Source organism: Natronorubrum halalkaliphilum (assembly GCF_009834785.1).
Lineage (GTDB): Archaea > Halobacteriota > Halobacteria > Halobacteriales > Natrialbaceae > Natronorubrum > Natronorubrum halalkaliphilum.
This window is the reverse complement of record NZ_WUYX01000037.1, coordinates 1-43871: the sequence shown is the minus strand read 5'-3', so window position 1 is coordinate 43871 and position 43871 is coordinate 1. Positions and strand designations below refer to the sequence as shown.

The following is a 43871-nucleotide window of genomic DNA, read 5'->3' as shown; positions in this document are numbered from 1 at the left end:
CGATTGCGATCACCAACTACGAGCGAGGACACGATCCAGGACGTGAGAAACTCAAACTATGAGTTGGATTCTATGACACGCTCTTTGGTCGGAAATTCGTGTCGCGGTAGAATCGGCGTGCATCTTCGTTCTCCCACTCACAGGAGACTTTGATGTGGTCACAGCCCCGTTCACCAGCGAGTTCTTTCACGCGTTCGACGACCGCCGTGCCGTGGCTTTGATTCCGCCTGTCTTCGTCGATAGCGAGGTTCACGATGCGAAGGTACGTCGAGTACTGCCGGGAAGGGTGGCAGCCCTCGCGGAGCGTGACGAAGCCGATAGGTTCGCCGTCGTGGACGACGAGGTAGTCTGTGACGTCTTCGTCGTCCAAGTGAGCGCGGAAACCGTCGTCGGGAACCTCGCGAGCGTCCGCGTAGACGAGTTCGTTCAACTCGGAGTGCTCCTCCATCCCCTTAGCGAGGTCGTACCATCGGTCAACGAGCGCATCGAGGTCGTCTGCGGTGGCTTCGACGAGTTCCATACAGGGGACTCCGCAACGCTCGGTTGTTAGGTTTCCTGGTATGCCGTCTGCTGGTACGGCGGCATAATTGTGATTGAGTTGGTCGCACTGGGATGAATATGGCAACTGGTGGTCAGATATCAGTTGTTGCAACGCAATCACCGACTGCTGGAATGCCAGCAAATGACTATCTATGCTAGCTTCTCGTAGGTCGTTCTGCGGAATGGCGATACACACGAGAGTGATTTCATGACTTTCAACAATGAATCAACCGGCGAAGTGTTACGCAGAGCAGTGCTGAAAGCCAGTGCGGCTACGGCGGGGACGTTCGTTCTGAGCGGGACGACGGTCGCTGACGAAGACAATTACGACGATGAGGTCGAGGTAGACGAACCTGATGGCTTCGAGGTCAAGATCCTCCAAGAGCACGCGTCCTTCACCGACGACGTGTCGTCGACGTTCGAGGTGACCTACGACGACGCCGGCGAATCATTCGTCGTCGACCTCGACGACGCCTCGACCGTCATCCTCGCCGAGGCGACGTGGGAAGAGGGAGGAGAGTCCGGGTGGCACCGCCACCCTGGGATGTCCATCGTCCGTATGATCGAGGGCGAAATCGAGCACACGATGGAGGACGATTGCGTCCCGCGGACGTACTCGGCGGGCGACGCATGGATTGACCCTGGCCACGTCCACAAGGCGGACAGCGAGGAGGGCGCGCTCGCACACGTCACTTTCCTCGGGATTCCCGATGGAGAACCAGCGACGGAGTGGGTCGAGCCGGTAGAGTGCTGATAGCCCGGCCCTCCTATCATCGCCCTCCGCAGAGCGAATCCTGTTCCTGGGACGTTCGTACCCCGAATTTAGCAGGATTAGTCCGAACTACTCAGATTTCGTCAGGAATAGCGTGACCGACTTAGCGGATGAGTTCAGGTCAGCGATCCTGTTTATTTTCACCACGCACATCATGAATCGGCTATTCAATACGCTTCTAAGGCCGTAAAAAATGGTTATTCGAAGTCGCCTCCGATAGGGCGACCGGGGCGATCGATACGTGAGACGGGGAGTCCAGCCCGGTTCGCGTGTTCCCGCACCGCCGCTTCGCTCTCCGCCTTGTAGTGACAGTGTGTTCCAGTCACGTTACCGTCTTCGTCCGTCAGGACCTCCGACTCGACAGCACGCACGTTCATCCCCTCATCGTCGAGTTCTCGACGGCATGCAGTCGATCGCTCATCAACTGCCTCTAGATCGTCTCGTGTGATCGGTTCGTCTAACTCTCGAAGGATTAGAAAGTCCTCCAGATCGGATTCGCCCATCGTAATTACCCTCCGTTCGTATCTCTGGCGGTGTTATCCGGCCGATGGATAACCCACTCTCCAATCTATGCGAAACAATAACATAAACTCATCTCCTGAAAAACCGTCAGACTCTGACTAGCTCGGTTTTCGGACGAAAGTGAGCACCTCGTCTACGAAGCGGTCCGGCGCGGTGTGCATCGGTTCGTGTTGGTGCCCCTCGAAAGTAGTGATCTGGCTGTTAGGGAGTGTACCGTTGACTGTTTCTATTGCATCCTGGTAGAACGGAGGGCTCTCGCTACCGCTCAGTAGCAAGGTCGGCGTCATCTTCTCAAATCGAGTTGCATCGAACTCATACTCGGCGATCGCTTGCAACTCACGAGGCAATGTGGGCATAGCGTCAACCATATCCTGCCGGATTGGACTGGAGCGAGCGGCATCAAGCTCATCCGGCGTGAGGCCGGCTACTTCTTACAGGAAGAACGCGATCACATGCTCGTTATCATCATCGTCAAGCAATCGATTCATTTCGCAATCCCCGCTTCAATACCGAGTTCGTGGTTGCCGACCGCAATAGGAGGTTCGTTCAGTATGAGTTTACGTAGGTTGTAAGTTCGCAGGACCACCTCCAGCGAATAGAGTGCTCCTCCGGAATGGCCAAGCAAGATCACTGGCTCGTCGATCGAATCGGCGACCGCAACCACGACCTCGAATTCCGTTCCAGTCGGTACTCGGCAGCGTCCCCGCTCTCACCGCGACCACGACGCTCGATCGCATAGACCGTGCAGTGTTCCGCGAGAGCAGGACGCGTTCCAGCCAGATCCTAGAACTTATGCACGTCGCCATTCCCATGCACGAGCGCGAGCGGTAGCCCGCTCCCTGTCCGTTCGTACGCGATTGCCGTGCCGTCTGCTGATGTGACTGTTTCCGTGCTATCTCTACGATACGGCTACGCTAGTAAACTATGTCACTCTATCTTATACATCGTATTTTATTTGAAGTCTTTAGTACATATTCAAACTACATCCGCCACATATGACAACGTCGAAATATTTATGCGATAGACACTCGAGACGTAAATCGAAGACGAGAAATGAAACGGCGGACAATCTTCGCTGGGTGTGTCACTCTCGGGTTCTTTTCTGGGTGTCTCGAACTGCCTACGGCGTCAACAGACGAGGACTACCTCATCGATGAATCGTTTTCCGGGGAGGCGTTCTATACCTTTCAGGCTGGGACGAACGAGTGGATCGAGGTCACTCTCGGAACGGCCAGTGACTCTGACTCGGAGATAGCGTGCGATATTATACACCGTGAAACAGCGGCGTCGATATTTCGCGAGCGTGTTACGGACGAAGAGACTTTCGACGTCGATATCACCGAGGGAGGTGTTTTTGAGGTCTTTGTTCGGAGTGACGAACGGGCGGTTATCAATATCGTTTCGAGTGAATGACCCGTTTGGGTAGTTCGGCGCGAAAAGAGCCGTGAAGAACCGATCGGTAGCACCGATCTCCGATCAAGAGGTTCAACAGTTCCTACCGGTATCAGATTCAACGATCACAGCTGCTAAGCCGGAATCCCCTCTCACTCGAGGATACCACGGTTGTTAGGCGGACGGCTTATGCGCAAATCTGTGGGAGACACAGACATGGTAGAGAAAACGCTCTCTGCTGATAGAGTCACACGCGACGAGGCTGCTAAACAGCTTCGAGCGCTGGCCGACGAACTCGAGGGCGACGGCTCGGCGACGGTCCAAACCGGAAACAAGGCGGTCGAACTCCACCCGTCGGAGGAAATCGCCTACGAGATCGGGGTCCGCGAACGGTCGTCGATTCTGCGGGGACAGCGCGAGACGGTGACGATCAAGCTAGACTGGAAGCCGCCGAAGGTTTCCGAACAGTCCGAGGGGGCCGAAGCCGAGGCAGAGTAGCGTCGCGGTCGAGGCGCGCTTCGAGTCGTTCCTCCTACACTTCACCCGATATTTCCAGCCCCCTCACACGAGCGCGGCGAGCGGCTCGAACCAGACGGCGGCCACGAGGACGGCCAGAAAGACGTACGAGCCGCGGATGAGCAACATCGTCGCGATATCGGGGGTGGCTCGACGAGCGACGAGCGCAACTGCCGCGAAGGCGACCGCCGCCAGGACGGCTGTCGGCGGGAAAACTCGAGCGGCGGCGAAGGCGACCACGACGAGCAGTGCGGCCACCATCAAGCCGTACGCGACCGTGTACGCTCGCTGTGGGCCGAGCGTGACGGCGACGGTCCGTTTGTCGATCGAGCGGTCGTAGTCGTAGTCTTGCGCGTCGTCGATGACCTTGATCCCCGACAGCAAGACGAGGAAGACGAGCGCGAAGCCGAGCGGGACGGCAGCGATCGTCCCACTCTGGACGGAGAAGCCGCCCAGTATCGAGAGGGCGATCCCGAGCGGGTAGCCGGTCGTCGCCGTCAGGGGATTCGTATCGAGCTGTGGCGCGTGATGGTAGGCGATAACCCACGTCGGTAGCGTCAGCGCGACGGCCATCCAGCCGACGAGCACGAAGAGGAGGAGACAACAGAGCGCGAACGTCGCCGTCGAAGCGGCGAGACCGACCCGACAGCCGTGCTCGGAGAGCGGATGGTCGTCGTCTTCACCCCGGACGTGGAAGTCGACGTAGCCGTCCTTGAGATGTGCGGTGTAGACCGCCGCGAATATCGCGACGACGTGGAGTATCGCAAGTGAAGGCGTGAAGTGAGTGGTCAAAATCGCACCGAACAGCGACGCGGCGAGCGGCGGCAGCATGAAGACGGGGTGGACCTGCGACCAGAACGCGGACACCGTCGCTCCGACACCGGATTCAGCTCTCGCGAGGGCCATACCCCGACCGACAACGAACTGATGTAAAATACCGCGGGCGGCACCTGCACTCGAGGGACGAGACTCGAAACAGTGTGCGAAAACAAGACAACGGGACCGCAGGTAGAGTGAGAACGCGTGCGGGCGACGCTCTATCGTGGCAAGTACGCGATTCCGTCCGGATGGAGCTCCGTCTCGTATCGCTCGAGTTCGGTCCAGTCCTCGCAGTCGATCACGGAAACGTCGTTCGTCTTGTTGTTCGCGACGAAAGCGCGTTCCCCGTCGGGGGAGAAAACGGTGCCGCCGGGCCAGATGCCGACCGGAATACGGGCGATTTCCCAGGGCTGCCGGTCGCCGTCGCGGACGTGCTCGGTGTCGATCAGGGACACGTCGTTCGACTCCCGGTTGGGAACGAGGACGTGCCGACCGTCCGGGGACGGAACCACGCGGATCGGGGTCTCGCCGAGCAGCGCACGGCTCGTCTGTTCGAGCGTCTCCGGATCGAGTACCGAAAGCATTCCGTCTTCCTGGTTCGCAACGAGCAGCCCTGCCTCGGGGTGGACCTCGATCCCTTCGGGCTCCTCGCCGACGCGGGGGTCCGCGATGAGCCGCCGTTCGTCGCAGTCGATCGCGGTCACGTTCTCGCTGCCGATGTTGGCGACGAACGCCCGCTCCTCGTCGGGCGTAAGCGCCACCATGTGGGATTTGTCCTGATGGGTCGGAATGTGATCGACGATCTCGTCGGTCTCGATGTCGATCACGTACACTCGGCTGCTATACGTCGAGGCCAGCCACAGTTCACCGGCGCTCTCGCGGATCGCCAACCCGTGGGGGAAGTCGAACTCTTCATGTTCGATTTCGGCCGTTCGCTCCCAGGTCTCGGTGTCGAAGACCAGCAGTGACCCGCCCAGCGAGCAGGTGATGTACGCCTTCTCGCCGTCCGGCGTGACTTCGATCTCGTGGGGGTTGAACGCCGTTTCCACGACGGTTTCGGTCTCGCCGGAGTCGGCGTCGATGACGGACATCGTGTCCGAATCCTTGTTGAGTACCAGCAACTGATCGCTCATGCTCATACGTGTGCCATGCGCCCCCGGGTTTCCTAAGCCCTCGAGAACCGGAAAACGCGTCGGGGAGGAGTCGCTGGAACACACAAATTCATGTGCCAGCACGAGCCACGATGTTTCATGGCAGACGATTACACCGGTGCCGATCTCTTCACCGACGCGCTCGAGTCCTACGGCGTCGACTACGTCTTCGGGAATCCGGGCACGACGGAGCTGCCGATCATGGAGGCGATCAGCCAGAGTGACCTGGACTACGTGCTGGGACTGCACGAGGACATCGCGGTCGGGATGGCCTCGGGATACGCCCAGACCCGGCGTTATCACTCCCATCACGACGACTCGATCACGCCGGTCGGCGTCGCGAATCTCCACATCGCTCCAGGGCTGGCCCACGGGCTGGGGAACCTCTACGCCGCCAAGATCGCCGGCGCGCCGCTGGTCGTCACCGCGGGCAACCACAGCACGGACTTCCGTCACGAAGAACCCATTCTGTCGGGCGATCTTGTCGAGATGACCGAACAGTTCTGCAAGTGGTCCGACGAGGTGCTCGACGTCTCCGCGCTCCCGACGATGCTCCGGCGGGCGTTCCGCGTCGCGATGACGCCGCCGACGGGTCCCGTCTTCCTCGGGCTGCCCCTGGACGTCATGCTCGAGGAGACCGACGCCGAGCCCGAACGCCTCGGTCCGATTCCGAACGCCGGCAGCGGCGATCCCGCGCAGCTCGAGCACGCTGCTGACCTGCTCGCCGAGGCCGAGAGTCCGGTGATTGTCCTGGGAGACCACGTCGCCCGCTCGGGTGCGGACGCCGTCGCGGCGGCGGTCGAACTCGCCGAGACCACCGGCGCCCGGATCCACGGCGAAATCCTCTCCTGCGAGGTTAACTTCCCGACCGACCACGACCAGTGGGTTTCCTACATCCCACCGGACGAAACCCTCGCATCGATGCTGATGGACACCGATACGGTCGCGTTCGTCGGCTGCTCGACCAACACGACGCTGACCCGCCACGAGGAGGCGCTGGTCGATCCGGACACCGCGTGTATCCACATCAGCGACGACGACTGGCAGATCGGCAAGAACCAGCCCGCTGACGCGGCCATCGTCGGCGATCCGGGGCTGGTCATGCAGGACCTCATCGAACGACTACAGGGTCGCCTCTCCGCGGAGACCGTCGAAGAGCGACTCGAGAACGTCGGCGCGATCAAGGAGATGGTCGAGGCGCAGATGGCCGGCATGGGCGAGGGCGACGCCGAGGATGACCCCCGGTCCTCGAAGGCCGAACTCGTCGACGCGATGGAGGCCGTCGCCGGTGACGCGTACATCGTCGACGAGGGTGTGACCTCGAAGTACGCCATGCTGACCCGCTGGGACCTCGCGCCCGAACAGTACATTTCGAACAAGGGCGGCGGCCTCGGCTACGGCCTCCCCGCGTCGGTCGGTGCCGCCGTCGCCGAGGGCCAGCGGGACGATCCCCGCGATGTCGTCGGTTTCATCGGCGACGGTTCCTACCTCTACTACCCCCACTCGATCTACAGCGCGGCCCGGCACGACGTCGACCTCACGGTCGTTATCTCGGACAACCGCAACTACCGCATCCTGAAGGATAACACGCTCAAACTGATGGGCGGCGACGAAGCCGACTACGAGTTCGCCGGGATGGACTTCGATCCGGCCGTCGACCTCGTCACAAACGCCCAGAGCCACGGCGCACGCGCCGAACGGGTAGCAACGCCGGACGAGATCGAAGGCGCACTCGAGGAGGCACTGGCCAACGACGGGACCAACGTGCTCGACGTGTTGGTACACGACTGAGACGGCCTGTTGGAACTCGTTTTGCGGATCAACCGAAGAGCAAGACTGCTCGCGGCCGCGCCGGCACTGACCCATAGCAGTCCGTCTGACCGACGACTGCGCTCGGAACTTGGAACCCCCAGTCAAAATTCGGGATCGAGACGCCTTGTCCGTCCGCTCGCCGTCGCCAGCGACGCTACTCGATCGTCGTCCCCGCCGGCTCACCCCGAAGGAACGAATCCAGCGCCTCGAGCCCGAAGATAGACGCCTCGGCCTCGAGTTCGAGCAAAGCCCGGACTTTCGCGGCCATGCCACCGGTTACGTCGGTCGCGTCGCTGGCACCCAGCACCGATTCGACGTCCTTGTACTTCGAAATCCGATCGATCACGTCGTCCGCGTCGTCCAGGACGCCCGGAACCGTCGAACAGAGCCCGATCCGGTCGGCCTCGAGGTCGCGAGCCAGTTCGACGACCAGTTCGTCGCCGCTGACGACGGTCGCACCCGAGCCGGCGTGAGCGATCATATCGCCGTGGAGGACCGGCACGAACCCCTCCGCGAGTAGCGTCTCGACCTGCCCGGTCGGGAACTCGAGGGCGGCCGTCTCGTCGCGGTGGCCCGCCGAAAACGGATGAACAGGGACCGCCTGCACGTCCCGCTCGAGGAGCCGCGTCAGGACGAACTGGTTCAGTGTCTTCATCGCCCCGTGAATCTCGAGTGCCGCGGCGGCGTCGTGCGTTCCGTCGGTCGTCGTCACGCCGTGTTCGCTGGCGTTGTGATGGCCAAAACTCCCGCCGCCGTGGACGATCACGAGGTCCGCGGTTTCGTCTTCGCTCCCGCCCGGCCCCTGTCCGGCCGCCTCGAGCGTCGCTGCGACCGCGTCGGCGGCTCGCCCGAGCGCCTCGCCGTCGAGCGTTTCCGCACGGTCTTTCTCCGTGATAACGCTCCCGCCGAGTTTCAGGACGATCATTCGACTCGCCTCACCCCCGTATCCGCGAGTTCGGCGCGGAAGGTGTCCTTACAGCCGGGCGTGTACGACAGCGCCGTCTCGGCCTCGTCGCTTTCGTCGAGGGCGACGATACAGCCGCCGCCGCCCGCACCCGTCAGCTTCGCGCCGTTAGCGCCGGCGTCGCGGGCCGCCCAGACCATCGAATCGAGCGATCTCGAGGAGACTCCAAGCGCCGAGAGCAGCCCGTGATTGAAGTTCATCAGGCGGCCGAGTTCTTCGATATTGCCCTCGGCGAGCGCCTGCTCGCCGTTCCGGACGATGTCGCCGATCGACTCGACCGTGTCGGCCGCGAACTCGTACTCCTCGCGGAGGCCTCGGACGCCCGCGACGAGTTCGCCAGTGTCGCCGGCGCCGCCGTCGAACCCGATTACGATGGGGAGATCGGGCGCCTCGAGGGACCGACAGTCATCGCCTTCGACCCGGACGGCCCCGCCCGTGGCCGAACAGAACGTGTCCGCCCGGGAGGCCTGGCCCCCCTGGACGTCGTACTCGGTCTGGTAGGCACGCTCGGCGAGTTCGTCGATCTCGAGCGTCGTGCCGAGTTCGCGCGTTCCGGCGTCGATAGCGGCGACGGCGACCGCCGCGGACGACCCCAGGCCCGCACCCAGCGGAATGTCGCTCTCGATGGTCACGTCGAATCCGACGTCGTCGTCGCCGGTCACGTCCCGGACCTGTTCGATCGCGCCGTCGACGTACCCCATCGCCGCGGTCAGCAGGGACTCGGAGACGTCCACGTCGGGACGCTCGTCCGCCGACCCCGCGTACTCGACCGTAAAGCCGTCCAGGCTCAGGTCTTCGGAGTGAATCCGGAGTTTGTTGTCCGATCGTTGCTCGACGCCGACCCGTGCCCGCACCTCGATGGCACACGGAACGGCGGGTTCGCCGTAGACCACCGCGTGCTCCCCGAACAGATACACCTTGCCGGGAGCGCTCGAGACTGCCATGTCCGGCCGTTCGCACGACGACGGTTAATACCTATCTTTCGGAAGCGACGGCCCCCGCAACTGACCCGGGTGGCCCCGCCGTCGGTCGTGACAGCATTCTGACTGCACTCAGACCTATTCGTGAGTGTTAACCCTCGGTGATCCCCATCGTAGCTATGAATCGGAGAACGTATCTCAGCGCGTTTGCCGGAACCGTTGCCGCCGGCGCTGCCGGTTGTCTCGACGACATCGCCGGCTCGGACATCGACGAAGGCGATCACCCCGTCGGGGCGTGGGCGGACGGACATATCGAGTTCGGGTTGCCGCCGTTCCAGGACGCGGAAGATTTGCGGGACCAGTACGCGGGAACGTTCGAGTGGATCGAAGACGGGTTCGAAGCGGTCGACACCGTCGAGGGAGTGCCGACCACCGACTACAGCGGCGTCGTCGAGAGCGTCGTCAACGGACACACAGAACTGGCGAATCTCTCGCCGTTCATCTTCGTGCTCGCTCAAGAAGACGACGTTCACCCCCTCGCGATCAACTGGTCCCACGGCTCGGATTCCTATCACACCTACATCGCCACCAGAAGCGACACCGAAATCGAGTCGATCGAGGATCTCGAGGGGAAGACCATTGCCATGGTCGACCCGATGTCGGCCAGCGGCGGCATGTTCCCCCGGTACAGGCTCTCGCAAGCGGGCCTGCACGCGGGGGATATCGAGACCGAACCGGACGACTTCGATATCGACTGGGCCGGGAGCCACGACGCCGCGCTCCGGGTTCTCGAGGAAGGCCACGTCGACGCCGCGGCGTACGGTGATTTTCAGCATCCCGACGACGACGAAATCAGCAAGATCGCGGAAAGCGATCCGATTCCGTTCGACGTGATCGTCGCGAAGCCGGACACGCCCGAGGACGTCCGCGACCGGCTCGCAACGCGGCTCATCGAGACGCCCGAGACGGCACTCGAGGACCACCGAGTCGACGAGTACGGCGAGTTCGACCCCGAACTGTACGACCACGTTCGCGATATTGCCGACCAGATGGGACTCGACATCGAGACACTCGACGACGCCGAAGCGGAGGACGAGGAAGACGACACCAGCGACGAATAAACCGCCATGCTCTCCGTCACCGGCCTCGAGAAGCGCTACGGCGCTGTCGACGCGGTAGCCGATATCTCGTTCGACCTCGAACCCGGTTCAATGGCAGTCCTGGTCGGTCGCTCCGGTTCCGGAAAAACGACCCTGCTGCGGTGTCTAAACGGGTTGGAACGGCCCGATTCGGGAACGATCCGACTCGAGGGCGAGCCCCTCGGCCGGACCGACGCCGCGTTGATCTTTCAGGAGGGAGCCCTGCTCGACGGTAAATCGGCCCTCGAGAACGTCCTCGATGGTGGCCTCGCCCGTGAGTCGGCCTGGCGCGAGCTTCTCGGGTGGCATACGGCGGCGGAGAAACGAGCCGCGATCGAACGACTCCACGCGGTCGATCTGGCCGGCTGCGCACAGCAACGCGTCGGCGACCTCTCCGGCGGCGAGCGTCAGCGCGTCGGCATCGCTCGCGCGCTCCACCAGGAGCCGCGAGTGCTCCTCGCTGACGAGCCGGTTGCGTCGCTCGATCCGGTGACCGCTCGCGCCGTTCTCGAGCGGCTGGCATCGGTGGTCCGTCGGGAGGACCTCGTCGGCCTCGTCAGTCTCCACCAACCGCGACTCGCCGGCGAGATCGCCGATCGATATCTGGGCCTCGCCGACGGGCGGCTGACGCTCGACGCCGCCGCGGCCGACGTCGACCCGGAACGCATCGGGGAGGTGTACAATGTCCCGGCGTGAGCGGCGTCACTCCGAAGACGGAATCGCCGTCGACGACGAGTTCGACCAGGTTCAGGCCCGCTGGCGACGCCGATTCGTCGTTCGGACCGGCGCGGTCGTCGCGCTGGTCGCTCTCGTGTTCGCGGCCGCGCGATGGCTCGGTTTCGACCTCGCGTACCTCTACGCCCACCGCGGAAACCTGCGGGACGTGTTGCTCGAGGAGATGCTCGCGCCCGGACAGCTCTGGGCGCAGTTGCAGGCGGACGGCTCGACGCTGGCGTCGGCGACCCTCGAGACGCTGGCCATCGCGGGCGTCGGTACGGCGATCGGGCTCCCGCTCGCGTTCTGTCTCGGCGTTCTCGCCGCGAGCAACGTAACGCCGCGAATCGTTTACACTCCCCTGCGGCTGTTTCTGGGCGGCGTTCGGGCCGTGCCGAGCATGGTCTACGCGCTCCTGTTCGTGATCCTCGCGGGACTCGGGCCGGTCGCCGGTGCGCTCGCTATCGCGATGGGGACCGTCGGCGACCTCGGACGATTGTTCGCCGACGAGATGGAAGAGATCGACCGCGCGCCGGTCGACGCCGTCGTCTCGAGCGGCGCCGGACTCCTGGCGACGACGTCGGCCGCTCGAATTCCGCAAGTATCGACGGCGTACGTCGCGTGGACGCTGTTCTACCTCGAGATCAACGCCCGCAAGAGCTCGGTGCTCGGCATCGTCGGCGCGGGCGGCATCGGCTATCCGCTGATCATGGCTTTCAGAGCCAGAAACTATACACGGGTCATGGCGGCGATCGTCGCAATCCTCGTCCTCGTGGTGAGCGTCGAATTCGTGGCGAATCGACTCCGAAGCCTGCTCGACGCCGAGCGGCGGGCCGCACGGAGCTGAGCCGGACCGCAGGACACTCGAGCGCGCTCGTTCGAGCGCGGTAGCCGGATTTAAGCCGGTGTCCGCGCTACGCGCTCGTATGTCTCTCGTCCTGCCGAGCGAACTCGTTGTCGACCGGTTTCTCCCGACGGTGCGGGCCATGCTCGCGACCCGACTCGCCGATCGCGGCATGACCCAACAGGAGATCGCAGCCAACCTCGGCGTGACCCAGGCCGCCGTCAGCAAGTACGTGGGCGGCGAGAGCGGCGGCGACGACCGCTTTCGTAATCACCCCGAAACCGTTGCCACCGTCGATCGCATCGCCGACGGTCTCTCGAGCGGCGAGATGGACGGCTACGACGCGTTGGCCGAACTCCTCTCGCTGATTCGAAGCCTCGAGGACCGCGGGCCGATCTGCGAACTCCACGAGGAGGAGATGCCCGCCCTTCAGGGACTCGGCTGTGACCTCTGTGTCCGCGGTCTCGATCCCGACGTACGGGCCGAACGAGACGTACTCGCCGACGTGCGGACGGCCGCACGAACCCTCGCCACGGTGCCCGAAATTAGCGGCTACGTCCCTAACGTCGGCACCAATATCGGAATGTGTCTTCCCGACCCCGACGATGAAACCGACGTCGCCGCGATTCCGGGCCGAATCTACGAACTGAACGGCCGCCTCGAGATCCCCGCAAATCCCGAGTTCGGGGCCTCCAAACACGTTTCGACCGCACTCCTTGCCGCCTCCGACGTCGATCCTAATATTCGCGGCGCGCTGAATATCGCGACGGACGATCGACTGCTCGAGGCCGCTCAGGAGCGTGGGTTGGCGACCCTCGAGTTCGACGCCGACTACGAAGACCGCGGGGCACACCTTCGCTCGAGGTTCACGGCACACGGCGGCGTTCCACACGTCGCCTATCACCGCGGTGCGTTCGGGATCGAACCCGCGACCTACGTCTTCGGGACCGACGCCGAGGCTGCGGTCGAACGGGTTCGTGAATTGGTCGCCACGGAATCCTGAATCGTTCGCGGACGTTTTCGCGTCATTCGGTCCAGGTCTGGACCGTTACCGTCACGTCGTCGTTCGCCAACGCCGCGATTACCGTCTCGACTTTCCGCTCGTCGCGCTCCTCGCCGTCGTAGTTCTCGTCGATCTCCGCGAACTCCTCCTCGAAGGCGTCGGGGATGTCCGCCGCGATCCAGGCGGCAAGTCCGTCGGCGTCGGTGAAGTCGTACCCGCCATCCTGGCCGACGAGGACGTTGTGATTCGCCGCCTCGGCCCTCGCTTTGGAGCGAACCAGCGGTGGATGGGTGTCTGCGCTCCGGAACGAGAAGTCGCCGATGGTTTCGACCATCGAGTTGTAGTGGTAGACCTTGAGCGCTCGCTCGATCCCCTGATCTTCCAGTGCGTACTGGGACGGTTCGGGTGGGAACAGGCCCTCTACGATGGTTTCACCGATGACCGTCCCGGCCGCGGCGTAGGACTTGTTGTCCGAGCCTGCCAGTCCCGGCAGGTCTGCCGAGTCGTCGACACCCGGGAAGCCGCTGATCGTTTCGTCCCACCAGTCGTCGGCGTCGAGCCAACTCTCCTCGAGTTCGTCGTCGTCGATTGCCGAAAATCCGCTCGAGACCGTCGTCGACGTACTGGAGATGTCGGCGTCGGCGGGTGGCCGTTCGCCGGCCGTCGCCGTGCCGTTGATACCCGCTCCGTCATAGGGTTCCCACTCGGCGACGACGTAGAAATTCCGTTCGGCACCCAACAAATTGTGACGGATCGCCCAGTCGACGGCCTCCTCGTACTCCTGGCCGTAGGCCAGCACGGGATCACCCCCGATCCGGTGGTTCGTCAACGCAGCGTCGGCCAACAACCCGAGCGGGGAGCCGTGATCGGTTCGCGTATACGTGTGTGCGTTCGTGATGACGGGCTCGGAGAACTCGTCTTCGTCGCGAACATCCTCGAGGCTGTACGTAACGGCAATCGTCGATTCGGCGAGGACCTCCGTCGTCTGCGTCGCCGAACGGTCACCGAACTCATCATCGTTCGGTACGATCTGGTCCGTGTGGTCGCCGGCCCCACCGTCGGACGTCTCGGTGAGAGCGTAGCCGACGATCATCACGCTCGCGGTGATCAAGAGCAGTGCCAGAGCGACATCGACGACGGTGCTGACACCGCGGTCGCGGTCCGCATCGCGCCGTCGCACGGTCACCAGACCTCCACGTGAAGCGTGCCGCCGCGGACGTCCGCCGGGGTTACCTCGACCGAAATCGGTCGCGTCGCGATGCCCGTCGAATCCGGTTCGCCCGCCGCTCGCGGTGGACCGAAGTCCGCGTGGCTCGACGGGAGTTGTTGCTCCCGAAGCGTGTCGCCTTCGGAATCGAAGTGAGCCGCGGCGTAAACGGTTGGCTCACCGTCTTCGTACGCGGTGATCGCTATGTAGACGTTCTTCCCGTCAGGTAACGAATCCTGATCGAGGGCCTCACGCAGCTGTCGGTCCGTGCCGGATTCGTACTCCGGGACGGGAAAGACGCCGTGTTCCTCGTCCTCGAGGTCCTCCCAGATGCGGTCGATCGCCGTCGTTTCTGCAGTGCGATCGCTCTGTCCGGGGAGTACACCGCCGATGTACACGGCGTACAACCCGATGCCGGTACTGAGCGCCAGCACGGCAACGAGCGCTGCGATCGGCTCGGTCTGGGCCCTAGACGACGACAAGTGTGACATGGTACATCTCAGTAGTACGTTTGTGTTCGACGAACGGTGCGCTAGCATCGAAGTCGGCCGAGCGCGATATCTCGTTCGTACACCGCCCTTCAGAACCGGGATCGAGTGACTCCACGCACGTTCCACCGTTGTCGAACTCGATCGTCACGTCCACGGGAGAGTCGCCCGGTCGGTCGAAGGTATCCGATGATTCGATATCTACCGAAAATTCGCCTTCGCCGCTATGAAAGGTCTGATCGGTAACAGCGTCGCTGATGGAAGAACCACTCGGGCCGGCGTAGTCACCATCGACGGACATTTCGATGCTGTTCCCATCGATCCCGCTGTACGATCCCTGCACGGTTCCAATACCGGTCATAACATAACCGCCGAGTTTCCAATCAGACGGAATCGACTCGAAGTTGACGACCTCGACGAACGACCTGATGTTGTCGTCCGCCGGGTCGACACTGACCTGGCGAGCAACTAGTTCGTCGCTTGCGGTCAGCCTCGTATCGCTGTTTTTCTCGTATTGGTCTGTGACCTCCGAAAGAAACGTTTCGACTGCGTGTGTATCCTCGTCCGCCAGTTCGTCGCCGTATTCGGCTTCGAACTCGGCACCGCGAGTTATGTTTGCCAACCGTTTAGAATCGTTGACGGGAACGACGACACCATAATTCAGGCTGGCGTGACTGATTCCGTGCTCGTTTGCTAACTCGAGGGTCGTCCCGTCGATGACGATCGTTTCGGCGTCGTACTCCCACGTTGCGCTGGCTTCGGTGGTGCTTCCGGCAACCGGTTCGATCGTGTTCGCCGCCCGATTCGCATCCGGCGGGGCTCCCGTCGGAAAGCCGAGGACAACACCAGCGATCGCGACGCTTACGAGCGAAACTGCCAGATAGACGTACCACGCGTCAACGGGTGCCTCCCAGTCCATAGTCCGACTGGGCTCGGTATGGTATTTAAACTCGAGTACGGGACGACACAAACCCCAGAGAGTCACCTGTGCGAACTGACGAGCAGACCGTATCAGTCACTCACTGGTGAGATTGTTGAGAAGGGTCAGCATCGCTACGGGCGGTTGAGCGCCGGTCGAAATTCGCCACTGGCCACGAATCGGCGATACAGCAGGCTCGCTTCAGCGGTCATACTGCCGGACATGTGTGGGCCGGGCGTGCTGGTGGGGCCGTCGCCGTCGAAGACGTGCGCAGAACCCACGCGTTCTGCTGGGCATCGCAACCCAGTGGAGTGCTAAACGGCCGCGAATTCGCGACCGACTTCGCCGTGACTGCTGTCCGACAGTATCAGAAGCCGACGAGCACGCGATACGGAATGCCGAGTGCGAAAATCACGATCAGTCCTGTCGTCGCGGCGATCACTGGGATCGGCATCTTCTCCTTTTCGAACGTGAACAGCGAATCGATCATAGCCCTCGTTCGAGCGGTTCCTACGTAACTCCTTTGCTCGTAAGTTCTCGAGAGACCGACCACAGAAATCGCTCCTCACGGTCGCTGACTGGCTGACAGCACTCGGTCACGGCCGCGGCCGCGGAAAAACGAACAGTATCCGTATTCGTCTCGAATCGTATCCGATTCGGATTAGACCATGCTCTCGAAGTCCTCGAGCGAGTAGGACGGCTCTGCACCGCGCTTGTCGAGGACTTCGTTGGCGAGGAGCCAGTAGACGACCGAGAGGGCCTTTCGACCCTTGTTGTTCGTCGGGACGACGAGGTCGACGTTACTGACCTGGTTGTTCGAGTCACACATCGCGATGACCGGGATGCCGACCGTGATAGCTTCCTTGACGGCCTGAGCGTCACCGATCGGGTCCGTGACGACGAGTACGTCGGGTTCGATGTAACCGTCGTACTTCGGGTTCGTCAGGGTACCCGGGATGAAACGACCGGTGCGGGCGCGAGCGCCGACGGCTTCGGCGAACTTCTCCGCCGGGAACCGACCGTACTGGCGACTCGAGGTGACGAGGATCTGTTCTGGATCGTAGTTCGACAGGAAGCTCGCGGCCGTGCGGATGCGGCCGTCGGTCTTCGAAACGTCGAGCACGTAGAGACCGTCGGTCCGGACGCGGTGGATGAACCGCTCCATGTCGTTGGTCTTCTGCTGGGTCCCGATGTGAACACCGGCGCCGAGGTAGTCCTCGACGGGAATGAGCAGGTCGGCCTCCTCGTCGGACATTACGTCGTCGTCGAGGGTTGGACCGGCGTCTTCTGGCTCCTCGTCAGTGGCTGGTTCTGCGTCGGCGTCGGCCTCGGTGGCTTCGGCGTCGGCGGGTTGTTCGTCGGCTGGCTCGACGTCTTCGTCGGGATCGGCGGCGGGGCCAGCCCCTTCGGCTGGCTCCTCGTCGATCTCTTCTTCGGCGGCGTCGAGCCCTTCCTGGGATGAGTCGTTGTCTGTCATGTCGCGTCGTCTGCGATTCTGATGAGCTCGTTGAGCTTTGCGGTTCGCTCGCCGCCGACGGCACCCGTCTTGATGTAGGGTGCGTCGGTCGCGACGGCGAGGTGTGCGATCGTCGTATCCTCGGTTTCGCCGGAGCGATGAGAGATGACCGAATCGTAGCCGTTCTCAGTCGCGAGTTCGATTGCGTCGAAGGCGTCGCTCAGCGTCCCGATCTGGTTTGGCTTGATCAGGATGCTGTTTGCCGCGCCGCGATCGATGCCGTCGATGAGTCGGCCGGTGTTCGTGACGAACAGGTCATCACCACAGATCAGCGTCTGGTCGCCGACCGCGTCCGTGAGATCGGCGAAGGCGTCGTAATCGTTCTCGTCGAGCGGGTCCTCGACGTAGACGAGGTCGTACTCGTCGACGAGGTCGGCGATGTATTCGATCTGTTCGTCCGTGTCGCGGCTGACGCCGGCTGACTCGTACTCGTAGGTCTCCGACTCGTCGTCGTACATCTCGGCAGCAGCGACGTCGAGTCCGAAGCCGATGTTGAAGCCGACGTCGTCCTCGACCAGCGAAACCGCTTCGGCGACGATTTCGAACGCCTCGCCGTCGTCGATCGAGGGAGCCCATGCGCCCTCGTCACCTTTGCCGGACGGAACACCGCGTTCCTCGAGCAGGTCGGCAACGGCGTCGTGGACGGCGGCGTTAGCGAAGACGGCGTCTTCGACACTCGGCGCGCCGACGGGTGCGGCGAGGAACTCCTGAATGTCGGTCGCGTCGGCGGCGTGTTCGCCACCGCCGACGACGTTACCGAGCGGAACTGGGAAGTTCTCTCCGCGGAACGCCCCGCCGAGGTGCTGGAACAGCGGTGCGCCGAGCACGTCGGCGCCGGCCTTCGCGGCGGCCATCGAAATCGCGACTGCGCTGTTGGCGCCGATTTCGGAGAAGTCGTCGGTGCCGTCTGCAGCGTGCAAGATAGCGTCGACTTCCCGCTGGTTGCCGGCGTAGGCTTCACCGACGAGACGCGGGACGGCGTGTTCGCGGGCCGCAGCGATCGCCTCGGTCGGCGGTCGCTCGACGGCCTCGTACTCGCCCGTGCTGGCACCGCTCGGTGCCGCTGCACGGCCGAAGCCCCCGCTTTCGGTCACGACGTCAGCCTCGACTGTCGGGTTACCCCGCGAGTCCAGGATGCGTCGGAGCCGAACGTCGGTAATGAGCGTCATTTCCGGTCGTACCCCCGCTTGACGGTAAACGGCAGGACGCCGGCGTCGTACTCTTCGGCGGCGATGAGGATCGGTTCGGACTGATTCGTCTCGATCAACACCGGTGCACCGTACGATATCTGCAGCGCTCGCGCGCCGAGGATGCGTGCTTTCTCGTAGCGATTGTGACGTTCCTGTTGCATGTTACTGGTACGGAGAGACGACGTCTACGAGGTCGGTGTGACTGACGAGCATGCGCCGACAGCAGTAGCGTTCGACGCCGAGTTCGTCGAGGACCGCTTCGGGGTCCTCGTCGCCCTCGTTAGCCCGCTCGTCGAACTCCTCCCAGTGTTCGGCGACGACGTTGCCACAGGTGAAACACCGGACCGGTACCATCATGATTGAATCACCTTAGCGGTAGGACTTCTGGTAGCGAGCCCGAGCGCCCGGGCCGCCCCACTTCTTTGGTTCGGACTGACGAACGTCGTTGACCAGCAGCGAGCGGTCGAACTCCATGTACGCGTCGCGAAGTTCGGCGTCGTTCGTGTGCTGGACGATGCCGCGTGCGACGGCGGTACGGACGGCGTCTGCCTGGCCGCTGATACCGCCTCCCTCGACGCGGACGTCGATGTCCATCTCGCTGCGCAGGTCCTCACCGGCGATGCGGAACGGCTCGAGCATCTTGAGGCGGGACATCTCCGGTTCGACCAGTTCGACTGGCTTGGAGTTGATTCGGACGCGACCCTCGCCTTCGCGGACGGTTGCGCGGGCGACGGCCGTCTTCTTCTTTCCACTCGTGTTCGTTACCATGTGACGTTAGCACCGAGTTGATCGGAGACTTCGCCCAGGTGGACGAAGCGAATGTTCGAAAGTCGATCCAGCGACGTTCCCTCGAGGATCTCCGCCTCGCGGTCCTCGTCGTCTTCGTAGGGGTTGCCGACGTAGACGCGGACGCTCTCGAACGCCTCGCGACCGCGCGTTTTCTTGTAGGGCAACATCCCGCGAACGGACCGCTTGAAGATCGTGTCCGGTCGCTTCGGGTAGTAGGGCCCTCTGTCGGAGCCCAGCTGGAGTCGCGTGCGGTAGGTGTCGAAGATGTCTTCCTTGTCGCCGGTAATAACGGCATCTTCGGCGTTGACGATCGCGACGGTTTCGCCGTCGAGAGCGCGCTGGGCGACCTCGCTGGCGACGCGACCGAGGATACAGTCACGGGCATCGACGACGACGTCTGCGTCGAACTCTGCGATACTCATCGAATCACCCGCACGTTGGATCCGTTGGGGTTCTCTTCGAGCACTTGCTCGAGCGGTACTGAGTCACCGACCTGTTCGATCTTCGTCTCTGCGGACGAAGAGAACTTGACAGCCGCGACGGTGACGTTTTTCTGTAGTGCGCCGGAGCCCAGCACTTTGCCGGGAACGACGACAGTCTCATCTTCGCGTGCGTATCGCTCGATACGGCCCAGGTTCACCTCTGCGTGGGTGCGCCGGGGCTTTTCGAGTCGATCCGCAACATCTCGCCAGACGTCGGCGTCCGTTTCTCGGGACGTCGACTTCAGCTCGGCGATAAGATCGTTGAGCCTCGGATTAGTCTTGCTACTCATTGGTTTCCTCCAAATCTGCAAACGGACGACTGCACGAGGAGTTGTGCAGCCGGCTGGAATCGATTTCCTGTTCGTCACACCGGATCGCGTGTCGATGTCGATGACGTTCGCACAGCCGTCGGTTCCGGAGACGGCTGGAACGGGCACGGACACGGAAACGGGACCGGGACCGTGAACACGAACGTGATCGAACGATCACTGAACGGTGATCAGCAGGAGAGAAGTGATGCAGGGAGCAGGATTTGAACCTCCGGGAGACGGTCGACCTCGCAAACGCTCGGTCGCTGCGACTCCCGTGGCTCAAATCTGCCGTTCCATTTTCACAGCTCTCCCGTTTGGTCGAGCTGGAAAAATGCAGGGAGCAGGATTTGAACCTGCGGACTCCTACGAGACAGCGCCCTGAACGCTGCGCCGTTGGCCTGACTTGGCTATCCCTGCTCGCACTTCCGTCTACCCGTCGCCCCTTCAAACCCCTTTCGATTCCATCGGACGAGGCGGTGCCGGTCTCGTCGCTCACGGCGCCGGCAAACGCGGCCTCACAGTGTCGGGATTGGGGGCGTCGGTTCATGTCTATAGCTGTACTGCTTCTTCGAGTTCGGTCGCACGCCGTTCGATCGAGTCGGCGGCTCGCGTAACGAGCTCTTCGACGGGGAACGAGCCGTCAGTCTCCACGTGGAAGACGAAGGCGTTCGGCACGTCCTCGATTTCGACCTCCTTGCCCGGATACCGGTTCGAGAGATCGTGATCGAACTCGCTCGTCGGGACGAGTTCGCCGTCGTCCTCGATGACGCCGCGGATGATCCGCGATTCGGGCTCTTCGAACTCGGGCAGGTCGCCGACGACCTCCACGCGCTGGAGATGTCGGTACCCGACGGCCACACCGCCCTGGTGTTTCGCGTGGTCTTTCCCGCGGTCGAGGACGGCATCCGCCTCGGCCTCGAGGCGCTGGTCGTCTTTGAGTTCGATGATCGGAACGTTCTCGTCTGCGGGCTGAACGAGGTCGTCGCTCGAGACGAGATCGCCCGAGTAGGCGGTGGCTGGCCCTTCGACGTCGATCGAGAGCGTCACGGTGTCGTCCTCGGCGAACTCGCCTTCGGGCGGGGTCGTCAGCGGGACGAGCCCGAGTCGAAGTGCGAGTTGTTCGTCGAACATGACCGACGAGTTCTCGACGAACCGGACGGTATCGACGGCCATCGTCGGCACGTCGGCCAGCATCGCCCGACGGATACCGTTGGCGAACGCGGGTGTGACGCCGCGGACGAGGATCCGTGCTTCGCGGTCCTCGCGTTCGACGAATTCGACGTCGTACTCTTCGGTCATGGATCTAGTAGCCGCCCTTGCCTTTCGGTGCGCGCGATCCGTCGTGTGGGATCGGCGTGACGTCTTCGATGCGCCCGATTTCGATACCCGAGCGGGCGAGCGCACGGATGGTCGCCTGCGCGCCGGGGCCGGGGGACTTCTGTAGGTTGCCACCGGGACCGCGGACACGGACGTGAAGGCCCGTGATGCCGGCTGCCTTGACCTCTTCGGCGACGGACTCGGCCATCTGCATGGCCGCGTACGGCGACGCCTCGTCGCGGTTCTGCTTGACCGCCGTCCCGCCGGAGGACTTGGCGATCGTTTCCGCGCCCGTGAGGTCGGTCACGGTCATGACGGTGTTGTTGAACGATGCGTGCACGTGGGCGACTCCCCACTTTTCGTCGTCTTGGCTCATGTTATTGACCCTCCGCTCGTTCCGGATGGAGGTCGTCCGCAAGTGGACTGTTCTCGTCGAATGCGACGAGGTCCTCCTCGTCGACATCGACGACGTACGACGGGATCCGCTGGCGCTGGTCGCCGATTACGATGTGCCCGTGCGTGATGAACTGGCGCGCCTGCTGTGGCGTGTTCGCCAGTCCTTTGCGGTAGGCAACCGTCTGGAGTCGTCGCTCGAGGACGTCCTCGATCTCGAGTGACAGGATGTCACCGAGTTCGTCTGCTTCGTCGAGGATGCCGACGCGTTTGAGCCGACCGAGGAACTCCTCGGAGCGGCGGATAACGGTCTCGTCGTCCTGGGCCTGGCCGAGCAGGTCTCGAGCCTCGCGCCGGTAGGAACGAAGCTGGGACTGGGCTCGCCAGAGCTCCTCTTTGTTCGAGAGTCCGTAGCGGTCGAGAAGGGAGTGCTCGGAGGCGATGCGTTCACCCTGGTAGGGGTGATTCGGCGTCTCGTACTGTTTGGTATCGGTTCCGAGCGGCATTATTCGTCATCCTCCTCGGCGGCTTCCTCTGCCTGTTCTTCGCGGATTTCTTCGACGTTGACTCCGATGGTGCCCTCCGTACGACCGGTGGACTTGGTTCGCTGGCCGCGGACCTTCTGTCCGCGCTTGTGGCGAATTCCTTTGTAGGAGTCGATCATCTTCATCCGGTTGATGTCGTGCTGCCGGGTCAACTGGAGATCGTTGCCGATCTCGTGGGTCGTTTCCCCGGTGTAAAAGTCCGATTGGCGGTTGTTGAGCCAGTCCGGAACTTCAGCAGCGTAGTTCTCTACGAGTTCGACGACCTCGTCGATGACGTCTTCGTCGAGTCGGCCGAACGTCGCTGTCCGGTCGATATCCGCTTCGTCGGCGATGAGTCGGGCGGTTCGTCGACCGATCCCGTTCATCTCCGAGAGCGAGCGCTCGACGGACTTCGTCCCATCGAGGTCGGTCTGACCGATGCGGACGAAGTACTGAAGGTCTTCGTCGTCCTGTTGTTCTTGAGGTTCTTCCTCGCTCATGTGTCGTGTATGTGTGTCTGGTGTGCGCGCGTTGCAAATGCGACTGGCGCAAGCGCGCCAGCGTGAGTGAATACTGACGACAGTCCGCCAGTATATCCGACGTTGTGGCGGGGATTTGAACCCCGGAGGCTTGACGCCACATGGTTAGCAACCATGCGCCTTGGGCCGCTTGGCTACCACAACACCGTCAGTCTATCATCGCCCTTACGGACTCGGGGATCACTCCCCTACACGTATTGCACCCGAACCTACCCGTGTCGGGTACTTAAGCGCAACGAAAGGTGCCGACACCGGTATCGGGTCACACTCGCGGAGAGCCACTGGCCGCGAGAAGAACTGTACAGCCTTCAACAGGCGTTGTGACGACGATAGTCGGCGACACTTCTTCGTGGACGTGGCTGTGTAGCCGTCGGTTCGGGGCGGTTTCCGTGTCGCATATCGATTGTCGCTCTCGGCTCCGAGGGAACCGGTCGGCCCGAGGCCATCGGCACCGAGGAGACTGTCATTTTTTATAAGTAGGGATGCGAAACCCGTACTACGCATGGATTTGTACGAGGCCGAAGCCGAGTTCGAACATCCGGTACTCGAACTCGACACGCTGGCCGAGATGTTCGAGCGGAGCGTCGAGCGAAACGGCGACCGACCCGCCCAGCGGTACAAAGGCGGCGTCTACGATCGCTCGATCGCCGGCGACAGTGAGGCTTGCAGTAGTGGTGGTGGTGGCGGCGACGGCGACAGCGACTTACCGTCACCACCGATCGAGGCCGTACCGAGCGGGGAGTACGCCTCGATTACGTACGACCGGATGGGCGAACTGGTCCGCCGACTCGCAGCCGGCTTCCGCGAGCTCGGAATTGCCGACGGCGAACGCGTCGGAATCTTCGCGGACACGCGCATGGAGTGGGCGCTCTCGGACTTCGGAATCCTCGCTGCCGGCGGCGTCGTGACGACGGTCTACAAGGGTTCCTCACCCGACCAGCTTCAGTACCTGCTCGACGATCCCGGTGCGTCCGGCGTCGTCGTCGAGAACGAGACGCTACTCGAGCGCGTGCTCGAGGTCGAAGACGAACTGGCTCTCGAGTTCATCGTCGTCTTCGACGACCTCGAGACCGACGAGTACGCGGCTCGCGAGGATATTCTCACGCTCGCAGAGCTCTACCGACGAGGGAGCGAGGCGTTCGACCGAGACGAGTACGACTCCTGGCTCGCGGGCCGCGATATCGACGATCTCGCGAGTCTGATCTACACCAGCGGAACGACGGGCCAGCCGAAGGGCGTCGAACTCACTCACCGAAATCTCCGGACGAACGTCAATCAGATCTACAGACGGTACGGGCCGCGACCCGACAAGGGCGAGGACGATCCGTCGATCGACGACGAGACGCAGGTCGTCTCGTTCCTGCCGCTGGCCCACGTTTTCGAGCGGACCGCGGGCCACTTCATGCTGTTCGCCGCGGGGTCCTGCGTCGCCTACGCCGAGAGCCCGGACACGCTCACCGACGACCTTCCCGCGATCGCACCCGACAACATGACGAGCGTCCCGCGAGTGTACGAGAAACTGTACGACGGGATCCGGAACCGGGCCGCACAGGACGAGGCGAAAGCCGACGTCTTCGAGTGGGCCGTCGACGTCGCTCGGCGCTACCAGCGGGCCGACGACCCCGGCGAGGAACTCGAGGGCGAGATGGAAAGCGCCGATCAGCTCGTCTTCGAGGAGATTCGCCAGGGCCTGGGCGGAAACATCGGCTCGTTTATCAGCGGCGGCGGCAGCCTTTCGCCGGCGCTTTGCCAGCTCTTCCACGGGATGGGCCTCCCGATCTACGAGGGCTACGGCATGACGGAGGCGTCGCCGGTCGTCGCGGCGAACCCACCCGGCGATCCGCGAATCGGGACCGTCGGTCCGCCGGTGGTCGGCCTCGAGACGAAGCTCGACGCGTCCGTCGTCCACGAAGCGGACTTCGAGGGCGGCGACGGTGACGGTGACGTCGGCGAACTCCTGATAAAGGGACCGAACGTCACCGAGGGCTACTGGAACAAGCCCGGTGCGACCGACCGTGCCTTCACCGAGGACGGATGGTTCCGCACCGGTGACATCGTCCACGAACACTCCGACGGCTACCTCCAGTTCCGCGAGCGGACGAAACAGCTCGTCGTACTCTCGACGGGGAAGAACGTCGCACCGGCGCCCATCGAGGACGCCTTCGCCGCGGTCGATATGGTCGAACAGTGTCTGGTCGTCGGCGACGGCGAGAAGTTCGTCGGCGCGTTACTCGTCCCGAACGTCGACGCGCTCCGCACGCGGGCGGACGCTGACGACGTTTCGCTGCCGGACGATACTGCAGCTCTCACCGACCACGAGTGGGTACGCGACCGGATCGGGGAGACCGTCGACGAGGTCAACGAGAACTTTGAATCCTACGAGACGATCAAGGAGTTCCGGATCACGCCCGAAGGGTTCACCGAGGAAAACGGTCTCATGACGCCGACGATGAAGAAAAAGCGCTCGAAGATCGCGGATCGCTACGACCACCTCGTCGAGGACATCTATGAGTCCGTTCAGGTGTCCGATGGGGGTTCCGAATAACGACGGTTCGAACCGGCGGTTCCGTTTACCGCGCTCCGTCTCGATCGCGGCCGTGCTCGATCCATTTATTATCATACAGCTGTTAGCTGCCGATAACCGGTGACCGAATCCAATCCGCTCCTCCGACTGGTCGCCGCTGCCTGTGCGATCGTCGCGATTGCCCTCGCAGCGGCGACCGTCCGTTCGCCCCTCGAGACCGGGAGCGACGGGTCGGGTAGCGGAGCCACGCCCGGAGACGGATCGGGCGGTCAGCCGCCGCCACCGGAACAGGTCAGTGACGGCACCGTTCCTCCGTTTCTCGAGGCGCTGATCTACCTGGTGATCGGTCTCCTCGCGATCGTGTTCGTCTGGTATCTCATTACACACCGACGCGACGCGATCAAGTTGATCGCTATCGGACTGGTCGTCGCCCTGATAATGGTCACTCTCTCGGTCGCCCTGCTAGAGCTCAGCTCGTTGTTCGGGAGCGAAATGACTCCGGAGGAAGGAGGGGAGTTCGGCGAGGAATCCGGTGACGGCGACTCGCCCGGGTCGGACGGCGAACTCACCCCGATCACTGGCGGGCCGCTGCTCGCCCTGTTAGCGCTGGTAACGGTTATCTTCCTCGGCGGACTGTTTCTCTCGCGGGGCTCGGACGAGTCGGCGGCGACGGCTGCCGAACGGACGGCCGACGGTACTGATTCGCAGGCAACGGCGGAGACGGCCGCCGTGGTCGGCACCGCCGCGGGCAACGCAGCGGATCGGATCGAGGACACGGCCGACGTCGAGAACGCGGTCTACCGGGCCTGGCGGGAGATGACGCGGCCGCTCGAGGTCGATCGGCCCGAGTCGAGCACACCGCGCGAGTTCGCTCGCGCCGCAACCGACGCCGGCATGGACCGCGACCACGTCGGCGAACTCACGCAGTTGTTCGAGGACGTCAGATACGGGGACGCCTCGACCACCCCGGAGCGAGAAGCGCGGGCAGTCGCGGTGCTCCGTCGTATCGAAGCCGAATACGCCGAATCCACGGGTCGCACCCTGCGCGACGAGCCGGTCGATGACTCGGTCGACAGCGTGGGCCGAGGTGAGAACCAGTGAACACCCGCCGCGTTGCCGTCCTGCTCGGAACCGCGGCCTTCCTGGTGGCGATCGCCGTCGTCGCGGGCGTCGTCGAGATCGCCGTTACCCGGCCGACAATCGTTGTCATCGGCTTAGTCGCGCTCGTGGTCGCGTTGTCAGCGCTCTCGCGCGGACACGGCGTCCGAACCCGTTTCGGAACGCCCGATCCCGAGCGACGGGGATCCGTCCCCGTTCCCGGCCGCTCGCTTTCCGGAACGGTCGACGAGTTCCGGGCGGTGACAGCCGGCCACACCGCCAGTAGCCGCCGCCTGCGAAGCGGCCTTCGGGGAGCCGCGGTCGCCGTCCTCACCCGCTTCGAGGGAGACTCGGTCGAGGACGCCACTCGCCGCATCGAAAACGGCACCTGGACCGACGACCGGGTCGCGGCCGCATTTCTCTCCGACAGCGTCGAACCGCCCGCCCGCTCGCTTCGGACGCGACTCGCAGCGGTCGTCACTCCGGCCGGAAACACGCCGTTCCAGTCCGGCATCCGACACGCGGTCGCCGCCATCGTCGCGGTCGGCGACGACGGAGAACGTACCGAAATCGACCGCCAATCGCTTCCCGAGTACGATCCTGAGCCGGACGACCTGCGTGGCGGATTCAGCCGTCCCGGCCCTACGGCAAACGCTCAGTCCCGGACGCGAACGACGACAACCGCGGTCGACGGCATCGAAGCTCACCGCCGACGCTTGACCGAGCATTGGACCGGGATCGGGGCCGTCGCACTGCTCGCCGTCGGTATCGGAGCCGTCGCTGACTCCCCGGCTATCGTCCTCGCCGGCGTCGTAGGCGTCGGCTACGCCGGCTTCGCTCGCGCATTCGACCCCCCGGAACTCGAGCTATCCCTCGACCGAACGCTGAGCGACGACGACCCCGAACCGGGCGACGAAATCGACGTTACCGTGACGCTGACGAACGAGAGCGGGTCGTTCGTTCCCGACCTGCGGTTCGTCGACGGCGTGCCCGCGGACATGGCCGTCACCGAGGGCTCGAGTCGGCTCGGGACCGCGCTTCGACCCGGCGAATCCGTCACGCTCGAGTACACGGTGACGGCCCGTCGGGGGACCCACGCGTTCGATCCCGCGATCGCGATCGCCCGCGACCTCTCACGATCGGTGGAGCGAGAGTTCCTCGTCGACACCGAGACGACGGTCGTCTGTGAGCCGTCGCTGCAGCCGCTGGCTACCGACGTTCCGATCCGGTCGGCGACGACGTCGTTCGCCGGCCGCGTCCAGACGGCCGACGGCGGCTCCGGGACGACCATTCACTCCGTCCGAGAGTATCGCAAGAGCGACCCGCTCAGCAGGATCGACTGGAACCGGCACGCGAAGACCGGCGATCTCGCCACCCTCGAATTTCACGAGGAACGGACGGCCCGCGTAGTCGTACTGGTCGATGCGCGACTGGCAACCTACTGTGCACCGGACCCCGACGCAACCCACGCCGTCGATCGATCCGTCGACGCCGCGGGACGGATCGGAACGGCCCTGCTCGCGACGGGCGAGACGGTCGGCCTCGCCGCGCTCGGCCCGGTCGCTCGCGACGGCGGACGGGAGGAGTCTTCGGACGCCGAGCAGTGCTGGCTCCCGCCGGCGTCCGGTCGCCACCACGAACTGCAGTTTCGAAACCTGCTCGCGACCCACCCCCAGTTCTCTACGCTCCCGCCGAGTTCGGCGTGTCAGTGGCGACGGCAACTGCGGTCGCTCAGACGTCGCCTCTCCGACGACAGTCAGATTATTCTGCTGACCCCGTTGTCCGACTCCGTCGGCGGCGATATCGCTCGCCGGCTCGAGGCCCGTGGCCACCCGGTAACCGTTATCAGTCCCGATCCGACGGCGGACCGAACCGCCGGACAGCAACTGGCCCGCGTCGCCCGGAACGTCCGTCGAACCGACCTTCAGCGTGCGGGCATTCCGGTCATCGACTGGCCCGACGACGAATCGCTGGATACGGCCATAGCACGACACGCGGGTGTGCGCCGATGACCGGGACCGACGACGAGACGATTACGCGTCGACCCACCGTCGTCCTGAGCGCGGCGACGATCGCGGCCGTCCTCGCGGCTGTTCTGGCTATCGGCGCCGGCGCCGACAGCGCGCTCGCGTTCGGCCTGCTCGGAGCCGTCTGCCTCGCGGCCGGCGTCGTTCGGGGGCTGCCGACGGCGCTCGATGTGGGAGCCGTCGTTCTCTTCATCGGCGTCGTCGTCGGCGGACTCGAACAGACCGCGGTCGAACCGACCGTTATCGGAACCATCGCGACCGTGATCGCGTGGGATCTCGGCCACAGTGCCGTCGATCTCGGCGAACAACTCGGTCGGGAGAGCCGAACCGCTCGACTCGAGGCCGTCCAGATCGTCTCGAGTTTGCTGGTCGGCCTGTTGTCTGGAACCGTCGGCTACGCGGTGTACGTCGTTGCAGGTGGCGGACAACCGGTTGCTGCGGCCGTGTTACTGTTGCTGGCAGCTGTCCTGATTACGATCGGACTCGGCACACAGCGCGGGCGATCCGCGAACTGGAGCGGGAGCTGACTCTCGAGAGGGCGAGAGCGACGGAAACGGTATTCAAAACGGGAATTCGAAGGACGGAAGACGGAACTCGAAATCCAAAGACGAAACGGGGAACGCGGACCTGCGGTTCGCGAATCAGATCTCGGCGTACTCTTCGATGTACTCGTCGTTGACTTCCCACTCGCCGTCGCCGTTTTTGATCATGTACTCGCCGTAATAGGGGACTCGGTTCGCGACGACCTCGCGGAACGCCGCCCGAATTTCTGGTTTGGTCATCTCTCCCATCGGTTTGAGGTCGTCGTTTCGGTTGAGACAGCCTTTTAGATATCCTTCGTGGGTGACCCGGACCCGGTGGCAGTTCGCACAGAACGTCGGGTTCTCGACGGGGTCGACGATCTCGACCATTCCGCGGCCGGTACCGTCGTCTCCGCTCACCCAGTAGCGCTTCCGGTCGTGCATCTCGCGGTGTTCGATCTCGTCGGCCTGCTCGGCCAGCCAGTCGTGGACCCGCTGGATGTCGATGTTCCACTCGGGCTTGCCGGTCAGTTCGGGCATGTATTCGATCAGCTGGAGTTGCAGCCCCTCGTTTTCGGCGACGTGGTCGACCATCTCGGGCACGTAGCCCGCGGTGTGCTCGAAGACGACCATGTTGAGCTTGACCGGATCGAGACCGGCCTCGAGGGCGGCGTCGACGCCTTCCAGAACCTTGTCGTAAGCGCCGCTTTTCGTAACGGCGGCGAAGTCCTCCGCATCGAGGGCGTCCTGGGAGACGTTGACCCGATCGAGTCCGGCGTCGACGAGGTCCTCCGCGCGTCCGGGGAGGAAGGTACCGTTGGTCGTCAGGGAGACCTCCATCTGATCCGGCGTTCGCTCGATAATCTCCGTGAGATCCTGGCGAAGCATCGGCTCGCCGCCGGTGAACTTGACCGCATCGACGTCGAACTCGGCGGCGACCTCGAGAAACGTGACGACGTCGTCGGTCGACATCTCGTCGTCCTGTGGATCCATCGGCCCACGGGTATCGCCCAGTCCTTCGTTGTGGCAGTAGACACAGTCGAAATTACACCGATCGGTGAGGGAAACCCGAACCCCGGTTACCTCCCGCCCGAACTCGTCGGTGAGCATACCACACGATTGCGGTCGGATCCGCTTAAACACGCCGGGTGTTTCCACCCCTTCGTAACCGGTTTCGGTTGCGGCTTCGGTTGGATCGCAAACACGACTGGGAACGCCGCGGTGGCCTCCCGCTCCAAACAGGTCGGACCGCTAGCTGTTCGGGTCGATTACTCTTGTAGATAGACGTGGTGGACACCGGTATGAGCACCATCGCCGAGCTGACCGTCCCCGCGAACGAGTTTGCACTCTGGCAGACGCTCGAGGCCGTCGGCGACCTCGCCGTCGAAATCGAACGCGTCGTCGCGTACGATCCGGACCACGTCATGCCTTACGTCTGGTTCGCCGGCGACGAGTCGACGCTCGCCGAGGTCGACGATCTTCTCGAAGACGATTCCAGCGTCGAAGACTGTGAACTTCTGACCGATCTGGACGATGAGCGACTCTATCGGCTGAACTGGGTCGACAATGTGACCGTCATGATTCACCTGCTGACCGAGGAGAAAGCGACGGTGCTGGACGCGAGCGTCGAGGGGCGACGGTGGCGATTTCGGGTGCTCTTTCCGGAGCGGGAGTCGCTCTCGAGTACGTACGAGTTCGCGACCGATCAGGGACTGACGATCGAAATCCAGAAGATCCATCGGATGGAGGACGACCGGCACGGTCAGTACGGGCTGACAGACGCCCAGTACGAGACGCTGGTCGAAGCCCTGGAGCGAGGCTACTACCAGATCCCTCGCGACATGGACATGGAAAATCTCTCGGACGAACTCGACATCGCGCATCAGGCTTTGTCCGAACGGCTCCGACGGGCCCACCGCTCGCTCGTCGAGGAAGCCATCGATATCGGGACTGACGACGCCGGAAACGGGTAATCTCTCCTGAGACGTCGCGTCAGCCGGCGGAAGAACTACCCGGATCACGCTCGAACGGGTTCGTATGGATGAGGATATGCTCGACGATCAGCGCCGCCTCGTAGAACTCATCGAGGAGGAAGGGTGGGATATCACCGACCTCGAGATTTCGGCCTACGATAGCCCGTGGTCGGACGAAGACGACCCCGAAGCGACGGTGACGATTACGGCCCGGAAGCCCTACGAGAGCGAAGACGAGGAGGGCGACGAAAGCGATGATAACCCGTATCGATTGAAATAAAGGGGAGTGGTTGAAGTAGACGGTGGACGATCCGATCGGAGTCGAGTCAGGAGCGGAACGGTCCCTCACACTGTATTCGAAATGAAATTCATTGAAAGAGTATCTAGAGAGTATCACTCTCACACCGCAATCGAAATGAAACCTGTCCGCTAAAATCTGTTTTCGGAGCCATACGGACCGTAGAAGCCGGAAGGGGCAGTTCGCAACCCCATCGCTTGACAATTCATTTCGACAACGGTCCTCGTCTCCCGCCACGGGTCCCCCTCTCGTTTTCGGTTTCATTTCGATTACGGTGTGAGAACGGTCCCGCTCGATCGTCGGTTCTCTCCGGTCCCGGAGTTCATTTCGGTGACGGCGTCTTCACTTCGACGACGGTGCCTTTCCGTCCGACACAGCCCCTTCACTTCGATAACGGTGTCTTCATTTCGACAACGGTCTGGCCGTGTTTCATTCCGGTCACAGTGTCTTCATTTCGATTACGGTCAATCACCCCATCGATCCGGCGACGATCGAATCCCGAGATTCATTTCGACAACGGTCCCTTCATTTCGGCAGTCGTTCACGACGCCGCCGCCGAAATCGCGGGTTCATTTCGACCACGGACCCTTCATTACGACTGCAGGTCGCTCATTTCGAAAGAGGTATTGCAGATTCGTGAACAGTGTCGATAATGGACCACGAGCTATCGTCCGCTCGAGAAGACGGAGACGGACACGAGGACGGGGACGAAGACGACGGCACGACCCGCTCTCCCGAATCGTCTATCGTCGATAGCATCCTCGACGGCGAGCGGAAAACCGTCTTCGAGAACAAGCAACTCGTCGACTCGAACACGATCGTCGATCACAACCGGATCTACGGCCGCGACGAACAACTGGCGGCCGAAGCGCGCGCGTTTCGGGACACCCTCGACGGCGAACGACCGCCGGATCTCTTGCTGTACGGTCCGAGCGGCACCGGGAAGAGCCTCACCGTGAAAGCGGTCGCCGAGAAAGTGAAAGAACGCGCCACGCAGAACGAGATCGCCTTCGACTTCGTCGCCGTGAACTTCAAGACGATGGAGTCGCACTCGCTGGATCGCGCCGTCTGGAAACTCGGGCATCAGACCGCGAGCAAAGCGGGCGTCGCGTGGGACATTCCACGAAAAGGCGTCTCTACGGACGCGAAATACGTTCGACTCTACGAGATCGTCGACCGCCACTTCGACGCGCTCGTGTTCGTTCTCGACGAGATCGACGCGCTCACCGGCCGCGTCGGTGAGGACGAACCCGCGTACTCTCGACTGCTCTATAGCCTGAGTCGAGTGATGGCCGAACAGCACGTCGACACCCTCGTCTCGACGGTCGTGATCACCAACCATCCCAAATTCCGCGAGAACCTCGACAGCAGAACCGACAGCTCGTACAATCCGACGGGAATTCACTTCTCGGACTACGACGCCACCGAACTCATCGAAATTCTCAACCGCCGACGCGACGCCTTCAAACAGGATGCACTTGACGACGGTGTCATCGAACTGGTTGCGGCCTACGGGGCGAAAAACGAGGGCGACGCGCGGCGAGCGATCGACCTGCTCCGCGACGCGGGCGAAATAGCGAACCGAAACGGGGAGACGGTCGTCACCGAGCAACACGTCCACGCGGCCAACGACTCGGTCGTAAAGAACCGCGTGTTAGAGATGGTCGGCGGCATGACCCTCCAGAAGAAGCTCTCCCTCTACGCCGCCGCGGTCGTCGCCGACGTGAACGACGGAGCCGCTCCGAGTCCAGCGGTCTACGCGCTGTATCGAGAAATCTGTCAGCGCACCGACCGCGACGTCTACACGCAGGAAACCGTCAACAGCCACATCAACAAGGCCGGCACGTACGGCGTCCTCGAGAGCGAGCGGACGAGCGGCGGGTTCAAAAGCGGCGTTCACCTCATGTTTACGTTCACGGAACCGGTCGAAGCCGTCCTCGAGACCCTCGAGGAGGACGACACGTTCGACGAACTCGATCTAGAAACCGCCCGAACGGTCGCCCGTCAGTCGCTCCGCGACTCGTGAGGCCTTCCGTAGTGTGCCAGCTCGTGATCGCGATATTTTCCGCGCCGTGACCGGCGTCGCAGTTACCCCTTGATGTTGCACACGGGGAACGTCCGCGCGACCTTGTCGCCGATTCCGAGTTCGTCCGAGACGCGGACGACCTCGTCGACGTCCTTGTAGACGCCGGGGGCTTCCTCGGCGACCGTCGCCCCCGACTGGGCCTTGACGTAGATCTGCTCCTGCTCCTCGAGTTGGTCCTGGACGTCGCCGCCCCAGAACTCGTCTTTGGCCTGCGTGCGGCTCATCAGCCGGCCCGCGCCGTGGGCCGTCGACCCGAACGTGAGGTCCATCGAGTTCTCGCCGCCCCGGAGGACGTAGCTGCCCGCGCCCATGCTGCCGGGGATGATGACTGGCTGGCCGACGTCGCGGTAGGCCTTCGGGACTTCGGGATGACCCGCTGGGAACGCGCGCGTCGCACCCTTGCGGTGGACGTAGAGTTCCCGCTGTTCGCCACCGACGTCGTGGCTTTCCTTTTTCGCGATATTGTGCGCCACGTCGTACAGCAGCTCCATCTCCATCTCCTGCCACGACCGGTCGAAGACGCGTTCGAAGACCTGCCGCGTGCGGTGCATGATCAGCTGCCGGTTGACCCACGCGAAGTTGATCGCGGCGTTCATCGCGCCGTAGTAGTCCTCCGCGAGCTGCGAGCCCGCCGGCGCGGCGGCCAGTTCCTTGTCCGGCAGCTGATTCAACAGCCCCTGATGTTGCTGCTCGATCTTCCGGAGGTAGTCGTTGCACGTCTGGTGGCCCAGTCCGCGAGAACCGCAGTGAATGAGGACGACGATCTGGTCTTCCTCGAGCCCGTAGGCCTCGCCCACGTCGCCATCGAAGACGTCGGTGACGCGCTGGACCTCGAGGAAATGGTTGCCCGAGCCGAGCGAGCCGATCTGGTTCTTACCACGGTCTTTCGCCTTCTGGCTGACCTTGTCCGGGTCCGCGCCCTCGCGCATGCCTTCGTCCTCGCAGTGCAGGAGGTCCTCCTCGACGGCGTGGCCGTTCTCGAGGGCCCAGTCGACCCCGCGAGCGAGAATCTCGTCGACGGCGTCGATCCCGGCTTCGACGATGCCGCCGCCGCCCAGACCCGACGGAACGTTTGCAAACAGGGAGTCGACGAGTTCCGCTTCGCGGCCCTGTAACTCGTCGTAGGTCAGGTTCGTCCGCATCATCCGAACGCCGCAATTGATGTCATAGCCGACCGCTCCCGGCGAAATACAGCCGTTTTCGGCGTCGAGTGCACCAACCCCACCGACGGGGAACCCGTAGCCCTGATGACCGTCGGGCATACAGATCGCGTGATTGGTAATTCCCGGCAGGTGGGTCGTGTTTTTGATCTGCTCGAGGGTTTTGTCGTCCTTGATCTCCTCCAGAAGGGGTTCGCTCGCGAGCACTCGCGCCGGCACGCGCATATCGCCTTCCTGTGGGATCTCCCAGACGTAGTCACGCACCTTCTCGAGCGTGATACCGTCTGCGTCGAACGTGGATTCGCTCATACGAAAACCTCCGGTCCGAACGGTCAAAGAAGTTCGTCTCTGGCCTGGCTTCGCTCGTCGAACTCGCGGCGACTGTGGCGACTCGAGTTCGACGCTGCCGTAAACGAAAACCGGCGATCGGTCGGGACGAGAACGAAAACCGGTGGCCGCCCAGCGCTTACCCTTCACCATTTACCGATGACTGCTTACCACTTTCCGATGACCGCTCGGCGCTCACTGATGACCGCCCATCGCCCATCGCCCATCGCCCATCGCCCACCACCCACCACCCACATCTCGCCGCAAACCCGTTAAACGTCGAAAACCACGTACGCTTCCCAGCCCTCGCCGTCGGACGCGCGCTCGAGTCGCATCTCGGAGTACGTGACTGCCTTTACTTCGCGCGCGTCGATCTCGGCGAGGGGGACGCCTCGGGCGGTGGCCTCGAGCGACCAGTCGGCGTCCGCGTCGCCCTCATCGTCGGTGCCAGTCACTGCGGCTGTCGCGCCTTCGACCTCCGGCGACTCGATCCTCTCGACGCGGTGTTCGACAGGAAGTTCGTTCCGGACGTCGCGGAGATAGATCAGTTCGTCGAGATAATCGAACAGCAGGGCTTCGCGACTCTCGGCGGTCACCGAAAGCGAAAACCGCTCGCCGGTCTCCCCGGGGATGTCGTCACACGAGGCGGCCGCGAGTCCGTCGGCGACCGCGGCGAAGACCCGCTCGAGCGTGTCGCCGGTTGCCGCGACCGCGATGTCGGCCGTGTGATCGCGCAGTTCGAACGCCTGGCCCGGGCTCCGATCACCTGTCATTGCTCTCTGACAGCGGGTTCGGCTGCCGGGGTCGTATGCCCGTCGTTTTCGTTCGCGGGCCGGTCTCCCCACGGCGACCGAATCGGCGGACATCGATCGTGTCGCTCCCTTGCGACGAGCGCCGTTCGAGGACACTGTCTGGATAGGGTCGTGTCAGACATTCCAGATCGATGAGTGCCGGTGGAATTATATTGGCGACGCTGGTAGGGTTTGCTAGTGAGCGTCAACATCGACAGTCGGGTCGTCACGCCGGGGAGTGACGACTTCGTCGACCAGGCCTGGCAACTCAAGGAGGAGATTAACAGTCAGGAAGGTGTGCTCAAACAGCGCTACGACTTCTTTTCCGATGCGTATCGCCGCTCCAAGGTCCACTGCTACGTCCGCGACGGAGAACTCGTCGGGTTCGCCGCGGTTCGGCGCGACGGCTACATTCTGTTCCTCGCGGTGTCGCCGGACCTCCGCGGTGAAGGCATCGGCAAACAACTCGTCGCGCGCGTCGCGGAAGACCACGATACGATCACGTGTCACGCCCGGACGAGCAACGAGAACGCCCTCCAGTTCTACGAACACCTCGGCTTCGAGATCAAGCGGCGTATCGACGACTACTACGAGGACGGGGGCGACGCCTACTACCTGAAACTCGGCTCCGACGTCGGAATTACGGATCGATTGTCCGATCTGATGCGGCGCTGAGCGCCACTGCCGATGGCTCTCCGCTCCTCGAGCCATCGCTACACTGCTACCGTCGCCGTCAGGTGACCCACTCCGCCACGACGTCGCCGCAGAACGGACACCGCTCGGGATCGGTCCACTCGCGTTCGGTCGGTTCGAGGCCGTCGGTCACACCCTCAGCTCTCTCCCGCTTCTCGAGGGCGGTTTCGACGCGGTCGACGGTCGGCGGTCGGTGGCCGTCGATCCGCTCGAGAACCGATCACTACTCGACGGCGAACCCGACTACGAGTCCGCCCCGGGGTGTCCGTCGGGCAGGCCGCGTCGCTCGAACATGTTCTCCCGCAGCGTCTCGCCCTCGTACTCCTCGCGGATCAGCCCGCGCTCGCGGAGAACGGGAACGACGTAGTCCACGAAGTCCCGCAGGCTTCCGGGCCGTGTTACCTCCTTGAGATTGAAGCCGTCGACGCCGACCTCCTCCTGCCACGCCTCGAGTTCGTCGGCGACCGTTTCGGGACCGCCGACGATCACGGGCGAGGTCGTGCCGAGTCCCGCGAACTGCGCGACCTCTTCGACCGTCCACTCGCGGTCCGGATCGTTCTTCGTGAACGCGTTGATCGTCCCCCGGATGGCGTCGGTTTCGATGTGCTCGACCTTCTGATCGGGCTCGAGTTCGGAGAAGTCCATGTCGATAAAGCCCGAGAGCAGCGACAGGGTGCCCTCGACGCTGATGTGCTCCTTGTAGGTCTCGTGTTTCTCGCGGGCGACCTCGTCGGTTTCGCCCGTAATGACGACGATTCCGGGGAAGAACTTCAGCGAGTCGGGGTCGCGGCCGCGGTCGCCGACGCGCTCGCGCATGTCCTCGATGTAGTCGCGGGTCGCTTCCTTCGTCGGTTGAGAGACGAAGACGCCTTCGGCGTTCGTCGCCGCGAACCGTCGACCCCGATCCGAGGAGCCCGCTTGGTAGATGACGGGCGATCGCTGGGGCGACGGCTCGCAGCCGTGTGGTCCCGGGACCGTGAAGTACTCGCCCTCGTAGTCGATCGCGTGGACGTTCTCGGGATCGGTGTAGGTCTCCGACTCGGCGTCGCGGACGATCGCATCGTCCTCCCAGGAGTCCTCCCAGAGCCGGTAGCAGACGTCCATGAACTCGTCGGCCCGGTCGTACCGCTCGTCGTGTTCCATCCGATCGCCCATCCCGAGGTTTTCGGCCGCACTCTCGAGATACGAGGTGACGACGTTGAACGCGATCCGTCCGTCCGTGACGTGATCGAGCGTCGATAGTTCGCGGGCGAGCTGGTAGGGGTGGACGTAGCTCGTCGACCGTGTAACGGCGAACCCGATGTCGTCGGTTACTTCGGCCATCGCGGGCACGAGCGCCTGTGGCATGTTCGATGGCGTCTGAATCGCTCGCTGGATCGCCGGGTCACGATCGTCGTCGTAGACGTCGTAGATGCCGCGGACGTCGGCGAAGAAGATCGCGTCGAAGCCGCCGCGTTCGGCCGTCCGCGCGACGTCGGTCCAGTACTCGCGATCGGTGTACCGGTGGGACTGATCGCCCGGGATCGTCCAGGATCCCGGTGAGACATGCTCAACCGAGTTCATCGTAAAGAGATTGAAGTGTAGGTGATCGCTCATCGTCCGCACGTGTTCCTCCCGGGGAAAAAGCGAATCGACACCGGAGAATATACTGTCGGCCGGAAGTCAGCGAGAAGTCGGTCGCGGAGTTCCGGCCGTCTCCGAAGGCGACGGCCGTATTCGAGCGACCGATCTTCGAGTAGTTCCGGCCGACAGTATAGGAACGCCGAGACCGACTGCCGGGCCGACCGGAACTATCGTCTGTCGGACGTTTCGGCCGTCAGCACGAACAGTAGTAATCGGGCCCGCCGAACTCCGTCTCGAGGATCTGCAGCGCTGGGCCGGGATCCGACGGCCGGTAGACGCCCGTGGTCAGTCCGCGCGTCGACTCGAACTCCCCGGAGAGCAAGGCGGTCCACTCCTCGTTCGAGAGCACGTCCCGAAACGAGGGGGTGCTCGCGAGCAGCGAGAGGTAGTCGGGCAGGTAGATCCAGCGCGCGTTGTCGGGGTCCGTCCACTCGTACTCGGCTCCGACGGCGTCGGCGTAGGCCGCGTACGGCAGGTTCGCGCCCGCCTCGACGGGCATCGAGATCCACTTCCACGGGCGCGTGTTCACGTCGAGCAGGACGTACTCCTCGCGGTCTCGATCGTATACGAACTCGGCCTCGCTGATCCCGTAGTAGCCGCTCTCCTCGAGGATCGACCGCGCGTCGGCCTCGAGTTCGGGATCGGAGACGGTGTCGACGACGCAGGAGGTGCCGTAGCCCTGCGGGTAACGAACGCGGGCGTTGCCGACGACGCTCAACACCTCACCGTCGGGGGAGCGGTAGGAGGCCAGCGACCGGTCCTCACCGGTCGCGACCGGGACCTTCTCCTGGGCCATGACTCGGACGCCGGCCTCGTCGGCCTCGGTGACGACGTCGTGGAACTCCTCGCGGTCGGCGACCTCGACGACGTTCGTGCCGAGCAGTTCCTCGAACTCCCGCTTGCGGGCGGGTTTGACGACCAGCGGGAAGCCAAGTTGATCGGCGGCCCCGTCGGGATCGACCTCGGAGAGGCGGTACGTTTCGGGGAACGGAACGCCGAGTTCCTCGGCGGTGGCGTACAGCGACTCCTTGTCGAGGACGTTCGCGATCACGTCCCGATCGGCGAACGGGCGGCGAACCCCCTCGGGTTCGGTCTCCGCGAACGCGTGGACCCACTCGTCCATGCAGGGGAAGGCGACGGGGTCGTGATCCAGCGCGGCCGCGACCGACTCGACGTCGTCGCGGAAGCCGTCGGGATCGTCGAGCGGGAAGGTGACTTCGCCCGCCGCGACGACGGCTTCCGAGGGCGGCGCGACGCCGTCGCCGGTTCGATCCAGCGCGATGACGGGAACGCCGTGAGCGGCGAGCGCCCGCGCGACGCTCACGCCGGTGATGTGAGCGTTAGAGACGATCGCCGGCGGTCGGTCGAACGAACGATCCTCGAGGGTCGCACAGAGATCCGCGATCGAGGTGAACTGTCGGCTCATGGTCGATCCAGCCAGTCGGAAGGGCTAAATCCTGCGGTTCCGGCATCCCCTCGGGGGCGTCCCGAGAAGGCGCGCCACTCGCGAGCGGGCCGCCCATCGAAGCCGACCATTCGGCAGGATTATACCCCCGCACCCACGACTACCTGAGGCGCATGGAGGAGCGAACGAGGGCTTACCTTCGAGGGCGATTTCGTGATCACTACCGGCGGACAGCGATCACACCACCACCCGCGGCCAACGAACGCGAGTGGGGATACATTCCCTGGACCGAAGGCCCCGACACGACGATGGTCCGCCACCGTTCGCTGCTGGAACTGGGCGATCTCGAGGAGTTCCTCGTTCGAAAACGCCCACAGCACGTCTACTTCTCCGCGGGTCGCTTTCGGGATCCCGGCGCGAGTTCGATGCACGAGAAAGACTGGCAGTCCGCGGATCTCGTCTTCGATCTCGACGCCGACCACTTACCGAGCGTGACCCTCGGAGAGGACTCTTACGGCGAGATGCTCGCCAAGTGTAAGGACGCCCTGTTGCGACTGCTCGAGTTCCTCGAGGACGATTTCGGTTTCGAGGACCTCGAGATCGTCTTCTCCGGCGGACGGGGCTATCACGTCCACGTCCGCGACGAGAACGTTTTGCATCTCGAGCGAGAGCACCGACGGGAGATCGTCGACTACGTTCGCGGCATCGGCATGGATTTCGACGAGTTGATCGAAACCGAGACCGTCGCCGGACTCGGCCGCAAGACGCCGACGGAACGACGGACCCTACAGATCGACGGCGGTTGGGGTGCTCGAACCCACGCTCATCTGATGGCGTTCATCGACGAACTCCTCGAACTCGAGGAAGCGGCCGCTCTCGATCGACTTCAGGAGTTCGACGGCATCGGCGAAGGTAAGGCCCAGGCGACGCTCAACGCCGCTCGCAACAACCGCGAGCAACTCGAGGCGGGCAACGTCACGGTCCACACCGCGGTCGCGCAGTTGGCCGAACGGTTCGCCGATCAGGCGATCGAACGAGATAACGCGCCGATCGACGAACCCGTCACCACTGACACGAACCGACTCATCCGCCTGCCGGGGAGTCTTCACGGGGGCAGTGGGCTGAAAACGGTCCGCCTCGAGCGCGACGAACTCGCGGCGTTCGATCCGCTCGACGACGCGGTTCCGGAGACGTTCCGGGGCCACGAGATCACCGTCACCGTCACCGAGCCGGGCGAGATCGAACTCGGCGGGGATAGCTTTACAGTCTCGGAGGGCGACCAGTCACTACCGGAGTACGTTGCCGTGTTCTTGATGGCACGCGGCAGCGCCGAAAAGGAGAAAGAATGAATTTAGACGAGTTGCGTTCAGTCCAGAGCAAGGAGCGCCAGAAGGATAGCCTCCAGAATCTGCGCCCCTCGTTCTATCAGGAGGTCGGCGAGTACATCGCCGATCTCGAGGACGAACGCGACCGCGTCGCCGAACAGGCCGATGACCCCTTTTCATCGCCCGAAGTCGGCCGACTCACCGACGAGATCGAGACCGCAAAAGACGTCGTCGAGGCGATCTACGAGCGCCGCATGGGGAAACTCGTCAAGCAAGCCAGCCTTTCCGCAGCCGGAATGGCGGCCAACGACGAGGGACTTACTGCCGAGGAAGCCGACCTCTTCGACGACCTCGTCGAACGGATCGGCTCGAACAAGTCCCGCGTGCTCGACGTTCTCGAGGAGATCGAGACCGAGGGGGGACCCGCCGCCGATACTCCCACCGAACCCGACCGTCCGGACTCGAATCGGTCCGGGCCCGCCCCGATTGACGACCCCGGAACGGCGGTCGACTCGGATTCACCGGCCGGGGGCGTCGACGACGATACCCCGCCGGTGCCACCGCAGGAGCCATCGGGAGACGCCGGCCCCACACCTCCGCCTGCGGCCGACGATGACGGCGGGCCGGAGACTGGAGGGAGTGGACCGTCAGAGGGGCCAGAATCCGGCGACTCGAGCGGCGTCACGCCTGCAGATGTCATGGGCAGTGACGGGCCAACGATCGACGAGGAGGTCGCTGGCTCGGCGACACCATCGTCATCGTCGGACGACGGCCAGCCGTACGCCGTCGGGGACGGGGCCGGTACCGGTACGGATGCCGATATCGATGTCACGGACGATACCGATTCGGTCCCGGACCCGGATTCGAACTCGGTCGATGACGGCTCTGCCGATATGGATGTTGATCGCATGACCGTCAGAATTACCCGCGACATCGGCTCGATTCTCGGCGTCGACGACCGGGAGTACTCGCTGTCGACCGACGACATCGTTACCCTCCCGGAACAGAACGCCACGCCGCTGCTCGAGCAAGAGGCGGCCGAACCGCTCGAGTAAGCGGGCCCCTGACCGCGACCCATTCCGAGGGGAATCCGAACGATCGTTTGGTTTCAGCTGCCCCCCGAGAGCGAGAGAGATCTGGCACTGTATCGACGGAACCGAAACCACAACGCATACATCGACGGTCGCTAACACACGGCCATGCTCGACGTAGGCGACGAGGCACCCGAGTTCGAACTTGAAAACCAGCACGGCGACACCGTTCGGCGCTCCGATTTCGAGGGGCAGCGACTCGTCGTGTACTTTTACCCGCGTGCAAACACCGACGGGTGTACCACCGAAGCCTGTGCGTTCAACGACGCGAAACCCGCGTTCGACGACCACGATACCCACATCGTCGGAATCAGCGACGACCCGGTCGACGATATCGAATCCTTCGCCGACGAGTACGACCTTGAGTTCGACCTCCTTTCGGATGAACTCGGCGAGGTCGCGACGCTGTACGACTCCTACGGCGAAAAGCAGATGTTCGGCAATACCTTCGACGGCGTCTTCCGCAACACCTACGTCGTCGATCCCGACGGTCGTATCGAGGCCGTCTACGAGGGCGTCTCGCCCGAGGGCCACGCCGAAGCGGTTCTCGAGGAACTCGAGGATCGGTCGCCCGAAGTGACGCCGTAGGCCAACGGAACTCGTCGTGCCCTTTCGCTCAGCAGATCGTTTCGGGCGGATACGACGGTGCAACGAGGGGAGAAGATGGGACGGCCATCGCCGCTTCTGTCCCCTGTAGACTGTTCGTCTCCGGCACATCGACGTTTCGTTCTCGTTTCGGTCGTCCGAGACCAGCTTTCGAAGCCGCTCACTCGATGAACGATTCCGGGTCCTTTTCGTAGAGTTCCCATATCGTGATCTCGGCGTTCCGAATCTCCGTGGCTCGCGCGTGGTCGTCGCTCGTGAGATCGGTCCAGTCGAGCAATCCGGGGAAGACGAGCGGAATCGTATACGTAGAAATATCGTCCCAGTCGGGCTCGTCACCGGTGAACTCCTCGGCGACGAGTTCGGTCGTTCCGTGTGCGTGTTGCTCACCGCTGTAGTTCGGCTCGACTCCGAGGCCGAATTTGTACGGATACGCGACCCAGTGCCACCGCTTCCCGGCACCGTGGTGGACGGCCGGCGTCCACGTGTACACCTCGCCGGGCGTCAGTTGCTTCGTGTCCACGGGGTGGGCGGTTTGCAGGTCACGCCACATCTCGACGACCCACTCCCCGTCGTTCCAGACGCCGGTCCCGCGCCAATCCGCGGCGCTCCCGTGCGGTTCCTGTAGCGGCCGGCGCGGGATCATCGCACCCTCCCACTCCGCGACGTCGGGATCGAAGGCAACGGCGTCCTTCATCTCCAGCGCGTACGTGTCGTCCTGCTGGTGGGGGACGTTTCCGTCACGGATCTCGTGATAGTCGAGCGCTCCCCTCTCGACGACGTCGGGATCCCACATGTACTCCGGTCCGTCCCGTGGTCCCCACTCCTGGGTGGTGTACGTATTCCGGCCCTGATCGCTGTGTCGGTAGTCGAGCACGTGGTGGTCCGTTCCGTAGCCTTTCGGATTACTCCGGTGGGCCCGCCACATCGGGAGATCGAGGAACACGCCGTCCCGTTTGAGCCGCTCGAGTTCGCCCTCGGACCCGACCGTTCGCCAGTCGTTTTCCCACCACTCGCCCTCGCAGGCCTGTGGAATGAACTTCCGGATGTCCGTTTTGTCGAGGCCCTCGGCGCCGAAGTGATCGTGGGACTGAACGTCCGCTTCGGATACTTCGCTGGGCAGCGATCGCATCCCCTTGTGAACGGTTAACCAGCCGCCGAATTCCTCGAATCCGGTTACCGATCCGTCGTCGAGGAGGAAACTCACGCGGTCCTCGTAGAAGCCGGTGTGCTCGGGAGTCTCCCCTTTCGCCACCCACGGAGACGGATCGGCAAACTGCGTCCACTCGCCGTCGCGATACACGAGCATGTCATGGAGCCACCCGCCCGGATTCGGCTGGTCCCATCGAAACCGGAAGTGAATCCGGTCCGAATTGAACGCGATTTCGGTCCGAAGCTCTTTGACCCTCTCCCCGGGACGCCACTGCTCAGTCATACCGGAGCGGGCCCTGTCCGCCCGTCCATCCGTCTTTAGTTAGGAGACAAAACGCATGACAGCGACGGCTTATCGTGGCTATTTTTCGGAAGGAATGAGGAGGTGTCG

46 protein-coding genes and 2 tRNA genes are annotated in these 43871 nt (G+C 63.4%); 19 read left to right on the top strand and 29 right to left on the bottom strand.

The window, feature by feature from the left end:
* Positions 1-70 precede the first annotated feature (70 nt).
* Positions 71-520 (bottom strand): GNAT family N-acetyltransferase, encoded by a 450-nt coding sequence (locus GS429_RS12120; protein ID WP_160065616.1) that lies wholly within the window; start codon positions 518-520, stop codon positions 71-73.
* Positions 521-748: 228 nt separating this feature from the next.
* Here GS429_RS12120 and GS429_RS12115 point away from each other — a divergent pair, with 228 nt between their 5' ends.
* Complete coding sequence (locus tag GS429_RS12115; RefSeq protein WP_160065615.1) at positions 749-1294, top strand: cupin domain-containing protein; 546 nt, start codon at positions 749-751, stop codon at positions 1292-1294.
* Positions 1295-1509: 215 nt separating this feature from the next.
* Here GS429_RS12115 and GS429_RS12110 read toward each other — a convergent pair whose 3' ends face one another.
* Complete coding sequence (locus tag GS429_RS12110) at positions 1510-1815, bottom strand: DUF4242 domain-containing protein (protein ID WP_160065614.1); 306 nt, start codon at positions 1813-1815, stop codon at positions 1510-1512.
* Between the two features lie 1072 nt (positions 1816-2887).
* On the opposite strand from GS429_RS12110, the gene GS429_RS12105 reads away from it, so the two are divergent.
* Positions 2888-3247, top strand: a complete 360-nt coding sequence (locus tag GS429_RS12105) for a hypothetical protein (RefSeq protein ID WP_160065613.1) — start codon at positions 2888-2890, stop codon at positions 3245-3247.
* A gap of 195 nt (positions 3248-3442) precedes the next feature.
* Positions 3443-3724 carry an amphi-Trp domain-containing protein gene (locus GS429_RS12100; RefSeq protein ID WP_160065612.1) on the top strand — a complete coding sequence of 94 codons (282 nt, stop codon included), beginning with the start codon at positions 3443-3445 and terminating at the stop codon, positions 3722-3724.
* A 63-nt stretch (positions 3725-3787) separates the two neighbouring features.
* On the opposite strand, the gene GS429_RS12095 is transcribed toward GS429_RS12100, so the two are convergent.
* Together GS429_RS12095 and GS429_RS12090 are read right to left on the bottom strand one after the other, a co-directional pair.
* Positions 3788-4648: a UbiA family prenyltransferase gene (locus GS429_RS12095; protein ID WP_160065611.1), complete on the bottom strand. Its 861-nt coding sequence runs from the start codon at positions 4646-4648 to the stop codon at positions 3788-3790.
* 131 nt (positions 4649-4779) lie between these two features.
* Positions 4780-5694, bottom strand: a complete 915-nt coding sequence (locus tag GS429_RS12090; RefSeq protein ID WP_160065621.1) for a YncE family protein — start codon at positions 5692-5694, stop codon at positions 4780-4782.
* A 117-nt stretch (positions 5695-5811) separates the two neighbouring features.
* Here GS429_RS12090 and GS429_RS12085 point away from each other — a divergent pair, with 117 nt between their 5' ends.
* Positions 5812-7503 carry a thiamine pyrophosphate-binding protein gene (locus GS429_RS12085; protein WP_160065610.1) on the top strand — a complete coding sequence of 564 codons (1692 nt, stop codon included), beginning with the start codon at positions 5812-5814 and terminating at the stop codon, positions 7501-7503.
* A gap of 175 nt (positions 7504-7678) precedes the next feature.
* Here the strand turns inward: GS429_RS12085 and GS429_RS12080 are convergent, their stop codons facing one another.
* Together GS429_RS12080 and mvk are read right to left on the bottom strand one after the other, a co-directional pair.
* Positions 7679-8449, bottom strand: coding sequence for an isopentenyl phosphate kinase (locus tag GS429_RS12080; protein ID WP_160065609.1), 771 nt, complete (start codon positions 8447-8449; stop codon positions 7679-7681).
* A complete protein-coding gene (mvk, locus tag GS429_RS12075) occupies positions 8446-9432 on the bottom strand; it encodes a mevalonate kinase (protein ID WP_160065608.1) in 987 nt (328 codons plus the stop codon). The genes GS429_RS12080 and mvk overlap by 4 nt, the downstream gene beginning before the upstream one ends.
* A 155-nt stretch (positions 9433-9587) precedes the next feature.
* On the opposite strand from mvk, the gene GS429_RS12070 reads away from it, so the two are divergent.
* From GS429_RS12070 to GS429_RS12055, 4 genes are all read left to right on the top strand, one after another.
* A complete protein-coding gene (locus tag GS429_RS12070) occupies positions 9588-10529 on the top strand; it encodes a phosphate/phosphite/phosphonate ABC transporter substrate-binding protein (protein ID WP_160065607.1) in 942 nt (313 codons plus the stop codon).
* A gap of 6 nt (positions 10530-10535) precedes the next feature.
* Positions 10536-11243, top strand: a complete 708-nt coding sequence (locus GS429_RS12065) for a phosphonate ABC transporter ATP-binding protein (protein WP_160065606.1) — start codon at positions 10536-10538, stop codon at positions 11241-11243.
* Complete coding sequence (gene phnE / locus GS429_RS12060; RefSeq protein WP_160065605.1) at positions 11230-12108, top strand: phosphonate ABC transporter, permease protein PhnE; 879 nt, start codon at positions 11230-11232, stop codon at positions 12106-12108. The genes GS429_RS12065 and phnE overlap by 14 nt, the downstream gene beginning before the upstream one ends.
* 79 nt (positions 12109-12187) lie before the next feature.
* Positions 12188-13108, top strand: a complete 921-nt coding sequence (locus GS429_RS12055; protein ID WP_160065604.1) for a thiamine-phosphate synthase family protein — start codon at positions 12188-12190, stop codon at positions 13106-13108.
* Between the two features lie 22 nt (positions 13109-13130).
* Here the strand turns inward: GS429_RS12055 and GS429_RS12050 are convergent, their stop codons facing one another.
* The 17 genes from GS429_RS12050 to GS429_RS11975 form a co-directional block, all read right to left on the bottom strand.
* The gene (locus tag GS429_RS12050) at positions 13131-14288 is read right to left on the bottom strand and encodes a DUF7284 family protein (RefSeq protein ID WP_328821370.1); all 1158 of its coding nucleotides are present in this window, start codon (positions 14286-14288) and stop codon (positions 13131-13133) included.
* A 2-nt stretch (positions 14289-14290) separates the two neighbouring features.
* Entirely contained in the window at positions 14291-14806 is a 516-nt protein-coding gene (locus GS429_RS12045) for a DUF7285 family protein (protein WP_160065603.1), read from the bottom strand.
* A complete protein-coding gene (locus GS429_RS12040) occupies positions 14784-15722 on the bottom strand; it encodes a DUF7283 family protein (RefSeq protein ID WP_160065602.1) in 939 nt (312 codons plus the stop codon). Before GS429_RS12040 ends, GS429_RS12045 begins: the two co-directional genes overlap by 23 nt.
* A gap of 367 nt (positions 15723-16089) precedes the next feature.
* Entirely contained in the window at positions 16090-16212 is a 123-nt protein-coding gene (locus tag GS429_RS22395; RefSeq protein ID WP_268892283.1) for a hypothetical protein, read from the bottom strand.
* Between the two features lie 171 nt (positions 16213-16383).
* Positions 16384-17199 (bottom strand): 30S ribosomal protein S2, encoded by an 816-nt coding sequence (gene rpsB, locus GS429_RS12035; protein WP_160065601.1) that lies wholly within the window; start codon positions 17197-17199, stop codon positions 16384-16386.
* Entirely contained in the window at positions 17196-18407 is a 1212-nt protein-coding gene (gene eno / locus GS429_RS12030) for a phosphopyruvate hydratase (RefSeq protein ID WP_160065600.1), read from the bottom strand. Before eno ends, rpsB begins: the two co-directional genes overlap by 4 nt.
* Positions 18404-18589, bottom strand: a complete 186-nt coding sequence (locus tag GS429_RS12025; protein WP_160065599.1) for a DNA-directed RNA polymerase subunit K — start codon at positions 18587-18589, stop codon at positions 18404-18406. Before GS429_RS12025 ends, eno begins: the two co-directional genes overlap by 4 nt.
* A 1-nt stretch (position 18590) precedes the next feature.
* A complete protein-coding gene (locus GS429_RS12020; RefSeq protein WP_160065598.1) occupies positions 18591-18785 on the bottom strand; it encodes a DNA-directed RNA polymerase subunit N in 195 nt (64 codons plus the stop codon).
* 12 nt (positions 18786-18797) lie between these two features.
* A complete protein-coding gene (locus GS429_RS12015; protein WP_160065597.1) occupies positions 18798-19196 on the bottom strand; it encodes a 30S ribosomal protein S9 in 399 nt (132 codons plus the stop codon).
* On the bottom strand, positions 19190-19639 hold the full coding sequence (locus tag GS429_RS12010; protein WP_160065596.1) for a 50S ribosomal protein L13: 450 nt from the start codon (positions 19637-19639) through the stop codon (positions 19190-19192). The genes GS429_RS12015 and GS429_RS12010 overlap by 7 nt, the downstream gene beginning before the upstream one ends.
* A complete protein-coding gene (locus GS429_RS12005) occupies positions 19636-19989 on the bottom strand; it encodes a 50S ribosomal protein L18e (protein ID WP_160065619.1) in 354 nt (117 codons plus the stop codon). The genes GS429_RS12010 and GS429_RS12005 overlap by 4 nt, the downstream gene beginning before the upstream one ends.
* Before the next feature lie 353 nt (positions 19990-20342).
* Positions 20343-20427: transfer RNA gene (locus tag GS429_RS12000), tRNA-Leu, on the bottom strand.
* 132 nt (positions 20428-20559) lie between these two features.
* Positions 20560-21309, bottom strand: a complete 750-nt coding sequence (locus GS429_RS11995; protein WP_160065595.1) for a DNA-directed RNA polymerase subunit D — start codon at positions 21307-21309, stop codon at positions 20560-20562.
* A gap of 4 nt (positions 21310-21313) precedes the next feature.
* Complete coding sequence (locus GS429_RS11990; RefSeq protein ID WP_008894543.1) at positions 21314-21703, bottom strand: 30S ribosomal protein S11; 390 nt, start codon at positions 21701-21703, stop codon at positions 21314-21316.
* 1 nt (position 21704) lies between these two features.
* Complete coding sequence (locus GS429_RS11985) at positions 21705-22226, bottom strand: 30S ribosomal protein S4 (RefSeq protein WP_160065594.1); 522 nt, start codon at positions 22224-22226, stop codon at positions 21705-21707.
* Positions 22226-22744 carry a 30S ribosomal protein S13 gene (locus GS429_RS11980; RefSeq protein ID WP_160065593.1) on the bottom strand — a complete coding sequence of 173 codons (519 nt, stop codon included), beginning with the start codon at positions 22742-22744 and terminating at the stop codon, positions 22226-22228. Before GS429_RS11980 ends, GS429_RS11985 begins: the two co-directional genes overlap by 1 nt.
* A 100-nt stretch (positions 22745-22844) precedes the next feature.
* Positions 22845-22927, bottom strand: a tRNA-Ser gene (locus GS429_RS11975).
* 358 nt (positions 22928-23285) lie between these two features.
* Here GS429_RS11975 and GS429_RS11970 point away from each other — a divergent pair.
* The 4 genes from GS429_RS11970 (at position 23286) to GS429_RS11955 (ending at position 28959) form a co-directional block, all read left to right on the top strand.
* Positions 23286-25328 carry an AMP-dependent synthetase/ligase gene (locus GS429_RS11970; RefSeq protein WP_160065592.1) on the top strand — a complete coding sequence of 681 codons (2043 nt, stop codon included), beginning with the start codon at positions 23286-23288 and terminating at the stop codon, positions 25326-25328.
* A gap of 99 nt (positions 25329-25427) precedes the next feature.
* A complete protein-coding gene (locus GS429_RS11965) occupies positions 25428-26408 on the top strand; it encodes a DUF4129 domain-containing protein (protein WP_328821369.1) in 981 nt (326 codons plus the stop codon).
* Positions 26405-28417, top strand: a complete 2013-nt coding sequence (locus GS429_RS11960; protein ID WP_328821368.1) for a DUF58 domain-containing protein — start codon at positions 26405-26407, stop codon at positions 28415-28417. The genes GS429_RS11965 and GS429_RS11960 overlap by 4 nt, the downstream gene beginning before the upstream one ends.
* Entirely contained in the window at positions 28414-28959 is a 546-nt protein-coding gene (locus GS429_RS11955) for a DUF7519 family protein (RefSeq protein WP_160065591.1), read from the top strand. The genes GS429_RS11960 and GS429_RS11955 overlap by 4 nt, the downstream gene beginning before the upstream one ends.
* Before the next feature lie 114 nt (positions 28960-29073).
* On the opposite strand, the gene moaA is transcribed toward GS429_RS11955, so the two are convergent.
* Entirely contained in the window at positions 29074-30063 is a 990-nt protein-coding gene (moaA, locus tag GS429_RS11950; RefSeq protein WP_160065590.1) for a GTP 3',8-cyclase MoaA, read from the bottom strand.
* A 191-nt stretch (positions 30064-30254) separates the two neighbouring features.
* Between moaA and GS429_RS11945 the strand changes: the two genes are divergently transcribed.
* The 3 genes from GS429_RS11945 (at position 30255) to GS429_RS11935 (ending at position 33250) form a co-directional block, all read left to right on the top strand.
* Positions 30255-30926, top strand: a complete 672-nt coding sequence (locus GS429_RS11945; protein WP_160065589.1) for a helix-turn-helix domain-containing protein — start codon at positions 30255-30257, stop codon at positions 30924-30926.
* Positions 30927-30990: 64 nt separating this feature from the next.
* A complete protein-coding gene (locus GS429_RS11940; RefSeq protein WP_160065588.1) occupies positions 30991-31206 on the top strand; it encodes a hypothetical protein in 216 nt (71 codons plus the stop codon).
* A 670-nt stretch (positions 31207-31876) separates the two neighbouring features.
* The gene (locus tag GS429_RS11935) at positions 31877-33250 is read left to right on the top strand and encodes a Cdc6/Cdc18 family protein (RefSeq protein ID WP_160065587.1); all 1374 of its coding nucleotides are present in this window, start codon (positions 31877-31879) and stop codon (positions 33248-33250) included.
* 62 nt (positions 33251-33312) lie between these two features.
* Here the strand turns inward: GS429_RS11935 and GS429_RS11930 are convergent, their stop codons facing one another.
* On the bottom strand, positions 33313-34779 hold the full coding sequence (locus GS429_RS11930; protein ID WP_160065586.1) for an RtcB family protein: 1467 nt from the start codon (positions 34777-34779) through the stop codon (positions 33313-33315).
* Positions 34780-35069: 290 nt separating this feature from the next.
* A complete protein-coding gene (locus GS429_RS11925) occupies positions 35070-35570 on the bottom strand; it encodes an archease (protein ID WP_160065585.1) in 501 nt (166 codons plus the stop codon).
* Between the two features lie 216 nt (positions 35571-35786).
* Here GS429_RS11925 and GS429_RS11920 point away from each other — a divergent pair, with 216 nt between their 5' ends.
* Positions 35787-36263 (top strand): GNAT family N-acetyltransferase, encoded by a 477-nt coding sequence (locus GS429_RS11920; protein ID WP_328821367.1) that lies wholly within the window; start codon positions 35787-35789, stop codon positions 36261-36263.
* A 261-nt stretch (positions 36264-36524) separates the two neighbouring features.
* On the opposite strand, the gene GS429_RS11915 is transcribed toward GS429_RS11920, so the two are convergent.
* Positions 36525-37877, bottom strand: a complete 1353-nt coding sequence (locus GS429_RS11915; RefSeq protein WP_160065583.1) for an LLM class flavin-dependent oxidoreductase — start codon at positions 37875-37877, stop codon at positions 36525-36527.
* A gap of 220 nt (positions 37878-38097) precedes the next feature.
* Complete coding sequence (locus GS429_RS11910) at positions 38098-39330, bottom strand: carboxylate--amine ligase (protein WP_160065582.1); 1233 nt, start codon at positions 39328-39330, stop codon at positions 38098-38100.
* Positions 39331-39482: 152 nt separating this feature from the next.
* On the opposite strand from GS429_RS11910, the gene priS reads away from it, so the two are divergent.
* The 3 genes from priS (at position 39483) to bcp (ending at position 42313) form a co-directional block, all read left to right on the top strand.
* A complete protein-coding gene (gene priS / locus GS429_RS11905; protein WP_160065581.1) occupies positions 39483-40658 on the top strand; it encodes a DNA primase small subunit PriS in 1176 nt (391 codons plus the stop codon).
* Positions 40655-41689, top strand: coding sequence for a hypothetical protein (locus tag GS429_RS11900; RefSeq protein ID WP_160065580.1), 1035 nt, complete (start codon positions 40655-40657; stop codon positions 41687-41689). Before priS ends, GS429_RS11900 begins: the two co-directional genes overlap by 4 nt.
* Positions 41690-41833: 144 nt before the next feature.
* The gene (gene bcp / locus GS429_RS11895; RefSeq protein ID WP_160065579.1) at positions 41834-42313 is read left to right on the top strand and encodes a thioredoxin-dependent thiol peroxidase; all 480 of its coding nucleotides are present in this window, start codon (positions 41834-41836) and stop codon (positions 42311-42313) included.
* 178 nt (positions 42314-42491) lie between these two features.
* On the opposite strand, the gene GS429_RS11890 is transcribed toward bcp, so the two are convergent.
* Positions 42492-43763, bottom strand: coding sequence for an ethylbenzene dehydrogenase-related protein (locus GS429_RS11890; RefSeq protein ID WP_160065578.1), 1272 nt, complete (start codon positions 43761-43763; stop codon positions 42492-42494).
* Positions 43764-43871 lie beyond the last annotated feature (108 nt).

Excerpts from the sequence above, each read along its gene's own strand:
- GS429_RS12110 (WP_160065614.1), bottom strand. The coding sequence starts at position 1,815 with ATGGGCGAATCCGATCTGGAGGACTTTCTAATCCTTCGAGAGTTAGAC.
- eno (WP_160065600.1), bottom strand. The coding sequence starts at position 18,407 with ATGACGCTCATTACCGACGTTCGGCTCCGACGCATCCTGGACTCGCGG.
- GS429_RS12085 (WP_160065610.1), top strand. The coding sequence starts at position 5,812 with ATGGCAGACGATTACACCGGTGCCGATCTCTTCACCGACGCGCTCGAG.
- GS429_RS11900 (WP_160065580.1), top strand. The coding sequence starts at position 40,655 with ATGAATTTAGACGAGTTGCGTTCAGTCCAGAGCAAGGAGCGCCAGAAG.
- priS (WP_160065581.1), top strand. The coding sequence starts at position 39,483 with ATGGAGGAGCGAACGAGGGCTTACCTTCGAGGGCGATTTCGTGATCAC.
- GS429_RS12095 (WP_160065611.1), bottom strand. The coding sequence starts at position 4,648 with ATGGCCCTCGCGAGAGCTGAATCCGGTGTCGGAGCGACGGTGTCCGCG.
- GS429_RS11955 (WP_160065591.1), top strand. The coding sequence starts at position 28,414 with ATGACCGGGACCGACGACGAGACGATTACGCGTCGACCCACCGTCGTC.
- bcp (WP_160065579.1), top strand. The coding sequence starts at position 41,834 with ATGCTCGACGTAGGCGACGAGGCACCCGAGTTCGAACTTGAAAACCAG.
- GS429_RS11935 (WP_160065587.1), top strand. The coding sequence starts at position 31,877 with ATGGACCACGAGCTATCGTCCGCTCGAGAAGACGGAGACGGACACGAG.
- mvk (WP_160065608.1), bottom strand. The coding sequence starts at position 9,432 with ATGGCAGTCTCGAGCGCTCCCGGCAAGGTGTATCTGTTCGGGGAGCAC.
- GS429_RS12025 (WP_160065599.1), bottom strand. The coding sequence starts at position 18,589 with ATGCAACAGGAACGTCACAATCGCTACGAGAAAGCACGCATCCTCGGC.
- GS429_RS12045 (WP_160065603.1), bottom strand. The coding sequence starts at position 14,806 with ATGTCACACTTGTCGTCGTCTAGGGCCCAGACCGAGCCGATCGCAGCG.
- GS429_RS12100 (WP_160065612.1), top strand. The coding sequence starts at position 3,443 with ATGGTAGAGAAAACGCTCTCTGCTGATAGAGTCACACGCGACGAGGCT.
- GS429_RS12015 (WP_160065597.1), bottom strand. The coding sequence starts at position 19,196 with ATGGTAACGAACACGAGTGGAAAGAAGAAGACGGCCGTCGCCCGCGCA.
- rpsB (WP_160065601.1), bottom strand. The coding sequence starts at position 17,199 with ATGACAGACAACGACTCATCCCAGGAAGGGCTCGACGCCGCCGAAGAA.
- GS429_RS12065 (WP_160065606.1), top strand. The coding sequence starts at position 10,536 with ATGCTCTCCGTCACCGGCCTCGAGAAGCGCTACGGCGCTGTCGACGCG.
- GS429_RS12120 (WP_160065616.1), bottom strand. The coding sequence starts at position 520 with ATGGAACTCGTCGAAGCCACCGCAGACGACCTCGATGCGCTCGTTGAC.
- phnE (WP_160065605.1), top strand. The coding sequence starts at position 11,230 with ATGTCCCGGCGTGAGCGGCGTCACTCCGAAGACGGAATCGCCGTCGAC.
- GS429_RS11940 (WP_160065588.1), top strand. The coding sequence starts at position 30,991 with ATGGATGAGGATATGCTCGACGATCAGCGCCGCCTCGTAGAACTCATC.
- GS429_RS11985 (WP_160065594.1), bottom strand. The coding sequence starts at position 22,226 with ATGCCGCTCGGAACCGATACCAAACAGTACGAGACGCCGAATCACCCC.
- GS429_RS11925 (WP_160065585.1), bottom strand. The coding sequence starts at position 35,570 with ATGACAGGTGATCGGAGCCCGGGCCAGGCGTTCGAACTGCGCGATCAC.
- GS429_RS11915 (WP_160065583.1), bottom strand. The coding sequence starts at position 37,877 with ATGAGCGATCACCTACACTTCAATCTCTTTACGATGAACTCGGTTGAG.
- GS429_RS11980 (WP_160065593.1), bottom strand. The coding sequence starts at position 22,744 with ATGAGCGAGGAAGAACCTCAAGAACAACAGGACGACGAAGACCTTCAG.
- GS429_RS11910 (WP_160065582.1), bottom strand. The coding sequence starts at position 39,330 with ATGAGCCGACAGTTCACCTCGATCGCGGATCTCTGTGCGACCCTCGAG.
- GS429_RS12005 (WP_160065619.1), bottom strand. The coding sequence starts at position 19,989 with ATGAGTAGCAAGACTAATCCGAGGCTCAACGATCTTATCGCCGAGCTG.
- GS429_RS12020 (WP_160065598.1), bottom strand. The coding sequence starts at position 18,785 with ATGATGGTACCGGTCCGGTGTTTCACCTGTGGCAACGTCGTCGCCGAA.
- GS429_RS11995 (WP_160065595.1), bottom strand. The coding sequence starts at position 21,309 with ATGACCGAAGAGTACGACGTCGAATTCGTCGAACGCGAGGACCGCGAA.
- GS429_RS12105 (WP_160065613.1), top strand. The coding sequence starts at position 2,888 with ATGAAACGGCGGACAATCTTCGCTGGGTGTGTCACTCTCGGGTTCTTT.
- GS429_RS11990 (WP_008894543.1), bottom strand. The coding sequence starts at position 21,703 with ATGAGCCAAGACGACGAAAAGTGGGGAGTCGCCCACGTGCACGCATCG.
- GS429_RS12080 (WP_160065609.1), bottom strand. The coding sequence starts at position 8,449 with ATGATCGTCCTGAAACTCGGCGGGAGCGTTATCACGGAGAAAGACCGT.
- GS429_RS11945 (WP_160065589.1), top strand. The coding sequence starts at position 30,255 with ATGAGCACCATCGCCGAGCTGACCGTCCCCGCGAACGAGTTTGCACTC.
- GS429_RS12040 (WP_160065602.1), bottom strand. The coding sequence starts at position 15,722 with ATGGACTGGGAGGCACCCGTTGACGCGTGGTACGTCTATCTGGCAGTT.
- GS429_RS12070 (WP_160065607.1), top strand. The coding sequence starts at position 9,588 with ATGAATCGGAGAACGTATCTCAGCGCGTTTGCCGGAACCGTTGCCGCC.
- GS429_RS12090 (WP_160065621.1), bottom strand. The coding sequence starts at position 5,694 with ATGAGCGATCAGTTGCTGGTACTCAACAAGGATTCGGACACGATGTCC.
- GS429_RS11890 (WP_160065578.1), bottom strand. The coding sequence starts at position 43,763 with ATGACTGAGCAGTGGCGTCCCGGGGAGAGGGTCAAAGAGCTTCGGACC.
- GS429_RS22395 (WP_268892283.1), bottom strand. The coding sequence starts at position 16,212 with ATGATCGATTCGCTGTTCACGTTCGAAAAGGAGAAGATGCCGATCCCA.
- moaA (WP_160065590.1), bottom strand. The coding sequence starts at position 30,063 with ATGCTCACCGACGAGTTCGGGCGGGAGGTAACCGGGGTTCGGGTTTCC.
- GS429_RS11930 (WP_160065586.1), bottom strand. The coding sequence starts at position 34,779 with ATGAGCGAATCCACGTTCGACGCAGACGGTATCACGCTCGAGAAGGTG.
- GS429_RS12055 (WP_160065604.1), top strand. The coding sequence starts at position 12,188 with ATGTCTCTCGTCCTGCCGAGCGAACTCGTTGTCGACCGGTTTCTCCCG.
- GS429_RS12010 (WP_160065596.1), bottom strand. The coding sequence starts at position 19,639 with ATGAGTATCGCAGAGTTCGACGCAGACGTCGTCGTCGATGCCCGTGAC.
- GS429_RS12115 (WP_160065615.1), top strand. The coding sequence starts at position 749 with ATGACTTTCAACAATGAATCAACCGGCGAAGTGTTACGCAGAGCAGTG.
- GS429_RS11970 (WP_160065592.1), top strand. The coding sequence starts at position 23,286 with ATGGATTTGTACGAGGCCGAAGCCGAGTTCGAACATCCGGTACTCGAA.